The following is a 57,671-nucleotide window of genomic DNA, read 5'->3' as shown; positions in this document are numbered from 1 at the left end:
TTGCGCAGAAGCGGTTCGCCGCCGGAGAGGGTGATGCCGCGCGCCCCGAGGCCGGTCAGTTCGTCGATCAGCCGCAGGGCCTCATCGGTCGTCAGCTCGTCGCTGCGCGGGACACCCGCCGAGGTGCCGCAGTGGATGCAGCGCATGTTGCAGGCGAACGTGATCTCCCAGACCACCTGTTCGGGGAAAAAATGAAAATCGCTCATGTTGTCGACTCCTTCTCGGCCGCTTGCGCTTCCGCTTCTTGCTGCTGCCGGCGCGCCATCTCCTGCTGCTTGGAGCGGGCGATAATCTCGAGCATCGGCTGCAGGTTGTGTTTCCAGGCCTCGCACATCTGCGTGCCCGCGAGCTGGCGGTCGGCCCGCCGGGCCGGACACCCGCCCATGCAGATCGGGAGCAGTTCGCATTCCACACACAGGGCGTGGTCAAACGGATCTGCGGAAAACAGACGCTGGAAATTGGGATGCAGATAATTGATCTCGTCGGTAATCGTGCCGTACGCCTTGGGGGCATCGCCGGCGTGGTTCCAGCACCGGTACAGATTCCCGTCGGGATCGACCAGGTGCGCGTTCGTCGACTGGGCCATGCAGAACACCGCCACCGGCGACGGCAGCTTGTCGATCCGGAACCCCCGGGCGAGCAGCAACCGGTAGTAGTCCACCTCGATCGCCGAGAAATCGGCCGTCTCGTAGCATGATTCGGCGATATTCGCGCAGACCTGCGAGGACGGCTCGACCATGCCGAAGTAGACGCCGGCCCGCTCCCGGAGACCGGCCGCCGTCAGCTCCGCGAGGAGCTCTTCGATCATGTCGATCGTGAAGGACTTGTCGACATTCACCCGGATGCCGACGCTCAGTTTGGTGGAGGCGTATTTCAGGTTCTCGAGAATCCGGTAGAAACTTTCCTTCTTGTTCTTCAGCGGGCGCTTGACGTTGTGAATCCGGGCAGGGCCGTCAAGCGTGATCTGCACGTGGCGGATCTTCAAGGCCACGAGCCGGTCGACCGTCTCCGCCGTCAACAGGTAGCCGTTGCTGATCATGGACGAGCTGTACTCGAATTGGTGCTTCTCGCCCATTTCCACAAACGACGCGGTGAGGCTCTCAATCACATCGAGAGCCAGCAGCGGCTCGCCGCCGTACCAGTCGATCTGGAGACCGCTGATCGAGCGGGCCCGCTTTTCGACGTAGCTGACGATCGCCGCCATCACCTCGGGGGACATTTTCCGGGCGGTCTTGTTCTCGAAGCAGTACACGCACGCCATGTTGCAGGCCATGGTCGGGGCGATGACGAACCCGAGCGTGGTCCGGTCGTAGCGGGCAATGTTGTGATTGAACCGCAGGAGCGCCCGTTCGTCGACTCCGTCGGAGCGGACAAACGCGCCGTACTCCAGCTGCTTGAGCAGACCGGCCTCCTCCTCGCTCAGGTCGGGGGTCGCCGCGCCGTTGAGCTTCCCGACGAGCCGGCGGTAGACGGCGTAGTTCTCCTCGGTCATCAGCGCCACAGCTCCGGACAGGGCGTTGTAGGCGATGTAGTAGCCATCCTGCCACGGTTGGAAGTGATTATAGCGCGAGAGTGTCGGCATCTTCCGTTTCCATCATTTGCGTCTCCGCGCGATGGGGCAGTGCCCGGTTCTGCCCCACAGGCGGTTGTTCCGGCCGCAGCTGTTCAGCCCGCGGCCGCACCTCATGTCGGCGTCTGTTCCGCGACGCCCTCTGCCCCGCAGCCCGGAAACCCGGGCTGCGGGCAATTCGGTCGTGCGATCAAATCGGGACCGGGTCAATACCGTAAAGCGGCTTAATTCTGCACCGCGTGCACGGCGGGCGATTACCCATTTCCTGGGGGTCAAGCAGGTAGACCATGAGTTCACCTCCCTTCGGTCGGTTGCGGTACCACGAGACCTCGCACAGCCATTAACTCAAGCTGCGCCTTCCTGTCTTCTCAAGACACCGGGGACGGCCCCGGCCTTTCTTCTCGACCGCATCCGGGAAAGCAGCTCCCTCTCCCGGATGCGAATTCGGCATTACGGCTCGATTCCGTAGAGCGGCTTGATCGCGCAAAACACCGGATAGCACAGTGTCTTGCAGGGCGGTTTCTTCCCCAGCCCTTGCGGGTCGATGAGATAGACCATGCCGACACCTCCATACGCGTGAAAGGTTATGGCCGGGCTCCCAGTCCCCTCGAACGGGCGCTGTGAACCCTGAGTAACGCCTCATCTTGCTGCTCGCCCCGGACTGCCTGGCCGCGTCCTCGGCCGGCAAAGAGCCGATCAGGGGCGCCTGAGAACCTCCCGCCACGCCCGATGGCACTTACCTGGTGCACACTTTCCGGTGCTGCGGTATTCGCGGGAGCTGCGGTTTGTTCGTGTGGGCCGTGCCACCCCCTCCTTGACCGGTCACGACGGCGTCCGACTCAACTGCGAGCAATGCCGGAAGGGCTCTGCGAGCCCTCCCGGCCTGAGTCACTTCTCCGACCTTTAGATGGTCGGATCGATACCGTACAGCGGCTTGATGCCGCAGTAAGTCGTGCAGCCTTTGCCATCGCACAGCACCTTGCACTTCGCAAAGCACGGCGGGCGATTCGCATTGGCGGGATCGACCAAGTAGATCATGCCAAAGACCTCCTGTTGTTGGCCTGCCGTTCGGGCGTCCGCTCCGCCCCGGATCAACTCGCCAGTATATCAGTCCGCACACAAGCGACCAGGGGCAGCGCGTCACCTCCCGTCAGCAAGCGGTGAATACATTTCGACCTGTCCGAACACCGATGAATTTCGACTATTCGACTGCATTCGGCAGGCATGGAATATCCGAGTTTACTAATCAATGCAGTATGCAGGCGATAATCTCAGACACTCATGCGGCGATGCCACACCGCCAGGTCCAAGAAAACGGTTTGTCCGAATTCTCCTCCGCGATGGAGGCGGAGCCACCAGAGCGAGCCTCTTTCTGTCAAAATTATGCAACGAGGACAATTCTGTCAAGGACAAACCGGTCGAGTATGGCACATAAATAGGATAATGTTTGTAGCGAATAAGATGCGCATCTCCGCTCTGCGCGAAACAGCTTGAATGCGAACGGGTAATACCTTACCTTTCGGCGGGAAATCACGCGCCGGAATGCTGACAGATCACGGCACGACAATGGAGTTGATAGCTCATGAAGGCGATGGTTTTGAGACAACCGCACGAGCCCCTTGTTTTGACCGATCTTCCCGACCCGAAACCGGGTCCGGGGAGAATCCTGCTGAAAGTGCATGCGTGCGGCGTCTGTCGGACCGACCTGCACGTATTCGACGCCGATTTGACCGAGCCGGTCCTTCCGCTGATAATGGGGCATCAGATTGTGGGATCGGTACTTGCCGTGGGCGAGGGCGTTTCGGGCGTTGAGCCCGGCGACCGCCTCGGCGTCCCCTGGCTGGGCGGGAGTTGCGGGCATTGCGACTACTGCCGCAGCGGTCGGGAAAATCTCTGTCCCACAGCCCGTTACACCGGGTACCAAATCAACGGCGGCTTCGCGGAAAAGACCGTTGCCGATGCCCGCTTCTGTTTTCCCATCCCCCCCGGCTATCCTGACCTCCAGGCGGCTCCCCTGCTGTGCGCCGGCCTGATCGGGTACCGCTCTTTGCGCATGACCGGCTCTGCCCGGCGGCTCGGTCTGTACGGGTTCGGGGCGGCCGCGCACATCGTTATCCAGGTCGCCCGGCATCAGGGCCGGCGCGTGTATGCGTTCGCTCGCCGCGGGGACACCGCAAGCCAGGATTTTGCCCGCTCGCTCGGGGCCGATTGGGCGGGGCCGTCGGACGAACTCCCTCCGGAACCCCTTGACGCGGCGATTATCTTCGCTCCCGTCGGCGCGCTTGTGCCGCTGGCCCTGCAGGCAGTCGCCCCCGGCGGCGTAGTCGTGTGCGCCGGTATCCACATGACCGACATCCCCTCGTTCCCCTACCGCTGGCTGTGGGGGGAGCGGGTCGTGCGCTCGGTTGCCAATCTCACCCGCCGCGACGGCGAGGAGTTTCTGGAGCTGGCCCCGCGCGTGCCGATCCGGACCGAGGTGCATCCGTACCCGCTCAACCGGGCCAACGAGGCCCTCAGCGACCTGCGCGAGGGGAACTTCACCGGCGCGGCGGTCGTCGTCGTGGATGAAGACGCCTCGGGGTGAGCGCTCTCGGAACTGGCGGGGAATGGACAGGCGGAGTATCGGCGGGGAGGTCCATACGCGAACCTCCCCGGACGACACACAGGAATCACCATGGGTCAGGATCGACGCCGTAGCACGGCTTGATCCCGCAGTTTGTGACGCAGAGCCAGGTGCACACCTTGGCCTTGCACACGCACTCCGGGCTGATCAGGTATACCATAGGCACCTCCCATATCAGGACGTTTCGGTAACTCCTGTCCGGATGGCCGGCGCCGCAGCCGCCGGCTGGCGGTTCCGGATCTCCGGCAGGTGTGGACGTTCCCATTTTTGCCGACCGGTCGGCGGGATAAATGTCCGCGCCGTCGGCGACCGTCATGCGACAATCGGCGGGTTTGTCGCAGGGGACACTTCGCCGCGCGTATCCCGTCCGCAAGGCGATGCGACTAAATGGGGTCGACGCCGTAGCAGGGCTTGACCCGGCACAACGTGCTGCACACCCACGTGCAGACTTTCGGTGTGCCCGCACTGTCCGGGCAGATCAGAAAGAGCATGCGCACCTCCCATACGATAATGGAGTTACAGGGCATCCCGTCCGGTCGCGGCGGCGCCCCAGAGCGTCCGTGCGCTTATCGGGCGGGTGTGAGCCTCATCCTCTGCCGGTCACTGTCGTGGGTTCCCGCGGGCGGCCCCAGAATCTCCGTCGGCGCTGCCATACCGTCCGCGGTGAGGCTGCTCGAGCGTCGCCGTACACTTATCGGTGCCACCCGGCACCCACGGCGGCGCGGCGCCCCATAAGAAAGAAGAAAGATGGGAATGCGGTGTCAAGGACAAACTAGTCGATGACCGGCCGGCCTGTCGGGCGGCCTTGACAAAGACCGCCGGTTCTGCTATATACCCGTGATTCGTTTCCCGAATGCCCGGGCTCCGCGCGGCGGCGATCCGGATGGCGCCCGGCGAGGTACATCGATGTCCACCTTCATCGCGTCGTTCATCGGCGAATTGCGCAACACTCACCCCGGCCAGCCCGAATTTCACCAAGCGGTGTACGACACCCTGCTGTCGGCCGCCCCGGCGCTCGAGCGCACGCCGGCGTACCAGGGCGCCAACATCCTCGGGCGGATCGTGGAACCCGAGCGCGTCGTCATTTTCCGCGTGCCGTGGGTGGACGACGGCGGGCGCGTTCGGGTCAACCGCGGGTACCGCGTGGAATTCTCCAGCGCTCTGGGTCCCTACAAAGGCGGGCTGCGCTTCCACCCGGGTGTCAACCTCGGCGTCATGAAATTCCTCGCCTTCGAGCAGACTCTCAAGAACAGCCTCACCACGTTGCCGCTCGGAGGGGCCAAGGGGGGATCGGATTTTGACACGAAAGGCCGCTCCGAGGGCGAGGTGATGCGGTTCTGCCAGAGCTTCATGAACGAGCTTTTCCGCCACCTCGGGCCCCGGATCGACATCATCGCCGGCGACATCGGCGTGGAACGCCGGGAGATCGGCTTCCTCTTCGGCCAGTACAAGCGGCTGCGCAACGCGTTCGACGGCGCGGTGATGGGAAAGGCGGTGGGATGGGGCGGCACCGTCCTCCGCCCGGAGGCCACCGGCTACGGCTGCGCGTATTTCGCCGCCGAAATGCTCGCCACCCGGGACGAATCGTTTGCGGGCAAGCGGGTGGCCATCTCGGGGGCGGGCACGGTGGCTCTCCACGCCGCGGAGAAGGTCGTCGCCCTCGGCGGCCGCGTCGTGGCCATGTCCGACTCCCACGGTTTCGTAGTCGACGAGGCCGGCATCGAGGGAGAGAAACTCGCTTTCCTTGCCGCCGAGCGCGAGGGGCGCCGGGGGACGATCCGCGAGTACGCCGACCGCTTCAGCGGGGTGAGTTACTCCCAGGGACCGCACATCTGGCACGTGCCGGTGGATATCGCCATGCCCTGCGCGACGCAGAACGAGATGAACACTCAGGACGCCGCGGCCCTCATCGCCAATGGCTGCCGGTGCGTCTGCGAGGGCGCGACCATGCCGGTGACGGCCGACGCCTCGCGGGTTCTGCAGGAAGCGGGGATTCTCTATGGTCCGGGCAAAGCGGCCAACGCCGGGGCCGCCGTGGTCTCCGCTTTTGAGACGGCGCAGAACGCTTCCGGGCTCGTGTGGTCGGCGGCCGCGATCGACCGCCGGCTGCGCGCCATGATGGCCCAGATTCACCGTACCTGCCTGGATACGGCGGCGGCGTACGGGAGCCCCGGCAACTACGTCAACGGCGCCAATCTCGCCGCCTTCGTGCGGCTGGCCGACGCCGTGCTCGCGCAGGGCGTGGTGTAGACACCCCCTCACTCCTCCCCCTCCGGGCCCGGTTTCCGCACGGCTTTCTGTCGCAGTCCGATATGTCTCCCCTCGATCGCGGCTCAGGCCTCGGGCCGGCGACGCGGGCGAATCATGCTCTCCGGGGCCAGCAAACGGTCCAGTTCTTCCTTCGAGAGAAGGCCTTTCTCGAGCGCCAGATCGTACACCCCCCGGTTGGTCTCCTCGGCTTCCTGGGCCAGCGCCGTCGAGGTGTCGTAGCCAAGCACCGGGTTGAGAGCGGTGATGACCCCGATCGACTGCGCGACGTGGCGGCGGCAGACTTCCTCGTTGGCCGTGATCCCTTTGACACAGCGGAAAGTCAGCGTGTCCATGCCGTTCTTGAGCATCTCGACCGATTCGAAAATCGACTGGGCGATGACCGGTTCGAACACGTTCAGTTCGAGCTGACCCGCCTCGGCCGCCATCGTCACCGTCAGGTCGTTGCCGATGACCTTGAACGCGATCTGGTTGACGACCTCGGGGATGACCGGGTTGACCTTGCCGGGCATGATCGAGGAGCCCGGCTGCATCTTGGGCAGGTTGATTTCATTGAGGCCGGCGCGGGGACCGCTGGACAGCAGTCGAAGGTCGTTGCAAATCTTCGAGAGCTTCACGGCCAGCCGTTTCAGGGCCGAGGAGTACATGACATAGGCGCCGGTGTCGGAGGTAGCCTCGATCAGGTCCGGGGCGATGACCAGGTCGAGGCCGGAGATGTCGCGCAGGCGGGCGACCGCTCTGTCGGCGTAGTCGGGGTGGGCGTTGATCCCCGTCCCGATCGCCGTCCCGCCGAGATTGACCTCGAGAAACAGGGCCGCGTTCTGGTCCAGGCGGGTGACCTCCTCGGACAGAGTCTCGGCGAACGCCTGGAACGACTGGCCGAGGGTCATGGGGACGGCATCCTGCAGCTGCGTGCGGCCCATCTTGATGACATGGTGGAACTCGTCCGCTTTCGCCTGGAACGCGTCGATGAGCCGGCGCAGCACTTTCGCCAGTTTGCGGTTGCTGAAGATCAGCGCCAGGTGGAGCGCGGTGGGATAAGCGTCGTTGGTCGACTGCGACAGGTTGATGTGGTTGTTCGGGTGGACGTACTGGTACTCCCCCTTTTCGTGGCCGAGGATCTCCAAAGCGCGGTTGGCGATCACCTCGTTGGCGTTCATGTTGGTCGAGGTGCCGGCGCCGCCCTGGATCATGTCGACGACGAACTGGGTGTGCCAGCGGCCGTCGATGATCTCGCGGCAGGCCTGGTTGATGGCGTCGGTGACGTCGTCCGGCAGGAGGCCGAGATCATGGTTGGCCTGGGTCGCCGCCATTTTCACCATGGCGAGCGACTCGATCAGCACCGGAAAGTGCATGAGGGAGATGCCGCTGATGTTGAAATTTTCGAGCGCCCGCAGGGTCTGGATGCCGTAGTAGAACTCGTGCGGCACCTCGCGCGGCCCGAGCAAATCATGTTCCGCCCGGGTGCGGCCGGAGACATACTGGGCGCCGGCATTGACCACCCGCGTGCTCGCCTGCCGCATGCGGCGGGAGATCACCCGCGCCACCCGCGAAAGCACTTTCACCGCAATCTCCGGCTGCCGGGTCACGAGGGCGGCGAAGTTCGCCCGGCTGACGACGAGGACGGTGCCGGGAGTCACGGCGCGGGCCGATGTCGAGTGCGGGTAATCGTCCATGAGCGCCCCCTCGCCGAGGAAATCCCCCGGGCCGAAGCGCGCCAGCCGCTTCTCCCCGCCCCAGGCGGTCGTCATGTACAGTTCCACCGTTCCCTCGGCGATGATCCAGAGGTTCTGCCGGGGCGTGTTCTGCCGAAAAAGTCCTTCCCCGGCCGCGAGCGGCCGGGCGACGGTGATGGCCACCAGCGCCTCGAGCTCATCGACGTCGATCTCGCGAAACAGCTCGGTGCGGCGCAGGGCGGCGGTGATGGCGGTCGGTTCCATATGTCGGACCTCATTCTCTTAGGGTTTGCGGGCGAGGAGCGCGAAGAGCATCGGGTACGGGGGCGGGCCCTCCGGCGGATACCAGTAGCCGTCGCGCTCGACCCACCCCTCCCGGTAAGGGTAGCAAAATCCATCGAATTCTTCAAGCCGGTCGATCGCCAGCCCCGCCCCGGCGAGCGCTGTCACCACCTCCCCGAGCGTGTGCGCCCACTGCACCGACTCTTCGGCCGGCCGGTAGTCCTTGTCGGCGTAGTCGGGGTCGCGGCGCCGCCGCGCCCCGCGGGCAAAGTACCGCGCGCCCTCCAGGCACACGGGGGCGAGCGGGTGAATGTCGACCAGGCACAACACCCCGCCCGGTCCCAGATAGTGCGCGACGGTCCGGGCCCAGAGGTCCAGGTCGCTGATCCAGTGGTGCGTGCCGTAGGACTGGAAGACGATATCGAATGTCCGGTCGAGCCGGCCGATGAGTTCGAGGACATCGGCCTGGACGAACTCGGCCCGCAAACCGGTCTGCCGCCGGAGTTCGCCGGCCAGCGCGATCGAGCGGCCGGAAATGTCGACCCCGGTGGCGTCGGCACCGAGGCGCGCCCACGAGAGCGTGTCAAGGCCGAACTGACAGAACAGGTGGAGGAGCGTCCGGCCGCCCACCTCGCCGAGAAGACGGCGTTCGATCGGCCTCAGCGTGCTGCGGCCGGCCAGGAACTCTGCGACGCGGTAGTCGGGATGGCGGTAGTGAATGTCGGCGATTTCATCCCAGAAGCGGCGGTTCTGTTCGTGGTCGGGACGGCCCATCACTTCCTCGCCCGGAGCATCAGGACGACCCCCACGAGGAAAAACAGGGCGTTGACCCCCCAGACCGAAACCTCCAGAGGAATCTTCTGGTTGTAGCCGGCCGACTGGAGCACGCGGAAGGTCACGAAATAGACCAGCGAGATGAGCGCCCCGGCCGAGATCGACACCGCCACCCCCCCGCGCCGCGGGTTCGAGGCCAGCGGCAGACTGATGAGCACGACAATGAACGAGGCCACCGGATACGCATACTTGAACCCGAGATCCACCTCCTCGCGGTGGTACGGTCCGCCCGTGCGCTTCATCAGATCAATGTACCCCCGCAGTTCGACCAGCCCCATGTCCGCCGGGTCGCCGATCTTCTTGGCAAAGTCCTCCGGTTTCTCCCGGATGTCCGGATACGGCAGGTCGGCGAATTCCCGGTACGTTTCGCCGAGGGAGTCGCTGAACGTCCGCTCAACCCCGTCGTGGAGCACCCACGTCTGATTGTCGTAGGTGAGACGCTCGGCCGTGATGATTTTGCGGAGACGGTCGTCGGCCGTCCTGTAGACGCGCACGGACAGGCCGGCGCGGCGGTCGACGTTGAACCCCTCGATTGTATAGATGTGGCCGGGTTCGATCTGCCGGTAGATGTTGCCGACCTGGCTGGTGGCCTGCCGGGACCGCTTCTCGATCGTGAACTCCTTGATCTCGAGGCGCCGCTGGTTGGCCGGCGGGTAGACGTACTCGTTGTAGTAGAAGTGGCCGACCGACAGGGCGGCAGCCGCCGCCAGGTACGGCAGCGCGATGCGATAGAGCGAGATGCCCGAGGCCTTCATCGCCAGAATCTCGTTGCGGCGGGCGAACATGGACACCGAAAAGAGGCTGGCGATCAGCACGAACATCGGCAAAAACGATTTCACCACCCACCCGCCGAAATACAGGTAGTACTCGGCGATCGACGCCACCGGCACGTCGTTGTCGATGAAATCGCGGAGTTCTTCGATGATGTTGATGACGTTGATGGTCAGTCCGACGGCCACGGTGACGACCACCAGGGCGAGGAGAAACGACTTGAGCAGGTAGCGATCGAGCTTCTTAACGGGCACCATAGTCCGACACCTTCAGGCGCTTCCCCGGCGGAACCACGCGAATACGGGCCGCTCGCTGATGACCTTGTACAGGAGGTAGACGCCGATCGCGCCGATGAGAATGTTGGCCGACCACATGGCCAGAAACGGACTCACCAGGCCGCGGTCGGCGAGATCCTCGCCGCCGATGAGAAAGGCCCAGTAGACCACATAGAGGATGATGGAGATGGCGATCGCCATGCCCATTCCGCTCCGCCGCGTCATGACCGCCAGCGGCACGCCGATGAGGATGAAGGCCAGCGAGGCCACCGGGATCGAATACTTCTTGTAGATCTCGATCAAGTACTTGTTGCGCACCCGGCGCTGGCCCTCGATCTGGTCGATCGTGCGCTGCAGCGACCGATACTGCGCCTCGGCATCGCGCTGGACCGCAAGAAAGGCCGCCGAGTCGGTCTTGATGTCGGCCGCGGCGAACCGGAAAGTATCGCTCAGGAGATAAGTCGTCCGGTTGTCCACCGCCTGACCCACCTTTTCCATGAACGGCTGTATGGCCGCCTCCGCCACGCTGACGCTCTCCCGCATCTGTTCGAGCCCCATCTCCCGGTCGGTCCGGTACTCGCTGTCGGTGCGCTTGAGCTCCGACTGTCCCGATTCGGCGATGTTGATCACCTGCGATTCAAAGTCGAGGCGCCGGTAGTTCTCCCGCTTCTGCGTGTCGAGCTGGTGGACCTCCCCGTTGTAGAGCGTGAACTGCATGGTGAGGTTGTTGTCCAGCATCTTCAGGTAACCGTACTCGGCCACGATAATCTGCGGCCGCGCGGGATTCTTGTTGTCGGTAATCCGGACGCCCTCGACCCGCGACGTGGCGTGGTCGATCCGGTCGATGAGGACGAGGTAGCCCGGGATATCGGTGATGAAAATGCCGGAGCGGAACACCAGCGTCGGCCGCATGGCCGAGATGTCCCCCCAGAGGTGGCGCGCCTTCTTGTTCACATCGGGCAGAACCTTGTCGTTGAACTCGACCATCCCGTAGGCGATCACCCCGCCGGCGATCAGAAGCGGGATGGTCGCGCGCAGGAGGTTGATGCCGGAGGCCTTCATGGCCGTCACCTCAAAATCCGCGGTGAGCCGCCCGAACGCCATCAGCACCGCCACCAGCACCGACATCGGCACCGAAAGCGCGAGCATCCACGCCAGGTTGAGCCCGACCAGCTCCAGGGCCACCCAGATCGAAAGATCCTTGTCGATGACGTGGTCGATGATTTTCGGCACGTACTCGATCACCAGCAGGAAGGTGATGGTGAAAAAGGCGAACAGGAACGGCCCGATGTGCTCGGCCAGTATGTAGCGCGTCAGTATCTTCATAAGTGCAAGCAAATATATTGGTTATACAATGGACCGCCAAGTATGAATTCGCCCGCGACGGCTTTACTTCCCCCCGTCGGTTGCGTACTATGCCTCCCGTGAGTCTCGGAGTTCTCAACCGCTTTCGGCGCCAGGAACCGCGCCCCGACCGGGCGCTGCGGAGGGCGGTCGAAGCCTGCGATCCGCTCGCGTTCCACCGCACCCTGCCCGGTTACTGTCCGACACCCCTCGTGTCCCTGCCCGGCCAGGCGCGCCGCCTCGGCCTGCGCGAAGTGCTGGTCAAGGATGAGGCCCATCGCCTGGGGCTGAACGCTTTCAAAGTCCTCGGCGCATCCTACGCCGTCTACCGCTTCCTCCGCCGGCAGTGGGAGGACCGGCAGAGCGCGCCCTTCGGCGATACGCTGGCCCTCACGCCGGAGCAGCGGCGATTCTTCGAGGGGGCGACGCTGTGCACGGCGACCGATGGCAACCACGGCCGCGCGGTGGCCTGGTCAGCCCGGGTCGTCGGGCTCCCGGCGGTTATCTACCTCCCCGCCGGCAGCGCGACCGCCCGGGTGGAAAACATCCGCCGCGAGGGGGCGCGGGCGGAGGTGATCGACGGCGGGTACGATGACGCGGTCCGGCAGATCCGGAACGACGCCGCCGCCCGCGGCTGGCAGATTATTTCCGATACCGCCTGGCCGGGGTATACCGAAATCCCGGCCTGGATTCAGGCCGCCTACACGACCCTTTTTCGCGAGCTCGAGCAGACCCTCGCCCGGCCGGGTGAGCCGGGCGTGGACGCCGTGATCGTGCAGGGGGGCGTCGGCGCCCTCGCCGCCGGAGCCGCCTGGCACTACGCGGAGCAGTACGGCGCCCGGCGGCCCCGACTCATCTGTGTCGAACCGGTCGGCGCCGCCTGCCTGCTCGCCTCGGCCCGCTCGCCGAAGGGGACTCCCGTGCCGGCCGGCAACCCCGCGCCCACGATCATGGCCGGACTCAACTGCCGGGAAGTTTCGGTAGCGGCCTGGCCGCTCATCCGCGACACCTTCGATGCCTTCGTCGCCATCGAGGACGACTACGCGGTGGAGGCGATGAACCGGTACTACCGTCCCGAGCCGGGCGACCCGAGGATCATCGCCGGCGAGTCCGGCGCCGCGGGCCTGGCCGCGCTCCTCGCCCTGTGCGCCGACCCCGCCCTGGCCGATCTCCGCTCTGCGCTCGGCCTCGGCCCCGCCTCGCGGGTGCTGCTGCTCAATACCGAGGGCGCGACCGACCCGGTCGGGTTCGCGCGCGCCGTGGGCGCCCAACCATGAGGGAGATCTTCACCATCGGGCACTCGCGCCTCCCGTTCGCGACGTTTCTGGGCCTGCTCTCCCCCCATGGCATCGCCGCCATCGTCGACGTCCGCACCCGCCCCTACTCCCGATTTGCGCCGCAGTTCAACAAGTCGCGCCTGGAGGCCGGCCTGAAAGCCGCCGGCCTTGACTACCTCTATTTCGGGGACCGCCTCGGCGGCCTGCCCGAGGACGATCGGTTCTACGACGACGAAGGGTATGTGCGGTACGACCGGCTGGCGGCGTCGCCTGCGTTCCAGGCCGGCATCGCCGATCTCCTTGAAGCCGCCGGCCGAACGCGATTGGTGCTTATGTGTGCGGAGGAAGACCCCGACCGGTGCCATCGGCGGCTCCTGATCGCCCCGGAGCTGGCTGCCCGGGGGGTCGCGGTGCGCCATCTTCGGGCGGACGGACGCGCGCAGGCGGACGAAAGCGGGGGCGCGCCGTTGTTGCTCTTTCCGGTCTCACCCGCTCCCGTGCGCCGCTCGCCGGCGCCGGTGCGCCCGCGGCGGGTTTGAACGGCCGGCCGGTCGCCGCCGCTTGCGCGGCGCGCGCCGCGCGCGTATCTTGGCGCCATGGAGGCCAAGCGGATCAGCGAATTCGCGGTTGACGACACGATCACCGCCTTCTTCTCCGTACGCAAGCGCGAGGTGCGCGAGTTCACCCGCGGGAAATTCCTCTCCCTCGAACTCGGCGACGCCAGCGGCCGGATCCCCGCCGTCGTCTGGGAACCCGACCAGTTCGCTCTGGAGGAACTCGCGGAGGGGATGGTGGTCAAGGCGGCCGGGAAAGTCACCGAGTACAACGGCCGCCTCCAGCTCACTATCGCCCGCATCCGCCTGGCGGCGGAGGACGAGTACCGGCTCGAGGATATCCTCCCGCATTCGAAACAGCCGCTCGAGCAGCGCCGGGCCCGGATCCTCACCCTGACCCGGCAGATCGACAACAGCCACATCCGCCGGCTGGTCGAGTCGTTCTGGGAGGACCAGGCGTTCTTCGCCCGGTTCCTCGCCGCGGCCGCCGGCAAACTCTGGCACCACGCCTGCGTGGGCGGGCTCTCGGAACACTCCGCCAACGTCGGCGAACTCGCCCTCCGCGTGGCCGCGGGGTACGATTTCCTCAACCGCGACTACCTCATCTTCGGCGGCCTGCTCCACGATCTCGGCAAGGTGAACACTTACGCCGGGGCGGCCGCAATCGACTACACCGATGAGGGACGCCTGGTCGGGCACATCTGCATCGCTGACGTCTGGGTGTGCGAGCGGGCTGCCCGCATCGAGGGATTCCCCCCGGCCCTGCTGACCAAGCTCCGCCACCTCCTCCTGTCGCACCAGGGAGAATTCGAGACGCCGGTGAGGCCGATGATGCCGGAGGCGTTTGTGCTCTACTACTGCGATGAAATCGACTCCAAACTCGGCGCGATGAGCCGCATCCGCGAACGGCAGGGGAAACCGGGCTGGTCGGAGTATGTGAAACTGATCGACCGATTCCTGTATTTCGACGATACCGCCCAGGAGCCCCGGTGAGCGATAACGGCGTCATTCTGGAACTGCGCCGCGTCGTTCGCCGCGTTGAGGCAAAGACGATCATCGATGACCTCTCGGCGCAGTTCCGGAAAGGGCGGATCTACTCGGTCATCGGCCCCTCGGGGGCGGGAAAATCCTCGCTCCTGCGGCTGGTCAACCGCCTCGACGAAATCGGCAGCGGCGAAATACGCTTCCACGGCCTCGACATCCGGGAGTTGCCCCCCACCCGCCTTCGCTGCCGCATCGGCTACCTCTTCCAGACGCCGTATCTCTTTCCGGGCACGGTCCGCGACAATTTCTTTTCGGCGGCGTGCGCCCGCACCGAGGAGACGGCCGCGCGGCTGGCCGATCTCGTGCAGCTCGAGGCGGCGCTGATCGATGCCGACACAGAGCCGCTCTCGCTCGGACAGAAGCAGCGTGTGGCGCTGGGGAGGCTGCTGGCCACCGAACCCGAGATTGCGCTGCTGGACGAGCCGACCTCGGCGCTCGATCCCACCATCACCGAGGCTATCGAGCGCACGGTCATGGACATCGTGCGCCGCACCGGCCTGACCGTTATCTGGGTCACCCACCACCCGGACCAGGCCCTCCGGCTTGGCGGCGAGACGCTCCTGCTGGTCCAGGGACGGTTGGTGGAGTCCGGACCGAGCGACGAGGTGATCAACCGGCCGCAAACCGACCTGGGCCGGCGCTACCGCGCGAGGGAACTGCGATGAGCGGGGCCAACGGACCGGGATTCGTGCAGGTGGCGCTGGCGCTCGTGCTGGTCGCCATCGCCGTCATCGTCTCCCGCTACTGGAAGCTGAACCTGGCCAAAGAAATGACCCTCGGCACGATCCGCTCGTTCGTGCAGCTCATCGCCGTCGGTTATGCCCTGGAGTTCATCTTCGGCCTCAACACCTGGTGGCTGATCGTCCTCACCATCCTCGTCATGCTGACCACCGGCGCGTACACCTCGGGCGGACGGATCAGGGGAGTCGACGGCGCGCTCGCGATCGCCTGGGTCTCGATCGCCGCCGGCTCCCTGGTCACCATCGCCGTCATGGTGGCCGTCGACATCATCCCGTTCACGGCGCGCTACGTCATCCCGCTCGGCGGCATGATCATCAGCAATGCCATGAACGCCGCGGCCCTCGCCATGACCCGGCTGATCTCCGATCTGCGCGCCCACACCCTCGCCATCGAAACCGCCCTCGCGCTCGGCAAGCCGTGGCGGGAGGCCTCGCGGGGACTGCAGCGGGACGCGGCCACCGCCGGCATGCTCTCCACGCTGAATTTTATGAAGACCGTGGGGATCGTCGCCCTGCCGGGGGCGATGACCGGGATGATCCTCGGCGGCGCCGACCCGCTCGAGGCCGTGCTCCTCCAGATTATAGTCGCCTACATGCTGCTGTCGGCGGTGACGATCACGTCGATCGTGGCGGTCGACCTGACCGTACGCAAGTTCTTCACCCCCCACCACCAGTTGCGCCGGCTTCCGGCGCTCAAGTGAGGCCGGGCGCCGCGGGCCGCCGCCGATCGAGGAGCGCGGCAGGGAAAACCTGCCCGCAGGTTCTTCGTGGAAGCGCAGCCGACCCGCGCGCCGGGGCTGAGAATACGCGGGGGCGGGGACTTCAGTCACTACCACGGAGCGAGCACGCGCGCGGGGGCCGAAAAAGCTTGTCTTTTGGAGCGATTCCCCTACCTTACGGCAGCCCCGCCCCGGCTGGTGCAGCCGGCGGTGGGCGCTCGTTGTGCGACGGAGAGGTGGCCGAGCGGCTGAAGGCGCACGCCTGGAACGCGTGTATAGGGAAACCTATCCAGGGTTCGAATCCCTGCCTCTCCGCCATTTGTCGAGGTCTCCCCGGTTTGTCTGTCGACAACCACCCGGTCGGGTCGGACCACGAGATCAAGGATTACACCCGCGAGGCGGTCCGGGCGCAAGGCGAGACCGGGGGCGGCCGTGTCGCCGGAAGTAGTCGCGGATCCGCGGGACGGAGGGGCCGGCCGATCAGCGACTATCGGTTTGAAGAGGACCGCGGTACACGCACGCGGCCGGCATCCGTCAAGACATATGAAGAGGTGGCGCAGACTCATCCTCGGTGCACCTGAAGGCAGCCTGCTTGGAGTGCAACCAAGAGAATCCGGCCCCGACTTCCACCTTCCGCAAAAGCCGGTCGGGTAGCGCCCACCTCGACACGGGTGGCGTCGAGCCTAATTGAGCCCGGTCAGTAAATCGAGGCCGGCGTTGCCGCCGGCCCTCGGTGAGTTCCCCCACTGTCTCTTACCTGCTGCTTATCTGCAGCGCTTGTTGTCGGGCATCTCCCCTCTGGTCGCTCGGCTCCCTGCGTTTCGGCCCGCGACCTCGGGGTAAGCTGCCTCCCTCCTCTGACTATTTGAGCAGCAGCATCTTGCGCGTCTGGCTGAACCCGGACACGTCAAGAAGGTAGAGGTACACACCGGAGGACTGCGCCGATGCATCCCAGGTGACACTGTGGTCGCCCGCTTCGTACTGGCCATCGGCCAGCACCGCCACCTGCTGCCCCATGATGTTGTAGACGACGAGCGTAACGTGCGACGCCGCCGGCAGCGAGAACCCGATCTGGGTGGCCGGGTTGAACGGGTTGGGGTAGTTGCCCAGCAGGACGGGCGTTTGATCGTCGGCGGCCAACGGGGGTTCCGGCGGCTCGGGGCCGTTGATGATGTGCACGCAGTCGGTCCCCTCGATCGGCGTGCCGTCGAGCAGATTGCCGGTCAGAGCCAGCGCTACCGTGTCGCCGGCGTACACCTGGCCGAGCGCGGCGATGATCTGGTCGCGGTAGAACTTGAGCGTCATATCAGTGTAGCCGTCGGGGCCGGCGGTGGTGCACTGGCACTGCACCGCATCGGCCGGCACCGGCGTCGCGACATCGTCGAGGCTGAAGCGGATCGGCGAGACGCCTGCCAGCATGACCGTCGTCCAGTCGATCATCGTCGGATCGAACTCGGCGGTTCCGAGGATAGCGACCGGGAGGACGGCGCGCGGCGGGCGGGGGCCTTGTTTGTCCAACCGGCCGGTCGCGCCAGACTCATTGTCGGCCGGCTCCGGGATTTCCTCGCGATAAGGCCGCAGGTTGAGCGGGTTGGGACAGGAGCCGGGTTTGATGTCGACAGCGACGGCGACGGAGCTGATCTCATACGCTTCGACGGTATTCAGCACGGAAGGGTCGTATCCCAGACCTCCGCCAACGACATACAGCGTTCCATTCAAGCTCGCCCCGCCGCAGGCGTGCCGCGGGGTCGGCAATGAAGCGGACGATTGGCTCCACGTATTGGTCATCGGGTCATAGAACCAAAGATCAGGATACAGGTCGTAGGGCAGATACCCGCCCACAATGGCAACCTGTCCGTCGAGTGTATCACAGGCAGACCAGGATCGCTTCTTTGGGATGGGCGCGATGTATGTCCAGGTATCGGTGTCCGGATCGTACACTTCGCTAGTCTCAGTTGCTCCCCCGGTGCCGTCCAATCCGCTGATCGCGTATATCTTGTCATTGACGACGGCGCAGTTGAACGCACAACGCGTCATCTGCATGGGCGTTCCCGGAGACCACGTGTTTGTGGCGGGATCATATACCTCAACGATATTCATCACCTGAGGGCTATGTCCTTCCTGATAGCCGCCGATCGCATAGATCTTCCCGCGGAGTGCAACTACCGCCAGGCCGGTTCTTCGGGTTGTCATAGGAGCGAGGGCAGACCAGGAGTTGGTCAGAGGATCGTACACTTCAATATCATCTGAGAAGTTTGCCGGGTTGGGACCCCCGCGAAATTGGCCGCCGACCGCATAGATCTTGCCGTCGTAGACCGTGGCCGACAGGCCCCCTCGGGCGGTGGGAAGCGGCGCAACGTTTTCCCATGAATTGGTAGTTGGGTCATAGCGCTCCACCTGCGGTGTCTGAACATTGGCCGCAACATCCCCCGAAATCGCATAGATTCGCCCGCCGAGCGCGACCGCCGGGAGCGCCGCCCTGGCCGTTGGCATGGGAGCCCTCTCGGACCATGTTCCGGACGGTTGAGCATCCGTGGAGGCAAAGGGCAGAAGGACGAGTAGGAGAATCAGGATCGTCGTGCCGATGCGCACCTCAGTTTGCCGGCCGATTTGTGACGCGTACATGTCAATTCCTCCTATGGAATCGCCGTAGGTTTGAAGGGTGAAGACTCTTTCATCGCAGTAGCAGTAGACAAACGCCGTGCCGGCGGAATGACGAGGCGAGGCTTCCGTAATTCCATAGGGAGGAACAAGATGCGACTTGGCGGGAGCGCGAGGGCTGCGCCCGCAAGGTCACGTTGACTCCAACGGAGCGGCCAGCGGCAAGTCAGACTACCCCAGCCGAATGTCCAGATCCTGGATGTCGCGGCGCAGGTTGGACCGGTCCACACCGAGGATGCGCGCAGCCTCGCTGATGTTGCCGCCGGCGGCCGCGAGCGCTTCAATGATGCAGTTCCTGCGGTACTCCCTCACCCGCTGAGTCAAAGTCGGGCGGCCGGACTCGGCCGGCGGCCCGGCGGCGTTTTCCCCCGCGCCCAACTGCCGCGCAATATCGGCGCGCGTGATCAGCTCGGAGTCGGTGAGCACCAGCAGCGATTCTATCGTGCTGAGGAGCTGTCTCACGTTGCCGGGCCAGTCGTAGGCGATGAGCATTTCCATGGCGGCGCGATCGATGACACGGGGGAAGCCGTCCCGCTCAACCGTCAGCCGGTCAAGGAACCGCGCGGCCAGCAGGGGAATGTCCTCCCGGCGCTCACGCAAAGGTGGGATGCGGATTTCGACGCCGCGGAGACGATAGTACAGGTCCTCGCGGAATTTGGATTCTCTCACCATGCCCGCCAGGTCGCGGTGGGTCGCACAGAGCACCCGCACATCGCACGCCTGAATCCGGGGCGAGCCGATGGGATGGAACTCCCCGGACTCGAGAACGCGGAGCAACTTCGCCTGCGTCGTGATGTCGAGATCGCCGATTTCATCGAGAAAAACCGTGCCGCCGTCGGCGTATCTGAACAGCCCGATGCGGTCGGCGATCGCCCCGGTGAAAGCCCCTTTCAGATGGCCGAACAGCTCGGACTCCACGAGATCGGTCGACTTGTGATTGCAGTTGAACACGGCCAGCGGTTTTCCGGCGCGCGGGCTCAGCGCATGGAGGGCCTTGGCCACCAGCTCTTTGCCCGTGCCGGTCTCGCCTAGAATCATGACCTTGCTGTTCGACGGGCCGGCCCGGTGAATGAGCCGGAACACCTCCAGCATGCCCGCCGACCGCCCTAGGATACCCAGGCAGTCGGCGGCGTGTCCCCGGAGTCGCTCAACATCTCCCTTCAGCCGGCTGCGCTCCGCCGCATGCCGAACCGATCGGAGGAGGCGAAGCCCGGAGACTCCTTTCTCGACATAGTCGTAGGGTGCCTCGCGCTCATCGATCTCGTGCTCGTCATAGTCGCCCGGATAGCCGGTGTGGAATATGACCGCCAGTTCCGGCTCCATGCGGGCGATTGCGCGGGCGGCGGCGATCCCGTCCATCCCCGGCATGCGGATGTCCATGACCACGACGCAGATGTCGCGGTGCCCCTCCACGATGCGGACGGCCTCCTCGCCGGACCGGGCGCTCAGCGGAGTGTAGTCGTCGGAGAACAGATCGCGCAGGGCCTCGAGCACCAGCGGATCGTCATCAACCAGAAGAATCGTGTCCTTTGCCATACCTGTCGCCGCCCTGTGGTTGCACCAGCCTGTTTTCTCGTTTAACCGGATTGCTCCGGAATCATGGGCAAGACCAGATGAAAAGCCGTTCCCTTCCCCGGCCGGCTCTCGGCCGCGATGCTTCCCCCATACAACTCGACTATCCTCTTCACCAGCGAGAGGCCCAGCCCTGTCCCGGTCGTCGGCTTGGTCGAGAAGAAAGCGTCGAAGATCCGCGGCAGGTCGGATTCCGCAATCCCGCACCCGTTGTCGGTCCACTCCAACAGGATGCGGCGGTCGCGGACCGTCCAGGCGATCGTAATGCGGGGGGTGTCCCGGCCCTCGAGCGCCTCCATGCTGTTCATGAGGAGATTGGTGAAGGCGCTCCGCAGGTGGCCGGCCCGCACGGCCGCGACCGCGGCCGCCTCGCCCTCCGCGGCCACCCCGATCGCCCGCTCCTCGACCGGGGCGGCGTTGGCCGCGAGGACTTCCCCGAGAATCGCGCGGACGTCTGCCGGTTCCGGTCGGATCTCTGCCTCGAGCCGGGAGTATTCGGTGATCTGGCGGGTGAGGTTTACCGCCCGCGTGATCGCACTGCGGATCGTCGCGTGCGTCGATCTCAGCCGCGCGCTGTCCGGGGCCGGCTCCCGAAGGAGCTTCTCCTGCCGGAGCAGGGCGCCATCCACCGGGAAGAGCGCGTTCTTGATCTCGTGGGCGAAACCGCCAGCAATGTCTTTCGCCTGCCGGTACTTCTCCTGGGCGACGATCTTTTCCTGGGCCGCCCTGAGGTCCGCATACGCCTGCGCGAGTTTCCGGTGGGCCGATTCCAGCTCCTGCTTGCGGCGCGACAGCCTGTGGCGGAAGGCGCCGAGGACGGCGACCCCGACCAGCAGCGACGAGAGCGCCGCGAGTACCCACGCCTGGTAGTCCACGTAGAACGCCGTCGCCGCCTCCATGAAGGTGCTCTTCCTCACGTAGCCGATGAAGTGGCGGTCCCGATCGGCGCCCAGAATGGCGGCCACCCGACGCCGATCATCATAGGCGAAAACATCGCGGTAGTCGCTCGTCGGGACCGCCGCCAGTTTCTCAAACTGCGGCGTGTAAACACCGCCGGTGTCCCGCTCCTGAAAGAAGAGCACTGTGTCGGCGCCGGGCCACCCGGTCATCTGACCGCGATACTGGAGATAGCTGGAGTCGGACTCGGCTTTCAATGTCAGATCCGCGCCGAAGATCCGTATCACTCCCTCGTGCGACACCGCATAGAGGTCCGCCGCCCCGTCGCGGTCGTAGTCGGCCGGAAAGATGTACTGGACGCGGTCGGGCATGGCGATGCTCTTGACCACCCGAAAGTCGCGGTCAATCCGCGAGATCACACTGGGCCCCGGCCGGAGATCGCCCGACGCCACGCTGTCGACCAGGGGGAGCGTGTGCAGGATATACCAGCCCGAGGCATCGGCGGCCGGGACTAATCCCGTCGCTTCCGAATAGCGCGAGACGATTTTCCGATACCGGACTGCTCCCGCCCGGTCGAGGCGGACGAGATACCCGAAAGAGTCGCTGAAAAGCGAATCCGAGGCCCCCTGGCCCGGCGCGTAGGTGATCGCGAGGATTCCCGCATCGGCGCTGTCCCCGCACGGGACGATACACCCGAGCGGCAGCGGGCTGGATACTCGCGCGCCCCACTCGATCCGGCGGGCGGCCGGCTCCACGCAGTATAAGTACCGGGGTCGGAGGCCGCGTTCGGGATCCAGGTAGAAGAAGTGCTCGACCGCGCCGTCAAAGTCATAGTCAAACGCCCCTACCTCCTGGAGGGCGCATCGCCACACCGCATCCCCCGTCGAGTCGGTACCCGCGGCCAGGAACAACCGGCCGCCGGGCTCGGCCGCTCCGTTCACCAGGCACACCCAGGCGCTGTCCTGCGCGTAGCCTGCAAACCAGAGCCCCTTCGGCGGCTCTCCATTGCGCTCCCAGACCCCGGCATCGGTGACGGTCAGCCAGATGGGATGTTCCTCCAGGGGGAGCCGTTCCGGGTAGCGCAGCAGTTCCACCATCGACGGCAAGTCGCTCGATTCCGGCTGGTTGGATGTCGCGAGGATCACCACGGAGTCGCTCGCCGACTCCGCGGCGCTGAAGACTCTCCAGGGGTGGCACACCAGCGGGGCGCCCGGGCTAACCCCGCCGGAGAAAATCAGGTCGACCCGATAGGGCAGCAGGCGCACATCGCGCGTCACCGGAACGGCGAAATGGGAGACCGATGCCGCGCCCATCGCGGGGGGAGGATTCACGAGCAGGAAAAGCACGCACAGGAAGGAACTCACGCCAGAAACCTCCGCCGGACAGGAGACACTTTTCTGCTCTCACCCGGATGCCGCTGCCGGAGAAGGGAAGGATCCGCAGCACCCGCCGGGAAGATACAATACTGCAATATACGCAAGCGGGTCCCGAATGGAAAGACCCATTGCGCCCGTCCCCGGAGGATCTTGGCCGAGCCTCGCCGGAGGCCGCCACTGCGGTGGCGGACCAGCTACGCCGAGGACGCCTTGCCGCTGTACCGCGCCAGCAGGCTGTAGACGTGCCCGCACACCAGGTCGCACAGTTCGAAAATGCGCGGATCCGCCACCCGGTACAGGACGTACGGACCCTGCTTGTTTTTGGCCACCAGCCCGGCCGCGGTGAGGATTGAGAGGTGCCGCGAAATGTTGGGCTGGGAGCAAGTAAACTGGGCCACCAGATCCTGCACCGACTGCTCGCCCGATTCGAGCGCCTTGAGCATTTTCAGCCGCGTCGGGTCGCCCAGCGCCCGGAAGGCGCGGGCGACCAGATCCACCTGCTGGTTGCTCGCCTGGAAAAAGTACTTGGTTCGCTTGGCTGCCATGTTCCGGGTACTCCCGTCTCGTCTTGATTCCGTCACTGCACAATGCCGGGCGCGATCCTGCCTCCGCCTGCCGCCCGCCCGGGCCGGGCGGGTGGGTTTGGCTTCCGGCTCTGCGCCGGCCGGTCGCGTCACAGCGTCTCCGGCGCCCCCTCGGTCGGCGCCGTCTGGGATTCCGATCCTCCGCCCGCCGCCGCCTTCGTGCGGTTGACCAGGTAGTACAGGAGCGGCACGGCGACCGGGCTGATGACGAGCGAGGCGACCTCGCCGGCGATGAGCGCGATGGCCAGGCCCTGGAAGATCGGGTCGAAGAGGATGATGCCGGCGCCCACGACCACCGCGCCCGCCGTGAGCAGAATGGGGCGGAATCGCACCGCGCCGGCGTCGATCACCGCCTCGGCCAGGGTGCTGCCCTCACGCAGGCGAAGCTCGGCGAAGTCGATCAGGATAATTGAATTGCGGATCACAATCCCGGCCCCCGCCATGAAACCGATCATCGAGGTCGCCGTGAAAAATGCATCCATCGCCCCGTGGGCCGGCAGAATGCCGATGAGCGAGAGCGGGATCACCACCATCAGAATGATCGGCGTGACCATCGACCGGAACCATCCCACCAGCAGGACATAGATGAGCACGAGGACCGCGGCGAACGCGATGCCCAGGTCGCGGAACACCTCGAGCGTGATGTGCCACTCGCCGTCCCACTTCAGCGAGGGCTCGAGGTCGGTGAACGGCATCGACGCGTTGTACACCTTCAGCGCCGGGAGCGTCCCCCCGAAATCGCGGGCGTTGAGGGCGGCGATCTTCCGGTTCATCTCCCCGATCGCGTAGACGGGGGACTCGATCGCGCCGGCGACGTCGCCGATGACGTAGGTCACCGGCATCAGGTTCTTGCGGTAGATCGTCTTGTCGACGATCGCCTCCCGCACCGTCACGAGCTCGGCGAGCGGCACCAGCACCCCGGTCCGGGGCGACTGCACGCGGAGATTAAGAACGTCGGCGGCGCTGGTTTTCCGCGCCCGCGGCAGCTCGAGCACCAGGGCGATGTCCTCGCGCTCGTGCCGGCGATGCGCGATATCCACCTGCATCCCCGACACCGCCACCCGGAGCGTCCGGGCGATCTGGTCGGCGCTGATGCCGTGGAGCGCCGCCTTCTCGTGGTCGATCTCAAACGTCAGCTTCCGCTGATCGTCCTCGATGTACGTGTCCACGTCCACCACGCCCGGCGTCGAATCAAAGATGGCCTTGACTGCGTGGGCGAGCATGGTGCGGCTGGAGTCGGTCGGCCCGTAGATCTCCGCGACCAGCGTCTGCAGCACGGGCGGGCCGGGCGGCACCTCGGCCACCGCCACCCGGGCCGCGAAGCGCCGGGCGATTTCCTGCACCCGGGGACGCACGCGGGTGGCGATGTCGTGGCTCTGCGCCGAGCGCTCCCCCTTGGGCAGCAGATTCACCTGGATGTCGGCGACGTGCTCCCCCCGCCGCAGGAAATAGTGCCGCACTAGGCCGTTGAAGTTGAAGGGGGACGACGTCCCGGCGTAAATCTGGTAATTGGTGACCTCCGGCTCCCGGCTCACCGCCTGGGCAATCTCGCGCGCCGCCTCCACGGTGCGCTCCAGCGACGATCCCTCGGGCATGTTGATGATGACCTGGAATTCATTCTTGTTGTCAAACGGCAGCATCTTGACCTTGACCCATCCGAGGCCGACCAGGCCGATCGAACCGACCAGCAGCAGTCCCACGACGGCGAAGAAGACGGTGCTGCGCGCGGGCGAGGCCACCAGGCGCCCCATCCACCGACGGTAGAGCCGCGTCGCGCGGTCCTCCTTCCCCTCGGGGTGATGGCCGGCGGTGTGGCCGGCCCCCCGCTTCCAGGCGAGCACGCGCACCGCCGCCCAGGGCGTGACGATGAACGCGACAAAGAGCGAAAACAGCATCGCCGCCGTCGCCCCCACCGGGATCGGCCGCATGTACGGCCCCATCAGCCCGCCCACCGTGGCCATCGGCAGAACCGCCGCAATCACCGCCCAGGTGGCCAGGACCGTGGGATTGCCCACCTCCGAGACCGCCTCGATGGCGATGGTCTTCCACGGCCGCCGCTGGTTCCTGGGAAGGTGCAGGTGCCGGGTGATGTTCTCGACCACCACGATCGCATCGTCGACCAGAATGCCGATCGAGAAGATGAGAGCGAACAGGGTGATGCGGTTGAGTGTGAAGCCGGTGAGGAAGAACACCAGGAGGGTGAGCGCGAGGGTGGACGGAATCGCCAGGGCGACAATGATCGACTCGCGCCAGCCCAGGCTGATGAGGATCAGAATCGACACCGACACGATCGCAATCAGCATGTGCAGCAAGAGTTCGTTGGACTTCTCCTCGGCCGTCTCGCCGTAGTGGCGCGTGATCGTCATCTGCACATCCGAGGGCACAAGCCGCGGGCGGATGTGCTCCACCTTCTCGAGCACCGCGTTGGCCACCTCGATCGCGTTCGTGCCGGCCCGCTTGGCCACCGAGAGGGTGACGGCGGCCTCATCGTCGTGCCGCCGCCCCGACGCCTCCGCGGATCCGTACACCACAACCTGGGTGAGTTCCTCCGGACCGTCGACCACCGTCGCCACGTCGCGCACGTACACGGGCGCGCCGTTGAAGACGCCGATGACGACCCGGTTGATGTCCTCGACGTCGCGCAGGAACCCGCCGGTCTCGACGATGACCTCGCGGTTGTTGCGGACGATGCCGCCCGCCCGCATCTGCCGGTTGGCCGCCTGGAGCGCCGGGATGACGCTGAGCGGATCGAGGTTGCGGGCCGCCAGGGCGTCCGGGTCAAGCTGCACCCGGTACTGCCGCCGCAGGCCGCCGATCATGTGCGTCTCCGACACGTTCGGCACCTGCTTGATCTGCTCTTCGATCTCCGCCACCACGCGGCGGAGGAAGTAGTGGTCCTCGGTGGGGCTGTGGAAGGTGAGGGCCAGGATCGCCACGTCGTCAATCGACCGCGGCTTGAGCAGCGGGAACGACACGCCCGGCGGGATGCGGTCGAAATTCGACTGCAGCTTCTGGTTCAGCTTGACCAGCGATTTCTCGACATCCTCCCCGACCCTGAACCGCACTATCACCAGCGCCTGCTCCGGGTTGGAGATGGAGTAGAGGTATTCGACGCCGGGAATCTCCCAGATCAGCTTCTCCATCGGAGCCGCCACCCGCTTCTCGACTTCCTCCGCGCTGAAACCGGGCACGCCGACCATGACGTCGATCATCGGCACCTTGATCTGCGGTTCCTCCTCGCGCGGCAGGAGCGAGACGGCGAAGAGGCCCAGCAGAATGGAGGCTATGATAAACAGCGGCGTGAGCTTCGAGTCGACAAACATCCGGGCCAGGCGGCCCGCCAGTCCCTCGCCGCCGCGGCCGGCGGTATCGTGACGCGTCATGAGACCTCCTCAACGACGTCGCCGTCGAGCAGGTCGCGCTGGTCGCTGACCACCACCGTCTCCCCCACCTCCAGGCCGGAGAGGATCTCCACCCGGTCGGGGAACTGCCGGCCGATGCGGATGAGGCGGAGCATCGCCCGCTTGTCCGGCGTGACCACGTACACGAGATCCAGCTGGCCGCGGTGGACGCAGGCGGACCGGGGCACCGCCAGCGTGGCATCGTCCCCCTCCGCCTGCAGCTGCAGGCGGCCGAACTGCCCCGGCCGCAGGTCGGCCAGCGCGGGCAATTCAATTTTCGCGGTAAACGTCCGGCTCATGGGATCGGCCGAGGGGGAGATATCCACCACGCGGCCGGTGACGGCGGTGTCGATCACCGGGATCGAGACCCGCACCGACTGGCCGGCGGCGATGCGGCGGCGGTACGATTCCGGAATAGTCGCCTCGAACCGCGGCGGACCGGACTCCTCGAGCGTGAATGTCGGCATGCCAGGCGCGGTCAGGTCGCCGACGTCGATCATCTTGCGGGTGACGGCTCCTGCGAAGGGCGCGGTGATGCGCGTGTAGCTGAGAAAGGTCTCCGCTTCGTCGAGCGCCGCCCGGGCCACCGCCGCGCGCGCCTTGATGCCGTCGTACTCCTGCCGCGTCGCCGCGTTCTGGGCGAGCAGCTTCTCGAACCGCTCGAGATCCTGCGCCGCCTGCTCGTGCATCGCCTGCGCCTGCCGCACCTTGGCCTCGAATTCGCGGGCGTCGAGCTCCGCCAGCACTGCCCCCTTGTTGACGCGGCTGCCGATATCGACCAGCACCCGCTCCACGCGCGCCTGGACTTTGGAGCCGATGTCGGCGGTGTTGCGGGCCACCACTGTCCCCATGATCTCATCGGCCGCCTGGTCGGCGAGCCGCTCCACTTTGGCCACGGAGACGGGCTTGGGGCTCGCCGCCGCGCGCGCCGGCGTCCTGTCGCCCGGGGTGCTGCAGCCGGCCAGGGCCGCCAGAGCCACGAGCGCGGAAAAGTAATGGATCGTCTTCATGGTCACCTTTCTCCCAGTATGGGCACGCTGAGCGCCCGGCGCAGTTGCGCCAGCGCCAGGATTCTATCTGCTTTCGCCTGGGCCAGACCGACCGCCGTCTGCGCCAGATTGTTCTGAGCATCGATCACCTGCGAGGTCAGGGCGAGCCCCTGCGCAAACCGCGCCTCCGTGAGCCGGACCGCCTCCGCGGCCAGATCGAATGCCCGCTGCATCACCTCAACCCGGCCCGCCGCTTCCTCCACGCCGTGGGCAGCCGAGGTCAATTCGACCGAGGTCTGCAGCCGGGCCAGACGCGCCCCCTCGTCGGCCGCCCGCAGGCGGGCCCGCTTCTCCCGGATCGCCGCGCCCGTGAACAGACCGTCGAACACCGTCCAGTTCAGCATCACCCCCGCCGTCCAGCTCTGGTTGTCATGCTCATAAGTGAGCCCGCGGAAATAGTCCACGGCGGCAAAGGCGGAAATGGAGGGCAGATATCCCGCCCAGGCCGCCCGGTACTCGTGGAAGGCGGCGCGGGCGAACGAGGTCTGCGCCTGCACTTCCGGACGCACGCCGGCCTGGACCGCGGCCGGCGCGGCCGGCGCAATCTCATCGAGCGACTGAAACTCATCGAACCCCAGCGTGTCCAGCCCGATCGCGAGCCGGAGCCCCTCTTTGGCCAGTGCGAGACCGTTGCGCGCCTGGAGGAGCCGCTCCTCGGCCCGCGCCTTCTCCACCTGAATGCCGAGCAGATCCGTCCGCAGCGCCGTGCCGTTCTCCACCCGGCTCGCCATGACCTGCTCCGCCGAGGCGTACGCCTCGACCGCCAAGCGCGCAGCCTCCTCCGCCTCCTGCGCAGTCAGCACCGCGAGGTACATCCGGGTGACTCCCAGCACCATCTCCTGATCGGCGGCGCTCCGGGCGAACTCGGCGCCCGCCCGGGCCGCCCGGGCGGCCCGAAGGTTGGCCAGATCGCGGCCCCCGTTGAAGAGGTTCAGGCCGACCTGGGCCGAGAGCTGGAAATTGTCCCAGCGCGGCGGGTTGTTCAGATCGCCGGCCAGCGCAAACTGCCCTTGATTGAGTGCGAACATGAAGGCGTTGACGGCATTGTCGCTGGCCGTGTAGCCGGAGGCCACCCGCACCATCGGCAGAAACGCCGCCCGCGCTTCGGCCGCCCGCGCGGCCGCCTCGCTCACTCCAAGCGCGGCGATCCGGGCCTGCGGCGACTGCTCCCGCGCCAGGCCGACCGCCTGCTCCAGCGTCAACTCCCCGGCGGCCGCCGGCCGCACCGCCACCACCAGGGCGGTCAGAACTGTGACCACAAGCTTCATACGACTCCTCGGACTCTGTCCATTCTGGGCCTCCCGGGGGCGGCGCCTCCCGGATCCGCCATATATAACGATATAAACATATAGTTATATATATTTGTGCCGAGAAAAGTGCAAGGGTTTTTTCCTTTTTTGGGGGCTGTCCCGACAGAAAAAACCGGCCCGCCGGCTCCCCGCTCGAATCAGGTCGGGTCGGGAGGGCCGCTGTCAGGAAAGTCGCGCTGAGGGAGAAGGCCCCCGGCCGGCCGCGGCGCCCGTTTTAGAGGGCGATGCTGCTTGCGTCCACCAGCGCGAGCAGGCGCTTTCGCTCGTCCGGGCCCGGCGGGAGAATCGGACGGCGGGCCGGTCCGCCGTAGAGGCCGAGGTGATCCATGGCCGCTTTGAGCGCCGCCACCCCGCCGCCGCTAGTGACGGCCGCGTTGAGCGGGATGAGGCGGAACTGGGCGGCGCGCGCCTTCTCCGGGTCGCCGCTGCGATAGTGCTCGTAGACCGCCAGGCACTCGCGCGGGGCGATATTGGCCAGAGCCAGGATACCGCCGGCCGCCCCGATCGACAGGGCGGGCAGCAGGAAACCGGCCGACCCGGCCAGCACCTGGAACGCCGGTCCCGTGCCGCGCACGATGTCCGCCATTTTCGTGATGTTCCCCCCCGAGTCCTTGAGCCCGATTATGTTGGGGTGGGCCGCCAGCTCGATGACGAGCTCGGCGCCGAGATCCGCGCCGGTGCAGGCCGGCATGTTATAGATGACGACCGGGACGGGCGAACTCTCCGCCACCGTCCGGTAATGGCCGAGCAGCGCCTCCCGCCTCATCAGCCCCTTGTAGTAGCCGGGATTGAGCACCAGCACGGCGTCGGCGCCGGCCTCGGCCGCCCACCGCGTCATCCGCACCGTCGCCCGCGTCGTCTCCTCCCCCGCGCCGGCGAGCATGAGTTTGTCGCGCGGGATGGCGGCCCGGGCTGCCTCGTACACCCGGCGCTTCTCGTCGTCGGTCAGCATCACCTTCTCGCCGTTCGACCCGAGCACGAGAAAGCCGGCCAGACCGAACCGGCTCAGGTGCGCGAGATTCTCCTGGAGCCTGCCCGGCAGAAGATTCTCCTCCGCATCGAAAGCAGTCGGGATCGGGGGGAAGATTCCGTTCAGTTGAAGCACGTCCGCGTCCTCCGGCATCACTTGTTCTTCGGACCAAATGATAACCTCCCGGGGACAGCGCGGCAACTGCTCCTTCGCGCCGCCCTCGGACAAGCCCGCTGGCCGGCCCGGAGGCCGGAGGCGGCCGTGGGGATCAAAACAGCCGGGGAAATCGCAGGCGCGGGGGAAGGTCGGTTTCGTGGTAGGAGAGTTCGCAGCCGTAGCCATAGGGATCGTAGCGGTCGGATTCGAAGTCGGTGACCGCCGCCAGCCGCCAGGTGCCCTTGATCCGTTTGTACAGCAGGAACGTGTAGCGCACCCGCTCCCGGTGCGCTCCGAACGATGTGCCGGGGCCGGCATAAGTCAGACGGATATAGTCGCCCGACTCCTTGATTTCGTAGAGCTGCAGGGTGTCGAGATTGGGCCACCGGGCAAACTGGCGCTCGATATACGACCGAAGCGACAGGTAGCCGTGCTTGCGAATCAACTTCTCCAGCGTATCCGCCTGGGCCGGGTCGAGGAGCGCGGAGAACCGCTCCGGCTGGCCCTGAAGGACGGCTTGCTGCAACTCGTCGAACAGCCCGCGCAGCGTGTCGATCACGGGCGGAAGCTCCGAGTGGGGAGCCGCGGTGCGGTTTTCGGCGACACTGCACGCCAAAGCGCTGCCCAACAAGAGGATCACCCATGCCGAGAATATCCGGAGGCTCTTCATAGGCAAAATCCTCCCTCTGTACGTAACTATCGGCGCCGCGGATGGGGAAACTTGAACAAAATCGAAGCCCGCCACCGGGGGCGGGACACGCGGGAGATGAAACCCTCGAGCAGGCCGCAGGGGCGGCCGGCCGGGCTCAGCCGACCTTCTTCTCCGCCTTGGTGCGGAGCCGCGGCGGCTTTCCTTCGGTGATCGTCTCCTCCGAGATGATCACTTCCAGAACGTCGGACTGGGACGGGAGCGAGTACATGGTGTCGAGCATGGCCCGTTCGAAAATGGAGCGCAGCGCCCGGGCCCCGGTCTTGCGCTGCTGGGCAATCCTGACCGCGGCGCGGAGCGCCCCGGTTTCGAACACGACGTTGACGCCCTCCATTTCCAGGAGCTTGGCGTACTGCTTGGTCAGCGCGTTCTTCGGCTCGGTGAGGATATTCATGAGCGCCGCCTCATCGAGCGCATGCAAGGCGGCGGTCACCGGCAGACGGCCGACCATCTCCGGAATCAGCCCGTACTCCATGAGGTCGGCCGGGATCACGTGCTCGAACAGATCCGGGGCGTCTTCCCGGATATGCGTCGACTCGGCATCAAAACCCACCTGCTTCTTGCCCAGCCGGCGGGCGATGATCCGCTCCAGACCGTCGAACGCCCCGCCGCAGATGAACAGGATGTTCGTGGTGTTGATCTGCACGAACGCCTGCTCGGGGTGTTTGCGCCCCCCCTTCGGCGGAATGTTGGCCACCGTCCCCTCCAGAATCTTCAAGAGCCCCTGCTGCACACCCTCCCCCGACACGTCGCGGGTGATCGACGGATTGCCGTCCTTGCGCGCAATCTTGTCGATCTCGTCGATATACACGATCCCCCGCTCCGTCTTCTGCTGGTTGAAATTGGCCGCCTGGTAGAGCCGGACGAGGATGTTCTCCACATCCTCCCCGACATAGCCCGCTTCGGTGAGCACGGTGGCGTCGGCGATCGTGAAGGGAACCTTGAGAAACTTCGCCAGCGTCCGCGCGATGAGCGTCTTGCCGGTCCCGGTCGGGCCGAGCAGCAGAATGTTGGACTTCTCCAGCTCGACATTGTCGCTGTCCTTCGCGAGGCTGCTGTTCAGGCGGTGGGAGAGCTCCCAGTTGATCCGCTTGTAGTGGTTGTAGACCGCGACCGCGACCGTCCGCTTGGCCTTCTCCTGGCCGATCACGTAGCCGTCGAGATAGCTCTTGATCTCCGCGGGCGCGGGCACGTCGCGGATCTCTTCCGGAAGAGCAACATCCGGGGCCGATTGGAGAAGGTCGTTGCAGAGCTCGACGCACTCGTTGCAGATGTACGACTCGTAGCCCGAAAAGAGCCGTTTCGCCTGGCTGGCCGGCTTGCCGCAAAATGAGCAGCGCTGCGGCGGACGGGGTTTCTCGGAGTCCGCTGACATATCCTATATCCGTTTCCCGACCGGCGATTCCCTCGCCCGGTCTAGCTCCTACTTGCGCTCCGACCGCTTGAAATCGTAGACCTTGTCGATCAGGCCGTAGTCCTTGGCCTCCGAGGCCGACATGAAGAAGTTCCGGTCGGTATCTTTCTCGATCCGTTCGAGCGGCTGCCCGGTATGCTGGGCCAAAAGATCGTTGAGGCGCTCTTTGGTCCGGGTGAACTCTTTGGTCATGATCACGATGTCCGAGATCTGCCCCTGGGTGCCGGCGAGCGGCTGGTGGATCATCACCCGGCTGTTGGGCAGCGCCGCCCGCTTGCCGTGGGTGCCGGCGGCCAGCAGGAACGCCCCCATCGAGGCGCAAATCCCCATGCACGTCGTCACCACGTCGGGCTTGATGAACTGCATCGTATCGTAGATGGCCAGCCCCGCCGTCACCGACCCGCCCGGCGAGTTCAGATAGACAAAGATGTCCTTGTCCGGATCCTCCGCCTCGAGGAAGAGCATCTGGGCGATGACCAGGTTGGCCACGTTGTCGTCGATCGGCGTCCCGATGAAGATGATGCGGTCCTTCAGCAAACGCGAGAAGATATCGTACGCCCGCTCCCCGCGGCCGGTCTGCTCGACCACCATCGGCACCAGGTATTGCGCCTGTATCTTTTCGTCCATAATCTCCTGCATAACTCCTTGGACCTCAGTCCGTTTTCGTCGTCGCGGCTATTCCTTCTTCACAACCTCGGCCTTGGAAATGAGGAAATCAAGCACTTTTTCCTCGCGCAAGGTGTCCGTGATGTTGTCGTACTTGCCCGACCGCCGGAGCCCCTCGCGCGCCTCCGCTTCGGTGATCTCATAGTTCTCCGCGAACCGCTTTATTACTTTGTCGGTATCTTCCCGCGTAACCTGTATGTTTTCCTGCCGGGCAATATGGTCAGAGAGCAGGTTCCACTGCAGCGCCGCCGTCGCCATCCCGTGGTACGCGCCGCGCAGTTCCGCTTCGTCCGCCGTGCTGTCCTGGCGCCGGAGGTCCTTGACCATCGCGTCGAGGTACTCCTTCACCAGTCCGGCGGGGACCGAGACCTTGTTCCGCTCAATCACCTGCTGGACGATTTCGTTCCGGTGGTACCGGCGCAACTCCCGCTCCTTCTGGGCCTTCAGATCCTCCCGGATCTTCATCCGCAACTCCAGAGCCGTCTGGGCGTGTCCCGTCCTCTTGGCCAGGTAGTCGTCGAACGCCGGCTGAATCTCCTCGCGCACCTCTTTCACCGTTGTCCGGTAGCGCACGGTCGCTCCCGCAAACTCCTCATCCGGGTAATCCGCGGCGTAGTGCACTTCAATTTCCCTGGTGTCGCCGGCCGTGAGCCCTGGAAGTTGCTCGCGAAATTCCTTGACCGTCAACGGATTAGAGAGCTCTATGACCGAATCGGGGTAGGCCTTCTCCGGCTCCTCCTTGGGGGAATCGAACGTCTGCACGAGGTCAACGACCACAATGTCCCCCTCACCGACCGCGCGGGTGACCGTACGGCGTTCGGCGTACGCCTTCCGAACCTGCTCCGCGGCCCGATCAACCTCCTCATCGGTCACCGTCAGATCGTAGAACGAGACTTTCAGATTGTCGAACGCGATCGGCGGAATAGTCGGGAAGACCTCCACGCGCGCCGTGTAATTGAACCCGCCGTTGTCGGTGTAGTTCAGGTCGGTGACCGTGGGGGGCGTAGCGACCGGGAGAGCGCGCTCGCGGAGCGCCTCCGATATCGTCGCCTTAATCAGTTCATCCGCCACGTCGGCTTTGACCTCGTCGGCAAACTGCGATTTGATGATGTTCAACGGGGCGTGCCCCTTCCGAAAACCCTTGAGCGTCACGTCCCGCTGGACCTCGCTGAACTTGGACTCCAGCTTTTTGTTCACCTCGGCCGGCTCGATCTCGATCGACACCTCGCGCACCAGTTCTTCGAGTTCCCTGATTTCGACCTTCACGTTCGTCTGACCTTTCCGCGGTTGCCCGGCTGTCGTGGCCGGCGGCGGCCGTCGCGGTTGCGCTTTCGGTCCGCCGGCGAGAACATCCGTGCCGGTTAAGGATGTCCGTTCCTGTAATGTCCGGGGCGTTCCTCCCGTTCCGGCAAATCGGCTGAGGGGACGCCGCGGCTGGTGCGAAAGGGGGGATTCGAACCCCCACTCCGGATGGAACTGGATCCTAAGTCCAGTGCGTCTACCAATTCCGCCACTTTCGCCTGCAATAACTTACGTTGGCTCCGGCCGAAGCGCAACCGGCTTTCTGGACAATTCCCGCGCCGCCGGAAGCTCGCGCCGGGAGTTCGCCAGTTAAGCCGCCGTGTCCTCGAACCGCCGCCTACGCCGCCCGCGCGTCGGCCCCCGGCCGTCGGCCCACCGGGCTTCTCCCGCGCCCTCGCCGCATGAACTCCACCCCGAGAAACACAGCCGTCAACGCCAGGTGGAGGGCGAAATACAGCCGGTTGCCATCCTGCCAGCGCCGGTATTCGAAGCTCGGAAAGAGCCCATGGGCCGCCAACAGCGAGCCGGCCAGGAGCAGTCCGAGCGCAATCGCCGTGCGGAGGGGGCCTGGAGCCGCCACTGCCCGCAGTTCTCCCAACCGGCGCCCGTTTTCCTCAATATATACGAGCACGAGCGGAATGAACAGCAACGCCGGCGGCAGCAGCAGGCGACTCTCCCTTATATGGCCAAAGAGAAGACCCGACACCAGGTACGCGCCGGCCGTCAACAGCGCCCCGAATCGCACCGCGTCGTACCAAGCGGGGCTCTCCTCCGGCCGGCGGAACGCCTGAGTCAGCCCCACCGGCCACAGGAAACCCAGCGACACGATCAGCGAGAACAGGGAGTCGCGCGTCCGCGCCCAGCTTTCGAAATTGAAGGCCAGCGACCACACGGGCGAGCCGCTGACCGCGCCGAGCACAGCCGCCCGGAACACGACCAGCACCGCGACCGGCGCCAGCGTCGCCAGAAGCGGGCGGGCAATCCCGACTTTCGGGTTGGTGCGGAACAGGAGGAACAGCACCGGCAGAAAGGCCGCGCTTGTCTCGCGGGCAATCATGGCTCCCGCAATGCAGGCCGCCGCCGGCCAGTACCGGCGACCCAGGGCAAAGGCCATCGCCGACGGGAGCAGGATGTAGCACCAGAAATCATCCCATGTCCACACCGGCTCGAAGTGGGCCAGGAACAATGGAAGCGACAGCAGCAGAATCACCATACCCGCCCGACTCCGTGCCGGGCTGAACTGCAGCGACCGAAGGAAATGGTAGAACGCCGGACCGGTGACGAAGAAGAGCGCGAACTGCAGAAGGAAAAACGCGCTCCGCACCGACAGCCCCGTCTGCTCCGCCAGGAAACCGACCACCGCCGTGGTCACCGGCCGCACCCGGAACACGTCAAAATCCCGGTGGTAGGCGAGCAAATCGTCCCAGGCCTCGGCGGAGAGATGGAACGAACTGGGACTGATCAGGTGGTTCAGCAGACTCAGTCCGGTCAGCAGCCCGGCAATCAACCAGACCGCGCGCGTTTCCGATGAACCTGACACCCGGATAGACCTCGTTCCCCTGTGATTTCGGCCCGACTCGCCGCCGCACCGCCACATGCCTGCAGCCGTACGGGCGAGTGATGATAGAGAGCGCCGGGCGCGCGCCGCAAGCAAAAACGGCGCAATCGGCCCGGCGCCGCCGCCCCCCCCGGCCTATCCGCCCGCCCGATCTCCTTGCCCCGCGCCGCCCCGTCGATTATCTTCCCTCTGAAATGGCGGTTCAACCGGCCGGGCAATCCCCCTTCGTAGTCAGGCCGACCGGTCCCCCCGCCTCAGGCGGAGCGCTGACGTGCACGAGCTTGGCATTGCCCAGTCAATTGTCGACAAGGTGCTGGCGAAAATGACGGCCGAGGGCTACCCGGAGATCGTCGCCATCGGACTCCGGATCGGCGCCCTGACCGACGTGGTCCCCGATGCCCTCACGTTCGGATTCGAATCGTCGGTCGTCGGCACCCCGCTGGCCCGAACCCGCCTGGCCATCGAAACCGTCCCGGTCGCCGGAGTCTGCGAGACCTGCGGCCGGACCTGCGCCGTCGAAGAGTTCCTGTTCGTCTGCCCGCACTGCGGCAGCCGCGACATACGGATGACGCAGGGAGACGAACTGGAAATCGCGTATATTGAAATACCGGAGCCGTCCCCGGAGATCCCGGGCGACAAGAAACCAGGCGGGCGGGAAAGCGGCCGCCCCGCACCGCAGGAGTGACGATGACGGAACGCGTTGAGGTCAAAGAGAAGGTGCTCTCCGAAAACGACCGGCTGGCCGCCGACCTGCGGCGGCAGCTGCGGGACCGGCGGGTGTTCGCCCTGAACCTCGTGAGTTCGCCGGGATCGGGCAAAACCAGCCTCCTGGAACGTACGCTGGCCGAGTTCAACGATACCATCCGGATTGCGGTGGTCGCCGGCGATGTGCAGACCGAGAACGACGCCAACCGCCTGAAAGCGGCCGGCGGGCGTATCGTCCGCCCTATCGTCACCGGCGGGCTGTGCCATCTCGATGCCCGCATGGTCACGAAAGCGGTCGCCGAAATCGACCTCGCCGCCCTCGACCTGCTTGTCGTCGAAAACGTCGGCAACCTGGTCTGCCCTTCGAGCTATGACCTCGGCGAGGACATGAAAGTTGTCGTCATCAGCACCACCGAAGGGGACGATAAGCCGCTGAAGTACCCCGGCATGTTCCGGCGGTCATCGGTGATGGTCGTGAACAAGATCGATCTCCTCGGCAGCTCCGATTTCACCCTGGCGAAAGTCAAGGAGAACGCCCTCTCGATCAACGGCAACCTGAAGATATTCGAGGTCTCCTGCCGGACCGGCGAGGGGTTGGACAAGTGGTACCAGTGGCTGCGGGATCAGGTGGCGGCCAGCAAGGCGTCTCCCTGAACCAAGCGGACTCGTCCGCGGGCCACTCATGCTGTCGGCGCAAGACATACAGAGACAACGGCTGACTGTGAACGGAGTCGTGCAGGGAGTCGGATTCCGCCCCTTCATTTACCGCCTGGCCCACCGGCTGGCGCTCGCCGGTTCGATCCGCAACGATGCGCGCGGCGTCCACATCGAGGTCGAGGGCCCCGCGGCGAAGCTCGACCAGTTCCGCCGGCTCCTGCGCGCCGAGGCCCCGGCGCTGGCCCGCATCGATTCCCTCCGCGTCGAGCCGCTGCCCCCGCGCGGGCAGAACGGCTTCTCGATCGAGCCGAGTCGGCACGGGGAGACGGCAGCCGCGCTCATCCCTCCGGATATCGCGGTGTGCGCCGACTGCCTGCGCGAGATGCATGATCCCTCCGACCGGCGCTACCGCTACCCGTTCACCAACTGCACCAACTGCGGTCCGCGCTTCACCATTGTCGAAGGCATCCCCTACGACCGGCCGAAAACGTCGATGAAGCGTTTCCCCATGTGCCCTGCCTGCGAGCGGGAATACCACGATCCGCTCGACCGGCGGTTTCACGCGCAGCCGGTCGCCTGCCCGGCCTGCGGCCCGCGACTGATCGCGCACGACGGCGCCCGCGAGCTGGCGGTCGCCGACCCGGTCGCCTGGGCCGTCGATCTGCTCGCCTCGGGCCGCATCCTCGCCCTGCGCGGCCTCGGCGGGTTCCACCTGGCGGTCGATGCGGCCAGCGAAGAGGCGGTCCGGCGCCTCCGCGACCGCAAGCAGCGGCAGCAGAAACCGTTCGCCCTGATGGCGCCCGATGTCGCGCGCGTGCGGAAATTCTGCGAGGTCTCGCCGGAAGAAGAGCAGCTCCTGACCGACGTGAGCCGCCCGATCGTGCTCCTGCGGCGGCGCCCCGGCGAAACCGCCATCGCCCCCTCGGTCGTCGACGACAACATGTACTACGGGTTCATGCTCCCCTACACACCTCTCCACCACCTCCTCCTGCACGATACTTTCGATGCCCTCGTCATGACGAGCGGCAACCGGGCCGAGGAACCGATAGTGACCGAGAACGCCGAGGCGCTCGCGCGGCTGGGGAATATCGCCGACGGATTCCTGCTGCACGACCGCGACATCCTCCAGCGCTGCGACGATTCCATTGTCCGGCGCCTGGCCGGCGGCACCCGCATCGTGCGCCGCGCCCGCGGGTACGTCCCCCTGTCGGTCCCTCTCCCGGTGCGGCTGGAGCGGCCGATCCTCGCGGTCGGCGGAGAATTGAAGAGCACGGTGGCGCTGGGCCGCGCCGACCAGGTCGTGCTCAGCCAGCACATCGGCGACCTCGATAACCCGGCCGCGCTCGCGTTTTTCGAGCACGCCCTCTCCCACCTGCAAAAACTGCTCGAGTGCGAACCCGAACTGATTGCCTGCGATCTCCACCCGGAGTACCTGTCGACCAAGTGGGCACACACCCAGCAGGCGCTCCCGGTGATCGGGGTCCAGCACCACCACGCCCACCTCGTGTCGGTCCTGGCAGATAACGGCTGCACCGAGCCGGCAATCGGGCTGATCCTCGACGGCAGCGGTTACGGGACCGACGGCACCATCTGGGGTGGCGAGGTCCTCATCGGCGACGCCGCCGCATTCCGGCGCTTTGCCTGGCTCGAACCGGTGCCGCTGCCGGGCGGCACGGTCGCCATCGAGCAGCCCTGGCGCATGGCGCTGAGCTATCTCAGCTATGCCTACGGGGGCGAGGCCCGGCGTTTCCCGCTCCCGCTGTTCGACCGCCTCGACAGCCTGCAGATCGACATCATCCTCGCGATGATCGACAAGGGCCTGAACAGCCCCCTGACCTCGAGTTGCGGGCGGTTATTTGACGGCGTCGCCGCCCTGGCGGGCCTGGCGCTCGAGAACACCTACGAGGCGCAGGCGGCGATCGCGCTGGAGATGGCCGCCACCCGGGCGGGCGGGGCGCTGCCCGATGTCGAACCGGCCGCGCCGCCGGCCGGCGGGGGTCCGCTCTCCTTCGCCCACCTGATCCGCGAGGTCGTCCGCCGCGTCCGCTCCGGCGATCCGGTCGAGCAGATCGCGGCGCAGTTTCACGCCGCGCTCGCGGAGCTGTTCGCCGGTGCCGCCCTCGCCGCCCGGGCCGCGACCGGCCTGACGACCGTCGCTCTCAGCGGCGGTGTCTGCCAGAACGCGCTCTTTTTCACCCGCCTCGCGCACCGGCTGGAAAACGCCGGCTTCCGCGTGCTCGCCCACCGCGAGGTACCCACCAACGACGGCGGCCTGGCGCTCGGACAGGCCGTGATCGCCGACGCCGTCCACCGTCGCACGAGCTGAGGAGTCGCCATGTGTCTCGCCATTCCCGGAAAAGTGATTGAGATTTTCGATGAAGACGGCCTGACGATGGGCCGGATCGACTACGCCGGGACGGTGCGCACCGCCTGTCTCGATTCGGTGCCCGAGGTGCGGGTGGGGCAGTACGTGCTCGTCCATGCCGGCTTCGCCCTCAACGTGCTCGACGAAGACGAGGCGCGCCGGACGCTCGATCTCTTCGATGAGATCGCCCGGCAGAACGCCGAGGAGGGGCTCGATCCGTTCGGGGAGCCCCTGCCGCCGGAGGCGCCGTGACCGGCCTGAAGTATCTCGATGAATTTCGGGATCCCCGGCGGGCCGCGGCCCTGCTCGGCGAGATCCGGCGCACCGTCACCCGACCCTGGGTGATCATGGAGATCTGCGGCGGCCAGACGCACTCGATCATCCGCAACGGCCTCGACCAGCTTTTGCCGCCGACGATCCGGCTCGTCCACGGTCCGGGGTGCCCGGTGTGCGTGACCTCGCTCGAGCTCATCGACCGCGCTCTGGCCATCGCCGCCCGCCCCGATGTGATCTTCGCCTCCTTCGGTGACATGTTGCGCGTGCCGGGATCGTCGAAAGACCTCCTGACCGTGAAATCCGAGGGTGGCGATGTTCGCATGGTGTATTCGCCGCTGGACGCCCTCCGTCTCGCCCGCGCGCACCGCGACCGACGGGTGGTGTTTTTCGCCGTGGGTTTCGAGACCACCGCCCCGGCGACCGCCACCGCCATCCGCCAGGCGCGCCGCGAGGGGCTGGACAACTTCCTGTTGCTGGTCGCCCACGTCCTCGTGCCGCCGGCGATGCGGGCGCTCCTCGAGGCGCCCGGCAACCGCGTGCAGGCGTACCTGGCCGCCGGCCACGTCTGCGCCGTCACCGGCTGGGAGGAGTACTGCCCGATCGCGGAGGGCTACCGCGTGCCGGTCGTGGTCACCGGCTTCGAGCCGGCGGACATTCTCGACGGCATCCTGGCCGCCGTGCGCCAGCTCGAGACCGGGCAGGCCCGGGTCGAGAACCGCTACGCGCGGGCTGTCCGGGAGCAGGGCAACCCGCACGCGCGCGCCGCCGTCGAGGCTGTGTACGAAGTGTGCGACCGGAAGTGGCGCGGGATCGGAACCATCCCGCAGAGCGGCTACCGCCTCCGCCCCGAATTCGCCGCCCATGACGCCGAGCGCATATTCCGGCTGGCCGATCTCGAGGTGCTCGAGCCCCCCGAATGCATCAGCGGCCTCGTTCTCCAGGGCCTGCGGCGGCCGGTCGATTGCCCGGCGTTCGCCCGGCGCTGCACACCGCAGACGCCGCTCGGCGCCACCATGGTGTCCTCCGAGGGCGCCTGCGCCGCCTACTACCGCTACCACCGCCGCGCGGCGGAAAGCTGAAGGGTTACCCGCTATGCCCGATGAACCTCTCCCCGAGCCGTCCTTCTCCTGCCCGCTGCCCCTCTCGGCCCCCGCGACCATCCAGTTGGCCCACGGCAGCGGCGGCCGGCTCGCCAACGACCTGATCGCGCGGCTCTTTGTCGAGGCTTTCGACAATCCGATGCTGCGGCGGCAGGATGACCAGGCCACGGTGGAAATCGACGGCCTGCGCCTCTCCTTCTCGACCGATTCCTTCGTCGTTGACCCGCTCTTCTTTCCCGGCGGCGACATCGGCGACCTGGCCGTGAACGGCACCGTCAACGACCTCTCCATGAACGGCGCGCGCCCGCTCTTTTTGAGCGCCGGGTTCATCATCGAGGAGGGGCTGCCGATCGCGGACCTGGCCCGCGTCGTGCAGTCCATGCGGAAGGCGGCGGCCGCCGCCGGCGTGCAGATCGTCACCGGCGACACCAAGGTCGTCAACCGGGGCAAAGGGGACAAGCTGTTCATCAACACGGCCGGGATCGGAGTCATTTCCCACCCCTACGACATCGGCGTCGACCGGCTCCGGCCGGGGGATCGCGTGTTGATCAGCGGGCCGCTCGGCAACCACGGCCTGGCGGTCCTCTCCCGGCGCGAGGGTCTCGCTTTCGAAAGCCCCATTGTCAGCGACACGGCCCCCCTCAACGGGCTCGTGGCCGCGCTGGTCGCCGGGGTTGGCGGCGCGCTCCACGCCATGCGCGATCCGACCCGCGGCGGGCTGGCCGCCACCCTCAACGAATTCGCCCGCGCCTCCCGGGTCGGCATCCGCCTGGTCGGGGCGCAGGTGCCGATCGACCCGCCCGTCGCCGGCGCCTGCGAGCTGCTCGGCCTCGACCCCCTCTACGTCGCCAACGAGGGCAAGCTGACGGCGGTGGTGAGCGCCGAGGCGGCCGATCGCGCCCTCGCCCTCATGCGCGCCCATCCGCTCGGCGCCAGGGCGGCGGTCATCGGCGAGGTCCACGCCGACCGGCCCGGAGAGGTGACCCTGCGGACCGTGCTCGGCACGGAGCGGATCGTCGACATGCCCGTGGGCGAGCAATTGCCGCGCATTTGCTGACGTCTCTTTCCGGAATTCCGTGCCCCGTTTTCGGATGCGCGAACGGCCCGCCCCCGTTACCTTGGGACAAAAAGCTTAACCGGAGATACGAACCACCGACCATGAGCCACCTGCCGCCTCCCGCCATCATGTACCGGGCGCTTCGCGACCGTGACGCCACCTTCGAGGGCGTCTTCTACGTCGGCGTCCGCACCACCGGCATCTTCTGCCGGCCCACCTGCCCGGCCCGCAAACCCAAAGAGGAGAACGTCCAGTTCTTCGCCTTCCCGCGGGAGGCGCTCCAGGCCGGGTATCGCCCCTGCGCCCGGTGCGCTCCGCTCGAGGTCGAGCGGCCCGCCCCGGCGCTGGTCCGCGCCCTGCGCAACCTGGTCGATGAGTCCCCCGGCGGGAAGATTTCCGGCGCCCTACTCCGCGCGCGCGGGATCGATCCTTCGACCGCCCGGCGGCAGTTCCAGCGCTACTACGGCATGACCTTCCACGCCTACCAGCGCGCCCGGCGCCTGGGCCTGGCGCTCCACGAAATCCGCCGGGGGGAATCGGTCATCGGGGCCCAGATCGACCACGGGTACGAGTCCGCCAGCGGCTTCTTCGAGGCCTTCCGGAACGCCTTCGGCGCACCGCCGAGCCGCCTCGAGACGGTGGCTTGCCTGTTCGCGCAGGCGATCGAGACGCCGCTCGGTCCGATGGTCGCGGTGGCCGACGACTCCGGGCTGCATCTGCTCGATTTTGTCGACCGCGGCGGGTGGCAGCAAACCGTCGGGAAGCTCCGGGAACGGTCGGCGACCGCGGTCGTCCCCGGTCCCCATCCGCACCTCGCCGCGGTGGCGGAGCAACTGAAGAGTTATTTCGAGGGGCGTTCGCTGGACTTCTCGGTCCCGCTCGTTCCGGACGGCACTCCCTTCGAACTGGCGGTCTGGTCGCTTCTGCAGACTATCCCGCCGGGGGCCGCCTGGTCATATGCGCAGATGGCCGCGCGGCTCGGCCGTCCGGCCGCCGTGCGCGCAGTCGGGCGGGCCAACAGCCGCAATCGCCTGGCCCTCGTGATCCCCTGCCATCGGGTGATTCGTGCGGACGGAACCCTGTGCGGGTACGGCGGCGGGATATGGCGCAAGCAGTGGCTGCTGGCCCATGAGCGGCGGGTGCTGTCGCGCCGGGAAACGAGTCCGGTTACTCCGGGCCCGACAGGATGAAGTCGCGAACCTTCAGGCCGTAGCGCTCCGGGTCGATCAGCCGGACGATGCGGCGGTTGATCTGATCGGCGCGGGCCAGATCGACCCACTCCGGTTCCGGCAGGAGGCCCTCCCGGTTGCCCACGATCTGGACATAGGGCCGGTCGTACAGCTCCGCATTAGCGGCCATGATCACCGCGATCTCATCCGTGCTCAACAGCGCCATGCTCCCGGCCGGGTAGATGCCCATCACCTCGTTGAACAGGGCGATCAGGATCGGATTGAATTTGGCCGTCATCTGGAACCGCATCTTCCGGATCACTTGATCCGGCGCCATCGCTTTCCGGAAATACACCCGGTCGGAGGTGAGGGCATCGAACGTGTCGGCGATCGTGATAATCTGCGAGTACAGGTTCAGCGGCCGGATGTCGTGGAGCAGGGGGTAGCCGGTGTAATCGGCGTTGATGTGGTGTTCGAACGCCCCGCGCGCCGCCCGCGCCGTGTGCTGGTCGAGCTTCATGCTGCGCAGGATCGTCTTGGCCCCCAGCGCCGGGTGCATCTGCATCTGGATCCAGTCGTTCTCATCGAACGAGTCCGGCTTGTTGATCAGGTCGCGGTCCAGCCGCACCTTCCCCGCGTCGTGGAAGAGCGCGGCAAAGCCGAGCTGTGACAGGCGCGGACGGTCGAGGCCCAGGCGGATCCCCAGAGTCAGCGAGTACACCGACACGTTGACCGAGTGGGCGTAGGTGTAGTCGTCGAAATCCTTGATGGCCGACAGCTCCACCAGCGAATCCTTGTCCTTCGACAGGTGGTCGATGAGCGCGTGCACGACCCTCCGGGTCTTGGCCAGATTGACATCGCGCTCCACGGCCGTGCGGGCGAGCAGTTCCGAGACTGCGGAGACGGCGCGGAAAAACGTCGTCCGCGCCTGGAGCCGGAGCTGGCGGCGCCGCTCCGCTTCGTCTTCGTCGTCTTCGTTTTCGTCCGGCAGCGCGAGGAGGAAGACGGTGGCGGGGATGTGGCGGTCGAGTTCCTCCTGCAGTTCCGCGAGACTCCGCCCGCGGGGCGTCAGCGCGGCCATGAAACTGAAAAACCCGCGCAGATGATCCTCGGTGACCTCCGGCAGGAAACGGACCCCGCCGATTCCGAGGGCCTCCCAGTCGGCGGTGACGGCGGCGGCCGCGCCGCTGGGGTCGGAGAAGCGGACGAAGCGCTCGTTGGTGAAATAGCGGCCCCGCACCGCCTTGATCGCCACCTCGGCATCGGCCTTCAGCCCCGGCTGGAGCAGCTCGAGAAAATGGGCGCACTGCTTCACGAACGCCTTGTTGGCCGGCTCCATGATTCGGGCGTTCCGGTACAGCACGAAGAAGGCGTTGACGAGCTTTTCGTCCCGTTCCGTTTCCGCCACCCGGGTTTTGCCGGTATCGACTGCGGTCGTCATGCCTCACCTCCGGTCGGCGCTTTGCGGCGGCTCAGACAGCGGGTCGCGCGCCGGCGGATATCCGGGCGCCACGAGCCGGTCAGGCGTTGCAGGAGCGCGCCCGCTTTCTCGCTCGGGTTCTGCTCGAGGGCATCGAATGCGGCCGCTCGGAAAAACGTCCGGATCGGATTCCGCGTCGGGTTGAAGCGGGCGATCAGCCGGGCCAGGTGCGGCACCGCCCGCTCTTTCCCCCGGCGCGAGTACGCCACCAGCAGCGCGATCTGGTCCTGGGGATCGAGTTGGCCGAACGATTCGGCCGTGACCGCTCCGGCGAGCGCCTCGAACGCGCCCGCCCCGGAACTCCCCATCAGCGCGGCCATCGCCTCCCGGTGAACTTCTTCGTCCGGGTCGAATACCAGCCGGCCGAGAATCTCGAGGGCTCCGGCGTGCTCTTTCCCCCGCACCGCCTCCACCAGCTCGATCCGCACCCGCCGGTCCTCGTGGGCGACCGCCTGTTTCAGGTGCTGGAGCGCCCGGTCGTCGCCGATGTGGCCGAGGATCATCACCGAATTCCGCACCACGTACCACCGTTTGTCGTACACACCCTTGGCGAGGATTTCCTCCTTGCCGCGGCCGTGATCCACCAGGTACCGGCAGAGCGTCTCGCGGTGGGGGCGGTGCTCCAGTTCGCCGAGTAGATCGGTCAGCGCGCTCAGGGCCTGCCAGTCGAACAGGTCGAGGTACCGCCGGAGGTCGCTCTCGGTGATCTCGGTGTGCTCGTTCAGCGCTTTGGCCAGGAGGCGCAGGCGCTCCCGGCTCCCGGCGGTCATGTAGATCCCTTCCAGCCGGTCGGCCCAGCGCGGCTTGGCTCCCCGGATGCGCTCTCCGAGATTCCTCAGGGACCGCAGCAGGAAGGCCGCATGCGCCACCTGGCCCTGGGCCACGAACTCGTTCAACATTTTCTCGCAGATGATCGCCGTCTCGTCGAATCCCTTGAGCGTGGTCTCCTGCATGAGCAGCTCGATGAGGAGGTGCGACGTTGACTCGTACAGGTTGAAGGCGGCATCCTGCGCCAGCAGTTGCTCCATCCGGGCCTGCTCGTCGGCGCTGAGGCTGTTCTCGCGGGAGAGGATGTCGCGCACGCTGGGCACCGGCACCGGGGGCAGATTGGACAGCCCCATGGCTTCCGCCGCCGCCTGCGCCCGGAGGCGGGCGGCCTCCTCCGGCTCAACCTCGAACACGCCGCCGGGTGTCAGGTGCCCGTCCACCGTCTCCGGCGCCGCTCTCCCCTCGAGCGCGTCTTCGCTCAGGAATATCGCTTCATACCCGTCGGGCGTATCGCCCCCTGCCCGGCGCCGCTCGTCCTCCCGGTGGAAGTACTCCTGGACGCGGAAACCGGCGTCATACTCGGCCAGGGCCACATCCTCCGCCGACTGGAACGAGAAACCCTCGGGCGCCGCTTCCCACAGAAGCGACGGGAGATCGCCGTGGCCCGCGGGCGCCGTGAGATAAGTCCGGATCGCTCCGAGCAGACGGTCGATGCTCGCCGCCGTCAGCCCCCGCTTGAAACTGAGTTCCGTGATGCCGGCGCTGAAAAAGATGGCGGCGAGATTGTCCTCCCGCGACTTGTCGCGGTGCACGATTTCCCCGTTGCGCAGAATGACCCCGTTGTCGACCCCCAGCCGGATCTCCCCCTGCTCCTCGAGCAGGTCGAGCAGCCGGCTGGCGAATGACTGCCGGAGCGACTGCGGGAGCGAATTCGTCTCCGGGTACATGCAGACAGCTTTGATCGTCCGCAGGAGATCCCGCAGGAGAACGGCGATTTCCTGATCCGGAGGGCGGTCGGTATTCGGTGTTTCCATCATCCTGCCGTTGGTTTTCTGATCACAGTATCGGCAGAATGCCCCGCCCGATTGACCGGCCGCCGGGCCGGTCAACGAAAAACCCGGCGGCGCCGGGTTTTCCGTCAAAGCCTCCGGTCGGTCAAGCGCTTACAGCACTTCGATCTTCTTCCGCCCGTTCCGCACTTTCCGGGTCGCGTTGCGGGTGTCGAATACCGCCTTGGCGTTGTCCACTATCCACTGGTAGTCGTACTGGGCGTGGTTGGTCACGATCACCACCAGGTCGGTCTTGCGCAGCAGCGCGGCCGTCAGCCGGGTGGACCGCCGGGCCGTCCCCTCCCACTGAATCGACGGGACGTGCGGGTCATTGAACACCACCCGCGCGCCGCGGTCCTCCAGCAGCTTGATGACGTCCAGCGCCGGCGACTCCCGCACATCCTTGATGTTCGCCTTGTAGGCGATCCCCAGCACGAGCACCGAGGACTTGTTGAGCGCCTTGGCGAACCGCTCGTTGAGCATCCTCATCACCCGGTCGACCACGTAGTGGGGCATCGAGGAGTTGATGTCCCCCGCCAGCTCGATGAACCGGGCATAGTAGTTCAGCGACTTCAGCTTCCACGCCAGGTAGTGGGGATCGATCGGGATGCAGTGCCCGCCGAGCCCCGGACCGGGATAGAACGGCATGAACCCGAAGGGCTTGGTCGCCGCCGCGTCGATGATCTCCCACACGTTCAGCCCGAGCCGGTCGCACATCAGCGCCACCTCGTTCACCAGGCCGATATTCACCGAGCGGAAAGTGTTCTCCAGCAGCTTGACCATCTCCGCCGCCTGGGTCGACGACACGGCGTAGATGTCCGGGATCGACTGCTCGTAGAATGTCTTGGCCACCTGGGTGCACTTGGGCGTGATCCCCCCGACCACCCGCGGCGTGTTTTTCGTCGTGAACCGCTGGTTCCCCGGATCCACCCGCTCGGGCGAGAAGGCGAGGAAGAAATCCTCCCCCGCTTTCATCCCCTTCTCCTGAAGCAGCGGCAGGATTAGGTCCTCCGTCGTGCCCGGATAAGTGGTCGATTCGAGCACGACGAGCGTCCCTTTGCGCATGAACTGCTTGACCGAGCCGACCGCGGCCAGGATAAACGACACGTCGGGATCTTTCGTCTTCGACAGCGGGGTCGGCACGCAGATCGAAATGGTGTCCATCTCGCCGAGAGCGCGGAAGTCGGTGGTGGCGCGGAACTTTTTGGCCGCCACCATGTCGGCCACCACGGCATCGGGCACGTCGTCGATGTCCGACCGTCCGCTGTTGAGCAGCCTGACTTTCGGCTCGGCAATGTCAAAACCGGTGACCTCAAACCCGGCGTGCACCAGCTCCACCGCCAGGGGCAGTCCGACGTAGCCCAGACCGATCACACCGGCCTTGGCTTTCTTGCTCGTGATCTTCTCCATAAGCTGCCGGTGACCGGACACGCCGGACTGCTTGGGAGCTGATTTCTTGGCCATACAGGATTACTCCATCACCTTATTCATTCTCGGCGGACAGACGTTCTTTCCAGTACGCGAACGTCTCCCGCAGCGTTTGCTTCAGACTGTATCGGTTGGCAAATCCGAGTTCTTCAACGGCCCGGCGGTTGGATCCGCGCAGGACGGGGATGTCGGCGGCGCGCCACTTTCCCCGGTCCACCGCGATGGCGACGGGTTTCGCCGTGAACCCGAGCAGGAGGCGGAGGACGGTCTCGATCGAGGTCGCCCGTCCGGAGCACAACTGGTAGACTTCGCCCGGGGCGCCGCGTTCGGCCAACAGGCGGTAACCGCGGACGATGTCGCGGACATCGCTGAAATCCCGCCGGGCCGCGAGATTCCCCACGCGCACCCGCGGGGGCTGCAGCCCCAGGTCAATGGCCGCCGCCTGACGGGCGAAATCGGCGATCACGAAAATCGGCGCCTGCCGCGGACCGCTGTGGTTGAACGACCGCGCCACCGTGACCGGAAGGCCGTAGCGGCGGAAATGCGAGCGGCAGAGATGCTCCCCGGCCGCCTTCGAAATGCCGTACGGCGAAGTGGGCGCGAGCGGATCCTTCTCGGTGAGCGTCTTGTCCCGAACCACTCCGTAGGCGTCGCAGGAACCCGCCCACACGAACTTCCGCAGCCGGCGGACCCGTCGCGCCGCCTCCAGCATGTTGAGCGTCCCCTCTACGTTCACCCGCAGCGTGAGGCGCTCCTGCTGCAGCGACTGGCTCACGCTGGCGAGCGCCGCCAGGTGAAAGATGTACTCCGGGCGGATCCGGCCGATTGTCCGGGCCGCCTGGTCCGCATCCGCGACGTCGAACGGCACCAGCCCCAGCTGCCCGCGGCAGCCCGCCAGATTGTCCAGCGGTTCGTCGGCATACACTCCCCCGGTCACCCGGTACCCGTGGGCCAGCAGTTCCTCCGCCAGCCAGGAGCCCGCAAACCCGGCGATTCCGGTTATGAACGCGGTCGGCTTGTTCATCGTCTATCGAAGAGTCTTTCGCAGCCGTTCCAGATCGGCCTCCACCATCATGCTCACGAGCCCGGCGAAAGTCACGCTCGGCTCCCACTTCAGTTCCCGGTGCGCCTTGCCCGCATCCCCGAGCAGCAGATCCACCTCGGCGGGGCGAACCAGGGCCGGATCCACCGAAACGTAGTCGCGGTAATCGAGGTCGGCGTGGGCGAAAGCCTGGGCGACAAAGTCGCGCACCGAGTGGGTCTGACCGGTGGCGATGACGTAGTCCGAGGCTTCCTCCTGCTGGAGCATCAGCCACATCGCCTTCACATAGTCCCCGGCGAATCCCCAGTCCCGCTTCGCCTCCAGATTCCCCAACGCCAGCTTGTCGGCCAGGCCGAGTTTGATGCGGGCCACCCCGTCGGTGATCTTCCGCGTCACGAACTCCAGCCCGCGGCGGGGCGACTCGTGGTTGAAGAGGATGCCTGAGGAGGCGTGAATGCCGTAACTCTCCCGGTAGTTCACCGTGATGAAGTGTCCGTAAACCTTGGCCACGCCATAGGGCGAGCGCGGATAAAACGGCGTCGTCTCCTTCTGCGGAACCTCCCGCACCTTGCCGAACATTTCCGATGACGACGCCTGGTAGAAGCGGATGCCCCGGTCCACCAGCCGGATGGCCTCGAGCACTTTGGTCACCCCGAGGGCGTCGAATTCCCCCGTCAACACCGGCTGGTCCCAGCTTGTCGGCACAAACGATTGGGCGGCAAGATTATAGACTTCGTTCGGGCGCTCCTCGGCAATGATCGATATGATCGACAACTGGTCCAGCAGATCCGCCTGGGCCAGCCGGATCCGGTCTTTGATGTGATTGATCCGCTCGAATGACTCGGTCGACGACCGGCGGACCATCCCGATCACCTCGTAGCCTTTGTCCAGGAGCAATTCGGCGAGGTAAGATCCGTCCTGCCCGGTAATGCCTGTAATGAGTGCTTTCATTCAGTCTGTCCCTTCTCGATGGCCGGCGCGTCTCGGTAGTGCGCGTGAATATAGGGGGGCGGTCCGGCCGCGTCAAATGGAAATGCCCGGCGCCCGATTTGCGGTGGCGGCGCCCGCTCCGGTCGATTATATTCCGTCCGCCACCGGATGCAAACCGAGGAGACGGCATGAAACACCTCGCCGCACTGACCGTGCTGTTCCTGGCGGCCTCCGCCGCCGCTGTCGAGATCAAACCACAAGGAGTACCCGTGACCTCTGGCGATGACATCACTGCCGACTCCCTGCTCCGCCAGGGGGACGCCGAGTTTCAGGCCCGCGACTATGCGGCCGCCCTGCGCACCTACCTGTCGGCCGTCGACCAGGCCCGCCGGGAGTTCAACCGCTCCGTCGAGACCGAGGCTCTCGCCCAGACGGCCCGCATGTGCCTCGTGCAGGACCGGAAAGAGGAGGGGCGGCCCTACCTCGAACAGGCTGCCGCCATCGCCGTGGATTCCGACCCCATGGGCTGGTCGCGTTACCTCGGCGTCCGGGGGCGGTACCAGTGGCAGGATTCCGAGCTCGCGGCCGCCCGCGAAACATTCGAACTCATGTTTGACTACTGCTCGGTCAACGCCCTGTTCGGCCGGGCCGTGGACGCCGCCCACATGGTCGCGATCGTCGCCGCGTCGCCCGAGGACCAGATCGCCTGGAACCGGCGGGGGATCGCCGCCGCCGAGGCGGCCGATGAAGAGCGCTGGCTCGGCCCCCTGTGGAACAACCTCGGCGGCACCTACTGGGACAACGGGCAGTTCGACAGCGCCCTGGCCTGCTATCTCAAAGCCCGCGACTACCACTGGCGCTTCTCCGATGAGACCGCCAAACTCTTCGCCGACTACCACGTCGGCATGACCTACCGCCACCTGGGAGACTACCGGGAGGCGCAGCAGTGGCTGCGCCCGGTGCTCGCCTGGGCCGAACGCCTTGACAACCGCGAAGCCATCGGACAGGCGTGCGAGGACCTCGGCGAGGCCCTGCTCGCCGAGGGCAAGCGCGCCGAAGGAACCGCGCTTTTGCGCCGCGCCCGCGACGCCTACCGCGCCGCCGGGTACGACCGCACCCGGCCGGAAATCTGGGACAACATCACCAGGCGCCTCAAGGAGCTGGGGGAGTAATTCGTGCCCGCGGCTTCCCCTCGCAAACCACACCGCCGTCCCCCCGCCGCCTCCCTCCGGCCCTTTCTCCTCGCCTACGCGTTCACCGTGATGGCCTTCTTCCTCCTCTCGTTCGTGCCCCACGGGCGCGTGTGGGGATTGAATTCGTGGGCCTGGCTGCCGCTGTGGGGACGGTTGCTGCTGCTGATCGCGGCCGCTGCCGCGCCTCTGGGAGCGCTCCGCCTTTCCGAACCGTCTGCGCCCGCGCCGGGCAGGCGGGGTGCATACGCGCTCGCCGCCGGCCTCGCCGGGATCGTCCTCTTCGCCGCGTTCCTGATTCTCCGCCAGCAAACCCACTTTCTCGGCGACGGCTACACGCTGCTGAAGTGGCTCGAGGAGGGGGGCGCCATCAACAAGATGAGGAACTTCGGCGCCCAGTTCACTCTCCTGCTGGCCGACCGCGTACTTCCGGGCGGCGCCCTCGAGGCCTTCCGCATCGTCGCCTGGACCTCCGGCGCCGTCGCCGTCGCCGCCGCGCTCACCGCGTCGGCGGCCCTCTTCTCCGAACTCCCGCGGCGGCTTCTGTTCGCGTGCGGCGTCCTCTCCGGCGGGTATGCGCTGCTCTTTTTCGGGTACGTCGAGAACTACGCCCTCTTTGTCCTCATGGTCCTCCTGTTCTGCTGGGCCGGGCTGCTGGCGGTGCGGGGCCGGATAAGTCCCTGGTGGATCCTCCTCCCGCAGGCGGGCGCGGTGTTCTTCCACGTCTTCGGCGTGACCCTCCTCCCGGCCGCCGCTTACGCGGTGCTACGGACCACTCCCCTCGGCCGCCGGGTTGCCCGTCTGCCTCTCGGCACGCGCGGCCTGATGATCGCCGGACTGGCCGCGGCCGGGCTGGCCGCCTTCGTCTGGTTCTACACCCACAGCTACTTCTTCCGGTTCACCTTCGTCCCGATCCTGCCGAACCGGTTCACCATCCGCGGTTACACCATGTTCTCGCTCTCCCACCTCGTCGACGTCGCCAACCTCCTGCTCATCCTGGCGCCGGCGCTGGGCCTTTTTGCGGTGGCCAAATTCCGCACCGGCGTGCGGCGCATCATCGCCGAGCCGTCGTTCCGGTTCCTCGGGCTCGCCGCCCTCGGCGCCCTGGGAGCGGCGTTCATCTTTGATCCCAAACTCGGGATGCCCCGCGACTGGGATCTCTTTTCGTACGGCGGCGTCCCCCTCACCATGGCCGGGATGCTCCTCCTGCTGGAGGGGCCGAAACCGCTGCCGAAACCCCAGGGACTCGCCGCCCTCGCCGTTGCGCTCGCCCTGCTGGCGCTTGTCCCCCGGGTGATCGTGCAGCACACGCCGCCGCTGGCCATTGCCCAGTTCGAGGCTTATCGCGACCTCGACCCGGTCCAGAACCGCAACGGCGCCATCTTCCTCGTCGACTACTACGAACGGCGCGGCGACACCGCCCGGGCGGAAGAATTGCGGACCGCCTGGCACAAGGCGCAGACCGACGAACCCCTCCTGATGCAGGGAAACGCCGCGCTTCAGTCGGGGGCCTTTCGCCGGGCGCTCGACCTCTACCGCGCCGCGCTCCGAGAAAACCCGGTCTACTGGGTCGCCTGGGCGAACCTCGGCGACGCCTACCTCCGCATGGGAAGGCGCGACAGCGCTCTGGAGATGTACCGCATTGCCGACGGCCTCAACCCGAGCAGCCCGATCATCCTGAGCAACCTCGGCCAGGCCTGGTACTTGAACGGACAGGCCGAGAAGGGCGTCGAACTGTGGCAACGCAGCGCGAGCCTCGATCCCGAATTCCTCCCCCCGCTCCGTTTCCTGGTCAACCACTACCGCACGAGCCGCGACCGGGACAACTACCTCGCCGTACTCGAGCGCATCGCCCGCCTCGACGGGGCGCCGGCCGACAACCTCGCCGCCCTCGCCGACTGGTACGTGCAGAGTAATCGCTTCGCCGACGCCGGCCGACTCTATGAACGGGCGCTGGCCGCCGGCCTCGACAGCGCCTACGTGTCCGAGATGATGGCCAAATACCCGGTTCTGCGGGAGGAGTTTCCGGCATGGCACACGACGAGCACCGCATTCTGACCTGGTCCCTGATCATTTTCGTGCTGACTCTTGCGGCGCACCTTGTCGCCGCGTCGCTTCCCGAAATGCGCCTCTGGGGGGCGGCGGCCTGGGCGCGCGTCGCTCCGGCCCTGTGGGCCGCGGCCGTTCTGTCCGCCCTCGTGCTCCTCGCCGCGTCGTTTCGTCTGCCCGCCGCCGGGCGCGCCCCGGCGGGCCGGCGCTACGTTCTCGCCGCCGCCGCCGCGGGACTGGCAACCGTCGCCCTGTTCTATCTCCTGCGCACCAAGGCGCACTTCCTCGGCGACGGCTACACCGCCCTGAGCCTCCTTGCCGACGACAGCCCGCTGATCAAGACGCGGGAAATCGGCGAATCGCTGGCGCACGCCTGGGTCAAGCGCCTGTCCGGTGCGGAGGGCGAGGCGGGGGCGTTGTTCAGTTTCCGGTTCATCTCGATCGCCGCCGGCGCGCTCCTCTTCGGCGCCGCCGCCTGGAGCGCCGCCCGCCTCTTCGACAGCGCCGCGCGGCGGGCGCTCTTTGTGGCCGGCGTCATGACCGGCGGCTACGCCCTCCTCTTTTTCGGCTACGTCGAGAACTACTCCCTCTTTGTCGCCTCGACCGGCATCTATGCCCTCGTCGGTCTGCTGGTGGTGCGCGGGCAGGTTGCCCGATGGTGGCTGCTGATCCCGCTCGCCGCCTCGGCGGCCTGCCATGTGCTCGGCGTCACCCTCCTGCCCAGCGCCGTCTACCTGCTGCTCGCCCCCACCCGCGCGGGCAAGCGTCTCCGCACGTGGCGGGTATCGCAACGCCTGACGGTGGGCGGTCTGCTTCTCCTGGTCGCTGGCTGGGCTGTCGTCGGCGTGCGGCAGTCGCACCTGTTTTTCCGCTACTCGCTCGTCCCGCCGTTCGAGGATGCCTTCACAATCGGCGGGTATACTCTCTTTTCACCCGCCCACCTGGCCGACCTGCTGAACCTGCTGGTGCTTCTGCTGCCTCCGGTGGGTCTGCTCGTCCTCGTCATCGTGAGCGCCGCCCGCTCCCGCCGCCTGGCCGCGCGCGACGCCGTCTTCCTCATCGTGCTCTCCCTCTCGGCGCTCGGCGCAGCCTTCATTTTTGACCCGAAACTCGGCATGCCCCGTGACTGGGACCTCTTCGCTTTCGCCGGAATCGCCCCCGCCGTGCTGCTCTATGTCCTGACTCTGGATCCCCAATCCCCCCTGCCGGGCGGCCTGCGTGTCGCCGCGATGGCTGTCGTCCTTTCGCTCTTTGCGCTGGGCGGCCGGCTGGTCGCCGCCAACGATCCTCCCATCCAGATCGCCCGTTTCAACGACTACCTGACGGTCGACCCGGAACGCGATCGCAACGCCCGCTATCTCCTGTTGACCTACTACAAAGACCGCGGCGACAGCGCCGCCGCCGACCGGGTGCGCGCCGAGTGGCGCGCCGCTTTCCCCCTCCGCGACAAACTGGACGAGGCGCAGCGCCTCCACCGTGAGGAGAAGCTGCCGGAAGCGACCGCCCTGTTCGAGCAGATTGTCCGCGAGGATCCGACGTATGCCGATGCCTGGGCCGGGCTGGGGTGGATGATGGTGCGCTACCGCGATTGGGACAGCGCCATTGCCTGTCTCGACATGTCGCTCGGTCTCAATCCCTACCACGCCGCCGCCTGTAGTAACCGCGGCCTGGCTCATCTGCAGCTCGGCCATGCCCAACAGGCGGCCCGGGATTTCGAGCGGTCCCTGTCGATCGACCCCAACGTCCCCGCCGTCATGTACAACCTCGCCGTCGCCTACCTGCGCTGCCGCCGCTACGAGGACGCCGGCAGAGTGATCGCCCGCATGGCGGCGATGCCGGACATGCTGGCCGGCGAACACCTGAAACTGTTCGAATGGTATGCCACCTATGGTCCTCTCCCGGCGGCGGTCGCGCAGCTCCGCTTCGCGATCGACAAGGGAGCCGATTCCGCGTACGTCCAGTACCTGCTGCAGCGTTTTCCGGACGCCGCGAAGGCCTTCCGGCGGTAGCCGCGGCCCCCGAATCCGGTTGACCGGAGCCGGTTGCGGTGCTACCTTTCGCCCCTATGACCAGTCCTGCCGACCATACCCGGACCGAAAAACTCCTCCTTGAGGCGGCCCGGATCTTCAACAGCACGCTCGAATACGAGAGCCTGATTGCCGAGGTGCTCCGCCTGGTCAACACGGCGCTCAATTCGGAGGGGGCGCTCCTGTTCCGGGTCGACCACGACCGGACCGACATCAAAATCCGGCTCGTGCGCGCCCGCGACAACGAGATGTTCCTGTTTCACCGCGACTTCGGCACCGGCATCATCGGCTGGGTCGCCCGCCACCGCGAACCGGAACTCGTCTACGATGCCACCGCCGACCCGCGCGTCGATCCGGAAATCGAAAGCCGCTTCGGCTCCCCGATCCGCTCCGTCGTGGTCGTCCCCCTGATCGGCCGCGGCCACATGATCGGCGTCGTCGAGGCGCTCAACAAGGTTGACGGCGTCTTCACGCCCGCCGACCTCGATATCCTCGTCGGCCTGGCCAACCAGATCGCCGTGGCCATCGACAACGCCCACCTCTACCGCGTCGCCCGCCGCGAAGCGCTCGAGAAGGAACTCCTCTTCGAGATCGGGAAAAAACTCTCCAGCTCGATCAGCCAGAAAGAGGTCATGCGGGAGATTCTCCACTCGGTCAAGCGGGCGATCGATTTCGACGCCGGCGGCGTGTTTGTCATCGAGCCGGCCAAAGACATCATCGGCGAGGTGTACACCGAGGGTTACGATGATCCCGGTTCGGAGGAGCGCGTCCTCGTCAAGACCGGCGAGGGGCTGATCGGCCATGTGACCGCTACCGGCGAGCCGGTGATTGTCCCCGATGTGTCGGTCGACCCGCGCTACATGAGCGCCCGCGAGACCACCCGGAGCGAGATTGTCGTCCCCATGCTCCTGAACAACCGCGTCGTCGGCGTCCTCAACCTCGAGAGCGACACCCCCGGCGCCTACCGGGTCGACAACCTCTCGCTTCTCCAGGCGTTTGCCGCCCAGGCCGCCGTCTCCCTCGACCGCGCCCGCCTGCACGAAGAAATCCTCGCCGCCAAGCGGCTCGAGGAGCAGCTCAAAATCGCCCGCGAAATCCAGCAGACCTTCCTGCCCGAGGACGACCCCACCATCCCCGGCTACGACGTTTCCGGCCGCAACGTCCCTTCCGGCCAGGTCGGCGGCGACTACTACGACTTCATCCACATCGTCGACTACCAGACCGGAATCGCCATCGCCGACGTGTCCGGCAAGGGGATCCCGGCCGCCCTCATCATGGCCTCGTTCCGCGCCTCGCTCATCGCCGAGATCCGCAACAACTACTCTATCCGCACGATCGCCGCCAAGGTCAACAACCTTGTCTACGAGTCGGTGAAAGCCGGCAGTTTCGTAACCGGCGTCTACGGCGTGCTCGACTCCCGCAACCACATTTTCACGTTCACCAACTGCGGCCACAACCTCCCCTTCCTGGTGCGCGCCGGAGGAGCCGTCGAGTACCTCCGCGAGGGGGGGCAGATCCTCGGGGTGTCGCCTAACGCGCAGTATGAGGAGCGCCCGATCTGGATCGGACCCGGCGACATCATCCTGCTCTATACCGACGGCGTGACCGAGGTTTTCACCGAGACCGGCGAGGAGTACGGGCTCCAGCGCCTGGTCAACCTCGTCCGCGACCACCGCGAGAAGACGTCGCAGGAACTTGTGGACATCATCCATGAGGCCGTCTCCCGGTGGGCGGGACCGAAAAAGCTGCCCGATGATTTCACCATGATCGTCCTTCGGCGGCGGGAGTAAACTTTTCGCTTTTCGGGCGTCCCCGCATGGGGTATCTTGGGACATTGACTATCCGACGACGATAACTGCTTCCTGAAGGAGGAGATCGTGAAAAAGTACACTCCGGTCGTGGGACTGCTCGCGCTCGGACTGCTGCTGTGCGCCGGGTGCGGCAGCGATGATGACGACGGGGGGGCGAACGGGCCGGCCCCGCTCCCGCGCATCGAGGCATTCACCCTGGTCAGCGATTCGCCGGTCCGCCGGCTGATCGATTCGCTCGGCACCGATTCCTGGACCGGCGTCGACAGCGTCATCGCCACGGTCGCGCCCACCAACGCCCCCAAGCTCACTCCGGGCGCGGGCGCCTCGCTGCCGACAACCGCCAAAGTCCAGGCGGTGCGGACATCCACCCACCTGTTCCTGCGCCTGCAGTGGGTCGACAACTCGTTTAGTTCCTACCCCGCCTACTGGACCGTCACCACCACCGGCCCCGGCGTCATCTTCAGCGGGCCCGCCCTCGACGAGGAAGATCAGGCGGTCGTGCTGTTCCAGTCGCCCACCGCCGGGCAGTATGACGTGTGGAACTGGAAGGTGCTCACGACCGGCGCGGCTCACATGGGCGAAGGCTACTCGCTCGCCGGCACGGTCTGGACCGAGGACGTGGTCGGCAGCGCACCGAGTGTTGAGCCGGCCATGCTGAACCGCCAAACCCAATTCACTGCGCCGGAGTGGCTGAGCAAGGACACCTGCGAGTTTGAGGGCCCCGTGCTGTATCTTGCCGACGCGTCAAATGACCCCGACTTGCGGCTTACCACCAACTGGACAATCGGCGACACGCTCCCCGGCTGGGTGATTGACTCTTCGATCGCCGCCGATTTCCGCACCGATGAGCAGCGGGGAAGCCGCTGGGACATTTTCGCCGGCGGCGCCTATGACCCGGATGGCGACATGTACTCGGTGGTGCTGGGACGCAAACTGAATACGACTTTCGAGGACGACCTCGATCTG

Annotated in this window: 43 protein-coding genes and 2 tRNA genes (2 of these 45 only partly in view); 20 read left to right on the top strand and 25 right to left on the bottom strand. The window is 66.3% G+C overall.

The window, feature by feature from the left end:
* Both KA261_07590 and KA261_07585 read right to left on the bottom strand, forming a co-directional pair.
* Positions 1 to 206, bottom strand: the 5' portion of a protein-coding gene (locus tag KA261_07590; protein MBP7697660.1) for a radical SAM protein. 895 nt of this gene lie to the left of the window's left edge; 206 of the gene's 1,101 nt are visible here — the first part of the coding sequence; it begins with the start codon at positions 204 to 206; its stop codon lies off the left edge, out of view.
* Positions 203 to 1,582 (bottom strand): radical SAM protein, encoded by a 1,380-nt coding sequence (locus tag KA261_07585; protein ID MBP7697659.1) that lies wholly within the window; start codon positions 1,580 to 1,582, stop codon positions 203 to 205. The genes KA261_07590 and KA261_07585 overlap by 4 nt, the downstream gene beginning before the upstream one ends.
* 1,570 nt (positions 1,583 to 3,152) lie before the next feature.
* On the opposite strand from KA261_07585, the gene KA261_07580 reads away from it, so the two are divergent.
* Together KA261_07580 and gdhA are read left to right on the top strand one after the other, a co-directional pair.
* Entirely contained in the window at positions 3,153 to 4,154 is a 1,002-nt protein-coding gene (locus tag KA261_07580; GenBank protein MBP7697658.1) for a zinc-dependent alcohol dehydrogenase family protein, read from the top strand.
* Positions 4,155 to 5,099: 945 nt separating this feature from the next.
* Positions 5,100 to 6,443 carry an NADP-specific glutamate dehydrogenase gene (gdhA, locus tag KA261_07575; protein MBP7697657.1) on the top strand — a complete coding sequence of 448 codons (1,344 nt, stop codon included), beginning with the start codon at positions 5,100 to 5,102 and terminating at the stop codon, positions 6,441 to 6,443.
* An 83-nt stretch (positions 6,444 to 6,526) separates the two neighbouring features.
* Here the strand turns inward: gdhA and aspA are convergent, their stop codons facing one another.
* From aspA to KA261_07555, 4 genes are read right to left on the bottom strand one after another with little or no spacing between them, the layout of a single operon-like run.
* A complete protein-coding gene (gene aspA / locus KA261_07570) occupies positions 6,527 to 8,401 on the bottom strand; it encodes an aspartate ammonia-lyase (GenBank protein MBP7697656.1) in 1,875 nt (624 codons plus the stop codon).
* An 18-nt stretch (positions 8,402 to 8,419) separates the two neighbouring features.
* Positions 8,420 to 9,193 (bottom strand): class I SAM-dependent methyltransferase, encoded by a 774-nt coding sequence (locus KA261_07565; GenBank protein ID MBP7697655.1) that lies wholly within the window; start codon positions 9,191 to 9,193, stop codon positions 8,420 to 8,422.
* A complete protein-coding gene (locus KA261_07560; GenBank protein ID MBP7697654.1) occupies positions 9,193 to 10,281 on the bottom strand; it encodes an LptF/LptG family permease in 1,089 nt (362 codons plus the stop codon). The genes KA261_07565 and KA261_07560 overlap by 1 nt, the downstream gene beginning before the upstream one ends.
* A 12-nt stretch (positions 10,282 to 10,293) precedes the next feature.
* Positions 10,294 to 11,625: an LptF/LptG family permease gene (locus KA261_07555; protein MBP7697653.1), complete on the bottom strand. Its 1,332-nt coding sequence runs from the start codon at positions 11,623 to 11,625 to the stop codon at positions 10,294 to 10,296.
* A 98-nt stretch (positions 11,626 to 11,723) separates the two neighbouring features.
* On the opposite strand from KA261_07555, the gene KA261_07550 reads away from it, so the two are divergent.
* The 6 genes from KA261_07550 to KA261_07525 all read left to right on the top strand — a co-directional run bounded on the left by KA261_07550 (position 11,724) and on the right by KA261_07525 (position 16,295).
* Positions 11,724 to 12,920, top strand: coding sequence for a diaminopropionate ammonia-lyase (locus KA261_07550; GenBank protein ID MBP7697652.1), 1,197 nt, complete (start codon positions 11,724 to 11,726; stop codon positions 12,918 to 12,920).
* A complete protein-coding gene (locus KA261_07545; GenBank protein MBP7697651.1) occupies positions 12,917 to 13,459 on the top strand; it encodes a DUF488 domain-containing protein in 543 nt (180 codons plus the stop codon). Before KA261_07550 ends, KA261_07545 begins: the two co-directional genes overlap by 4 nt.
* A gap of 57 nt (positions 13,460 to 13,516) precedes the next feature.
* Positions 13,517 to 14,467 (top strand): HD domain-containing protein, encoded by a 951-nt coding sequence (locus KA261_07540; GenBank protein ID MBP7697650.1) that lies wholly within the window; start codon positions 13,517 to 13,519, stop codon positions 14,465 to 14,467.
* Complete coding sequence (locus KA261_07535; GenBank protein ID MBP7697649.1) at positions 14,464 to 15,183, top strand: ATP-binding cassette domain-containing protein; 720 nt, start codon at positions 14,464 to 14,466, stop codon at positions 15,181 to 15,183. Before KA261_07540 ends, KA261_07535 begins: the two co-directional genes overlap by 4 nt.
* Complete coding sequence (fetB, locus tag KA261_07530) at positions 15,180 to 15,959, top strand: iron export ABC transporter permease subunit FetB (GenBank protein MBP7697648.1); 780 nt, start codon at positions 15,180 to 15,182, stop codon at positions 15,957 to 15,959. The genes KA261_07535 and fetB overlap by 4 nt, the downstream gene beginning before the upstream one ends.
* A gap of 248 nt (positions 15,960 to 16,207) precedes the next feature.
* Positions 16,208 to 16,295 (top strand) — tRNA-Ser (locus KA261_07525).
* A gap of 543 nt (positions 16,296 to 16,838) precedes the next feature.
* Here the strand turns inward: KA261_07525 and KA261_07520 are convergent.
* The 14 genes from KA261_07520 to KA261_07455 form a co-directional block, all read right to left on the bottom strand.
* A complete protein-coding gene (locus KA261_07520) occupies positions 16,839 to 18,602 on the bottom strand; it encodes a T9SS type A sorting domain-containing protein (protein MBP7697647.1) in 1,764 nt (587 codons plus the stop codon).
* A gap of 207 nt (positions 18,603 to 18,809) precedes the next feature.
* A complete protein-coding gene (locus tag KA261_07515; protein MBP7697646.1) occupies positions 18,810 to 20,174 on the bottom strand; it encodes a sigma-54-dependent Fis family transcriptional regulator in 1,365 nt (454 codons plus the stop codon).
* 41 nt (positions 20,175 to 20,215) lie between these two features.
* On the bottom strand, positions 20,216 to 22,471 hold the full coding sequence (locus KA261_07510; protein MBP7697645.1) for a HAMP domain-containing histidine kinase: 2,256 nt from the start codon (positions 22,469 to 22,471) through the stop codon (positions 20,216 to 20,218).
* Positions 22,472 to 22,677: 206 nt separating this feature from the next.
* Positions 22,678 to 23,028: a helix-turn-helix transcriptional regulator gene (locus tag KA261_07505; GenBank protein MBP7697644.1), complete on the bottom strand. Its 351-nt coding sequence runs from the start codon at positions 23,026 to 23,028 to the stop codon at positions 22,678 to 22,680.
* A gap of 128 nt (positions 23,029 to 23,156) precedes the next feature.
* On the bottom strand, positions 23,157 to 26,450 hold the full coding sequence (locus KA261_07500) for an efflux RND transporter permease subunit (protein MBP7697643.1): 3,294 nt from the start codon (positions 26,448 to 26,450) through the stop codon (positions 23,157 to 23,159).
* Entirely contained in the window at positions 26,447 to 27,478 is a 1,032-nt protein-coding gene (locus KA261_07495; GenBank protein MBP7697642.1) for an efflux RND transporter periplasmic adaptor subunit, read from the bottom strand. Before KA261_07495 ends, KA261_07500 begins: the two co-directional genes overlap by 4 nt.
* A gap of 2 nt (positions 27,479 to 27,480) precedes the next feature.
* A complete protein-coding gene (locus KA261_07490) occupies positions 27,481 to 28,785 on the bottom strand; it encodes a TolC family protein (GenBank protein ID MBP7697641.1) in 1,305 nt (434 codons plus the stop codon).
* A 256-nt stretch (positions 28,786 to 29,041) separates the two neighbouring features.
* Positions 29,042 to 29,950 carry a dihydrodipicolinate synthase family protein gene (locus KA261_07485; protein MBP7697640.1) on the bottom strand — a complete coding sequence of 303 codons (909 nt, stop codon included), beginning with the start codon at positions 29,948 to 29,950 and terminating at the stop codon, positions 29,042 to 29,044.
* A 115-nt stretch (positions 29,951 to 30,065) separates the two neighbouring features.
* Positions 30,066 to 30,623, bottom strand: coding sequence for a hypothetical protein (locus KA261_07480; protein MBP7697639.1), 558 nt, complete (start codon positions 30,621 to 30,623; stop codon positions 30,066 to 30,068).
* A 136-nt stretch (positions 30,624 to 30,759) separates the two neighbouring features.
* On the bottom strand, positions 30,760 to 32,037 hold the full coding sequence (gene clpX / locus KA261_07475) for an ATP-dependent Clp protease ATP-binding subunit ClpX (protein MBP7697638.1): 1,278 nt from the start codon (positions 32,035 to 32,037) through the stop codon (positions 30,760 to 30,762).
* Positions 32,038 to 32,085: 48 nt separating this feature from the next.
* Positions 32,086 to 32,715, bottom strand: coding sequence for an ATP-dependent Clp endopeptidase proteolytic subunit ClpP (clpP, locus tag KA261_07470; GenBank protein MBP7697637.1), 630 nt, complete (start codon positions 32,713 to 32,715; stop codon positions 32,086 to 32,088).
* A 36-nt stretch (positions 32,716 to 32,751) separates the two neighbouring features.
* A complete protein-coding gene (tig, locus tag KA261_07465) occupies positions 32,752 to 34,008 on the bottom strand; it encodes a trigger factor (GenBank protein ID MBP7697636.1) in 1,257 nt (418 codons plus the stop codon).
* Between the two features lie 169 nt (positions 34,009 to 34,177).
* Positions 34,178 to 34,262 (bottom strand) — tRNA-Leu (locus KA261_07460).
* A 119-nt stretch (positions 34,263 to 34,381) separates the two neighbouring features.
* Positions 34,382 to 35,584, bottom strand: a complete 1,203-nt coding sequence (locus KA261_07455) for a hypothetical protein (protein MBP7697635.1) — start codon at positions 35,582 to 35,584, stop codon at positions 34,382 to 34,384.
* 289 nt (positions 35,585 to 35,873) lie between these two features.
* On the opposite strand from KA261_07455, the gene KA261_07450 reads away from it, so the two are divergent.
* The 7 genes from KA261_07450 (at position 35,874) to KA261_07420 (ending at position 42,952) form a co-directional block, all read left to right on the top strand.
* On the top strand, positions 35,874 to 36,287 hold the full coding sequence (locus KA261_07450; protein ID MBP7697634.1) for a hydrogenase maturation nickel metallochaperone HypA: 414 nt from the start codon (positions 35,874 to 35,876) through the stop codon (positions 36,285 to 36,287).
* A 2-nt stretch (positions 36,288 to 36,289) separates the two neighbouring features.
* Positions 36,290 to 36,961 (top strand): hydrogenase nickel incorporation protein HypB, encoded by a 672-nt coding sequence (gene hypB, locus KA261_07445; GenBank protein MBP7697633.1) that lies wholly within the window; start codon positions 36,290 to 36,292, stop codon positions 36,959 to 36,961.
* A 28-nt stretch (positions 36,962 to 36,989) separates the two neighbouring features.
* Positions 36,990 to 39,290: a carbamoyltransferase HypF gene (gene hypF, locus KA261_07440; protein ID MBP7697632.1), complete on the top strand. Its 2,301-nt coding sequence runs from the start codon at positions 36,990 to 36,992 to the stop codon at positions 39,288 to 39,290.
* 9 nt (positions 39,291 to 39,299) lie between these two features.
* Positions 39,300 to 39,581, top strand: a complete 282-nt coding sequence (locus tag KA261_07435) for a HypC/HybG/HupF family hydrogenase formation chaperone (protein MBP7697631.1) — start codon at positions 39,300 to 39,302, stop codon at positions 39,579 to 39,581.
* 5 nt (positions 39,582 to 39,586) lie between these two features.
* Positions 39,587 to 40,684, top strand: coding sequence for a hydrogenase formation protein HypD (gene hypD / locus KA261_07430; GenBank protein MBP7697630.1), 1,098 nt, complete (start codon positions 39,587 to 39,589; stop codon positions 40,682 to 40,684).
* 13 nt (positions 40,685 to 40,697) lie between these two features.
* Entirely contained in the window at positions 40,698 to 41,762 is a 1,065-nt protein-coding gene (hypE, locus tag KA261_07425) for a hydrogenase expression/formation protein HypE (GenBank protein ID MBP7697629.1), read from the top strand.
* A gap of 101 nt (positions 41,763 to 41,863) precedes the next feature.
* Entirely contained in the window at positions 41,864 to 42,952 is a 1,089-nt protein-coding gene (locus KA261_07420) for a bifunctional transcriptional activator/DNA repair protein Ada (protein MBP7697628.1), read from the top strand.
* On the opposite strand, the gene KA261_07415 is transcribed toward KA261_07420, so the two are convergent.
* From KA261_07415 to gmd, 5 genes are all read right to left on the bottom strand, one after another.
* A complete protein-coding gene (locus KA261_07415; protein MBP7697627.1) occupies positions 42,930 to 44,372 on the bottom strand; it encodes an HD domain-containing protein in 1,443 nt (480 codons plus the stop codon). The two genes, KA261_07420 and KA261_07415, sit on opposite strands and share 23 nt — an antisense overlap.
* Positions 44,369 to 46,213 carry a HEAT repeat domain-containing protein gene (locus tag KA261_07410; GenBank protein ID MBP7697626.1) on the bottom strand — a complete coding sequence of 615 codons (1,845 nt, stop codon included), beginning with the start codon at positions 46,211 to 46,213 and terminating at the stop codon, positions 44,369 to 44,371. Before KA261_07410 ends, KA261_07415 begins: the two co-directional genes overlap by 4 nt.
* Positions 46,214 to 46,342: 129 nt before the next feature.
* Complete coding sequence (locus KA261_07405) at positions 46,343 to 47,692, bottom strand: nucleotide sugar dehydrogenase (protein ID MBP7697625.1); 1,350 nt, start codon at positions 47,690 to 47,692, stop codon at positions 46,343 to 46,345.
* Between the two features lie 19 nt (positions 47,693 to 47,711).
* The gene (locus KA261_07400; GenBank protein MBP7697624.1) at positions 47,712 to 48,680 is read right to left on the bottom strand and encodes a GDP-mannose 4,6-dehydratase; all 969 of its coding nucleotides are present in this window, start codon (positions 48,678 to 48,680) and stop codon (positions 47,712 to 47,714) included.
* Positions 48,681 to 48,683: 3 nt separating this feature from the next.
* On the bottom strand, positions 48,684 to 49,649 hold the full coding sequence (gmd, locus tag KA261_07395) for a GDP-mannose 4,6-dehydratase (GenBank protein ID MBP7697623.1): 966 nt from the start codon (positions 49,647 to 49,649) through the stop codon (positions 48,684 to 48,686).
* Between the two features lie 167 nt (positions 49,650 to 49,816).
* Here gmd and KA261_07390 point away from each other — a divergent pair, with 167 nt between their 5' ends.
* The 5 genes from KA261_07390 to KA261_07370 all read left to right on the top strand — a co-directional run.
* On the top strand, positions 49,817 to 50,800 hold the full coding sequence (locus tag KA261_07390; protein ID MBP7697622.1) for a tetratricopeptide repeat protein: 984 nt from the start codon (positions 49,817 to 49,819) through the stop codon (positions 50,798 to 50,800).
* Positions 50,801 to 50,803: 3 nt separating this feature from the next.
* A complete protein-coding gene (locus tag KA261_07385) occupies positions 50,804 to 52,876 on the top strand; it encodes a tetratricopeptide repeat protein (protein ID MBP7697621.1) in 2,073 nt (690 codons plus the stop codon).
* Positions 52,849 to 54,876, top strand: coding sequence for a tetratricopeptide repeat protein (locus KA261_07380; GenBank protein ID MBP7697620.1), 2,028 nt, complete (start codon positions 52,849 to 52,851; stop codon positions 54,874 to 54,876). The genes KA261_07385 and KA261_07380 overlap by 28 nt, the downstream gene beginning before the upstream one ends.
* Positions 54,877 to 54,932: 56 nt before the next feature.
* The gene (locus KA261_07375) at positions 54,933 to 56,684 is read left to right on the top strand and encodes a SpoIIE family protein phosphatase (protein ID MBP7697619.1); all 1,752 of its coding nucleotides are present in this window, start codon (positions 54,933 to 54,935) and stop codon (positions 56,682 to 56,684) included.
* Between the two features lie 87 nt (positions 56,685 to 56,771).
* Positions 56,772 to 57,671, top strand: the 5' portion of a protein-coding gene (locus tag KA261_07370; protein MBP7697618.1) for a hypothetical protein. Its footprint extends 117 nt past the window's final position; only the first 900 of its 1,017 coding nucleotides appear in the window; its start codon is at positions 56,772 to 56,774; the stop codon falls past the right edge of the window.

The sequence above is a fragment of the Candidatus Zixiibacteriota bacterium genome, assembly GCA_017999435.1.
GTDB lineage: Bacteria > Zixibacteria > MSB-5A5 > GN15 > FEB-12 > JAGNLV01.
This window is presented reverse-complemented; position numbering and strand designations above follow the sequence as displayed.

Bases quoted from the DNA above. Each gene is read 5' to 3' on its own strand.
- gmd (MBP7697623.1), bottom strand. From the start codon at position 49,649: ATGAAAGCACTCATTACAGGCATTACCGGGCAGGACGGATCTTACCTC.
- KA261_07560 (MBP7697654.1), bottom strand. From the start codon at position 10,281: ATGGTGCCCGTTAAGAAGCTCGATCGCTACCTGCTCAAGTCGTTTCTC.
- hypE (MBP7697629.1), top strand. From the start codon at position 40,698: ATGCCCGATGAACCTCTCCCCGAGCCGTCCTTCTCCTGCCCGCTGCCC.
- KA261_07540 (MBP7697650.1), top strand. From the start codon at position 13,517: ATGGAGGCCAAGCGGATCAGCGAATTCGCGGTTGACGACACGATCACC.
- KA261_07515 (MBP7697646.1), bottom strand. From the start codon at position 20,174: ATGGCAAAGGACACGATTCTTCTGGTTGATGACGATCCGCTGGTGCTC.
- KA261_07585 (MBP7697659.1), bottom strand. From the start codon at position 1,582: ATGCCGACACTCTCGCGCTATAATCACTTCCAACCGTGGCAGGATGGC.
- KA261_07420 (MBP7697628.1), top strand. From the start codon at position 41,864: ATGAGCCACCTGCCGCCTCCCGCCATCATGTACCGGGCGCTTCGCGAC.
- KA261_07500 (MBP7697643.1), bottom strand. From the start codon at position 26,450: ATGACGCGTCACGATACCGCCGGCCGCGGCGGCGAGGGACTGGCGGGC.
- KA261_07565 (MBP7697655.1), bottom strand. From the start codon at position 9,193: ATGGGCCGTCCCGACCACGAACAGAACCGCCGCTTCTGGGATGAAATC.
- hypF (MBP7697632.1), top strand. From the start codon at position 36,990: ATGCTGTCGGCGCAAGACATACAGAGACAACGGCTGACTGTGAACGGA.
- KA261_07505 (MBP7697644.1), bottom strand. From the start codon at position 23,028: ATGGCAGCCAAGCGAACCAAGTACTTTTTCCAGGCGAGCAACCAGCAG.
- fetB (MBP7697648.1), top strand. From the start codon at position 15,180: ATGAGCGGGGCCAACGGACCGGGATTCGTGCAGGTGGCGCTGGCGCTC.
- KA261_07480 (MBP7697639.1), bottom strand. From the start codon at position 30,623: ATGAAGAGCCTCCGGATATTCTCGGCATGGGTGATCCTCTTGTTGGGC.
- KA261_07485 (MBP7697640.1), bottom strand. From the start codon at position 29,950: ATGCCGGAGGACGCGGACGTGCTTCAACTGAACGGAATCTTCCCCCCG.
- KA261_07555 (MBP7697653.1), bottom strand. From the start codon at position 11,625: ATGAAGATACTGACGCGCTACATACTGGCCGAGCACATCGGGCCGTTC.
- KA261_07410 (MBP7697626.1), bottom strand. From the start codon at position 46,213: ATGGAAACACCGAATACCGACCGCCCTCCGGATCAGGAAATCGCCGTT.
- clpX (MBP7697638.1), bottom strand. From the start codon at position 32,037: ATGTCAGCGGACTCCGAGAAACCCCGTCCGCCGCAGCGCTGCTCATTT.
- KA261_07495 (MBP7697642.1), bottom strand. From the start codon at position 27,478: ATGAAGACGATCCATTACTTTTCCGCGCTCGTGGCTCTGGCGGCCCTG.
- KA261_07380 (MBP7697620.1), top strand. From the start codon at position 52,849: ATGGCACACGACGAGCACCGCATTCTGACCTGGTCCCTGATCATTTTC.
- KA261_07415 (MBP7697627.1), bottom strand. From the start codon at position 44,372: ATGACGACCGCAGTCGATACCGGCAAAACCCGGGTGGCGGAAACGGAA.
- KA261_07400 (MBP7697624.1), bottom strand. From the start codon at position 48,680: ATGAACAAGCCGACCGCGTTCATAACCGGAATCGCCGGGTTTGCGGGC.
- KA261_07520 (MBP7697647.1), bottom strand. From the start codon at position 18,602: ATGTACGCGTCACAAATCGGCCGGCAAACTGAGGTGCGCATCGGCACG.
- clpP (MBP7697637.1), bottom strand. From the start codon at position 32,715: ATGCAGGAGATTATGGACGAAAAGATACAGGCGCAATACCTGGTGCCG.
- KA261_07390 (MBP7697622.1), top strand. From the start codon at position 49,817: ATGAAACACCTCGCCGCACTGACCGTGCTGTTCCTGGCGGCCTCCGCC.
- aspA (MBP7697656.1), bottom strand. From the start codon at position 8,401: ATGGAACCGACCGCCATCACCGCCGCCCTGCGCCGCACCGAGCTGTTT.
- KA261_07490 (MBP7697641.1), bottom strand. From the start codon at position 28,785: ATGAAGCTTGTGGTCACAGTTCTGACCGCCCTGGTGGTGGCGGTGCGG.
- KA261_07375 (MBP7697619.1), top strand. From the start codon at position 54,933: ATGACCAGTCCTGCCGACCATACCCGGACCGAAAAACTCCTCCTTGAG.
- KA261_07580 (MBP7697658.1), top strand. From the start codon at position 3,153: ATGAAGGCGATGGTTTTGAGACAACCGCACGAGCCCCTTGTTTTGACC.
- gdhA (MBP7697657.1), top strand. From the start codon at position 5,100: ATGTCCACCTTCATCGCGTCGTTCATCGGCGAATTGCGCAACACTCAC.
- KA261_07435 (MBP7697631.1), top strand. From the start codon at position 39,300: ATGTGTCTCGCCATTCCCGGAAAAGTGATTGAGATTTTCGATGAAGAC.
- hypB (MBP7697633.1), top strand. From the start codon at position 36,290: ATGACGGAACGCGTTGAGGTCAAAGAGAAGGTGCTCTCCGAAAACGAC.
- KA261_07545 (MBP7697651.1), top strand. From the start codon at position 12,917: ATGAGGGAGATCTTCACCATCGGGCACTCGCGCCTCCCGTTCGCGACG.
- KA261_07405 (MBP7697625.1), bottom strand. From the start codon at position 47,692: ATGGCCAAGAAATCAGCTCCCAAGCAGTCCGGCGTGTCCGGTCACCGG.